Annotated in this window: 54 protein-coding genes (2 of these 54 cut by a window edge); 36 read left to right on the forward strand and 18 right to left on the reverse strand. The window is 47.8% G+C overall.

Annotated features, from left to right (window positions below):
* Both MHH76_RS04340 and MHH76_RS04345 read right to left on the reverse strand, forming a co-directional pair.
* Window positions 1-427: the start of a glycosyltransferase gene (locus tag MHH76_RS04340; protein WP_043054179.1), read on the reverse strand. The gene continues 947 nt to the left of window position 1, outside the view; 427 of the gene's 1374 nt are visible here — the first part of the coding sequence; the start codon lies at window positions 425-427; the stop codon falls past the left edge of the window.
* Window positions 428-580: 153 nt separating this feature from the next.
* The gene (locus MHH76_RS04345; protein WP_035339204.1) at window positions 581-2824 is read right to left on the reverse strand and encodes a glycosyltransferase; all 2244 of its coding nucleotides are present in this window, start codon (window positions 2822-2824) and stop codon (window positions 581-583) included.
* A 193-nt stretch (window positions 2825-3017) separates the two neighbouring features.
* Here MHH76_RS04345 and MHH76_RS04350 point away from each other — a divergent pair, with 193 nt between their 5' ends.
* The 5 genes from MHH76_RS04350 to MHH76_RS04370 all read left to right on the forward strand — a co-directional run bounded on the left by MHH76_RS04350 (window position 3018) and on the right by MHH76_RS04370 (window position 8764).
* Entirely contained in the window at window positions 3018-4100 is a 1083-nt protein-coding gene (locus MHH76_RS04350; RefSeq protein WP_031304956.1) for a glycosyltransferase, read from the forward strand.
* Between the two features lie 120 nt (window positions 4101-4220).
* The gene (locus tag MHH76_RS04355) at window positions 4221-5330 is read left to right on the forward strand and encodes a DegT/DnrJ/EryC1/StrS family aminotransferase (RefSeq protein WP_035339202.1); all 1110 of its coding nucleotides are present in this window, start codon (window positions 4221-4223) and stop codon (window positions 5328-5330) included.
* A complete protein-coding gene (locus MHH76_RS04360; RefSeq protein WP_035339200.1) occupies window positions 5327-6391 on the forward strand; it encodes a Gfo/Idh/MocA family oxidoreductase in 1065 nt (354 codons plus the stop codon). The genes MHH76_RS04355 and MHH76_RS04360 overlap by 4 nt, the downstream gene beginning before the upstream one ends.
* An 85-nt stretch (window positions 6392-6476) precedes the next feature.
* Window positions 6477-7772: a nucleotide sugar dehydrogenase gene (locus MHH76_RS04365; RefSeq protein ID WP_043054180.1), complete on the forward strand. Its 1296-nt coding sequence runs from the start codon at window positions 6477-6479 to the stop codon at window positions 7770-7772.
* Window positions 7773-7852: 80 nt separating this feature from the next.
* The gene (locus MHH76_RS04370; RefSeq protein ID WP_043054181.1) at window positions 7853-8764 is read left to right on the forward strand and encodes an alpha/beta hydrolase; all 912 of its coding nucleotides are present in this window, start codon (window positions 7853-7855) and stop codon (window positions 8762-8764) included.
* Here the strand turns inward: MHH76_RS04370 and MHH76_RS04375 are convergent.
* A complete protein-coding gene (locus tag MHH76_RS04375; RefSeq protein ID WP_020450561.1) occupies window positions 8761-9153 on the reverse strand; it encodes a helix-turn-helix domain-containing protein in 393 nt (130 codons plus the stop codon). The genes MHH76_RS04370 and MHH76_RS04375 overlap by 4 nt on opposite strands.
* Before the next feature lie 130 nt (window positions 9154-9283).
* Here MHH76_RS04375 and MHH76_RS04380 point away from each other — a divergent pair, with 130 nt between their 5' ends.
* Window positions 9284-9967, forward strand: a complete 684-nt coding sequence (locus tag MHH76_RS04380; RefSeq protein WP_043054182.1) for an NAD(P)H-dependent oxidoreductase — start codon at window positions 9284-9286, stop codon at window positions 9965-9967.
* Between the two features lie 41 nt (window positions 9968-10008).
* On the opposite strand, the gene MHH76_RS04385 is transcribed toward MHH76_RS04380, so the two are convergent.
* Window positions 10009-14280, reverse strand: a complete 4272-nt coding sequence (locus MHH76_RS04385) for a multifunctional 2',3'-cyclic-nucleotide 2'-phosphodiesterase/3'-nucleotidase/5'-nucleotidase (protein WP_043054183.1) — start codon at window positions 14278-14280, stop codon at window positions 10009-10011.
* Window positions 14281-14509: 229 nt separating this feature from the next.
* On the opposite strand from MHH76_RS04385, the gene MHH76_RS04390 reads away from it, so the two are divergent.
* Window positions 14510-15025 (forward strand): type 1 glutamine amidotransferase domain-containing protein, encoded by a 516-nt coding sequence (locus tag MHH76_RS04390; RefSeq protein ID WP_020450564.1) that lies wholly within the window; start codon window positions 14510-14512, stop codon window positions 15023-15025.
* Between the two features lie 38 nt (window positions 15026-15063).
* On the opposite strand, the gene MHH76_RS04395 is transcribed toward MHH76_RS04390, so the two are convergent.
* Together MHH76_RS04395 and MHH76_RS04400 are read right to left on the reverse strand one after the other, a co-directional pair.
* Window positions 15064-15279 (reverse strand): DUF1128 domain-containing protein, encoded by a 216-nt coding sequence (locus MHH76_RS04395; RefSeq protein WP_020450565.1) that lies wholly within the window; start codon window positions 15277-15279, stop codon window positions 15064-15066.
* 91 nt (window positions 15280-15370) lie between these two features.
* Window positions 15371-16729: a sodium:alanine symporter family protein gene (locus tag MHH76_RS04400; protein WP_020450566.1), complete on the reverse strand. Its 1359-nt coding sequence runs from the start codon at window positions 16727-16729 to the stop codon at window positions 15371-15373.
* A 183-nt stretch (window positions 16730-16912) separates the two neighbouring features.
* Between MHH76_RS04400 and MHH76_RS04405 the strand changes: the two genes are divergently transcribed.
* From MHH76_RS04405 to MHH76_RS04415, 3 genes are read left to right on the forward strand one after another with little or no spacing between them, the layout of a single operon-like run.
* A complete protein-coding gene (locus MHH76_RS04405) occupies window positions 16913-17383 on the forward strand; it encodes a low molecular weight protein-tyrosine-phosphatase (RefSeq protein ID WP_025810251.1) in 471 nt (156 codons plus the stop codon).
* 23 nt (window positions 17384-17406) lie between these two features.
* Window positions 17407-17757, forward strand: a complete 351-nt coding sequence (locus MHH76_RS04410; protein ID WP_020450568.1) for a hypothetical protein — start codon at window positions 17407-17409, stop codon at window positions 17755-17757.
* Window positions 17754-18569, forward strand: a complete 816-nt coding sequence (locus tag MHH76_RS04415) for a YhjD/YihY/BrkB family envelope integrity protein (RefSeq protein ID WP_020450569.1) — start codon at window positions 17754-17756, stop codon at window positions 18567-18569. Before MHH76_RS04410 ends, MHH76_RS04415 begins: the two co-directional genes overlap by 4 nt.
* Before the next feature lie 211 nt (window positions 18570-18780).
* Here the strand turns inward: MHH76_RS04415 and MHH76_RS04420 are convergent, their stop codons facing one another.
* Window positions 18781-19959, reverse strand: coding sequence for an MFS transporter (locus tag MHH76_RS04420; protein ID WP_035339194.1), 1179 nt, complete (start codon window positions 19957-19959; stop codon window positions 18781-18783).
* Between the two features lie 100 nt (window positions 19960-20059).
* Here MHH76_RS04420 and MHH76_RS04425 point away from each other — a divergent pair, with 100 nt between their 5' ends.
* The 3 genes from MHH76_RS04425 to MHH76_RS04435 all read left to right on the forward strand — a co-directional run bounded on the left by MHH76_RS04425 (window position 20060) and on the right by MHH76_RS04435 (window position 22458).
* Window positions 20060-20440, forward strand: a complete 381-nt coding sequence (locus tag MHH76_RS04425; RefSeq protein ID WP_020450571.1) for an OsmC family protein — start codon at window positions 20060-20062, stop codon at window positions 20438-20440.
* A 104-nt stretch (window positions 20441-20544) separates the two neighbouring features.
* Window positions 20545-21600 (forward strand): calcium/proton exchanger, encoded by a 1056-nt coding sequence (cax, locus tag MHH76_RS04430; protein ID WP_020450572.1) that lies wholly within the window; start codon window positions 20545-20547, stop codon window positions 21598-21600.
* Between the two features lie 66 nt (window positions 21601-21666).
* A complete protein-coding gene (locus tag MHH76_RS04435; protein WP_020450573.1) occupies window positions 21667-22458 on the forward strand; it encodes a YfkD famly protein in 792 nt (263 codons plus the stop codon).
* A 231-nt stretch (window positions 22459-22689) separates the two neighbouring features.
* Here MHH76_RS04435 and yfkAB read toward each other — a convergent pair whose 3' ends face one another.
* Window positions 22690-23811: a radical SAM/CxCxxxxC motif protein YfkAB gene (gene yfkAB / locus MHH76_RS04440; RefSeq protein ID WP_020450574.1), complete on the reverse strand. Its 1122-nt coding sequence runs from the start codon at window positions 23809-23811 to the stop codon at window positions 22690-22692.
* A gap of 143 nt (window positions 23812-23954) precedes the next feature.
* Here yfkAB and MHH76_RS04445 point away from each other — a divergent pair, with 143 nt between their 5' ends.
* The 3 genes from MHH76_RS04445 (at window position 23955) to MHH76_RS04455 (ending at window position 26319) form a co-directional block, all read left to right on the forward strand.
* Complete coding sequence (locus tag MHH76_RS04445) at window positions 23955-24140, forward strand: SE1561 family protein (RefSeq protein WP_003179806.1); 186 nt, start codon at window positions 23955-23957, stop codon at window positions 24138-24140.
* 109 nt (window positions 24141-24249) lie between these two features.
* Window positions 24250-25041 carry a delta-lactam-biosynthetic de-N-acetylase gene (gene pdaA, locus MHH76_RS04450; protein ID WP_035339448.1) on the forward strand — a complete coding sequence of 264 codons (792 nt, stop codon included), beginning with the start codon at window positions 24250-24252 and terminating at the stop codon, window positions 25039-25041.
* A gap of 174 nt (window positions 25042-25215) precedes the next feature.
* Complete coding sequence (locus MHH76_RS04455) at window positions 25216-26319, forward strand: glycerol dehydrogenase (protein WP_035339192.1); 1104 nt, start codon at window positions 25216-25218, stop codon at window positions 26317-26319.
* 178 nt (window positions 26320-26497) lie between these two features.
* On the opposite strand, the gene MHH76_RS04460 is transcribed toward MHH76_RS04455, so the two are convergent.
* Window positions 26498-27094 carry a hypothetical protein gene (locus MHH76_RS04460; protein ID WP_020450577.1) on the reverse strand — a complete coding sequence of 199 codons (597 nt, stop codon included), beginning with the start codon at window positions 27092-27094 and terminating at the stop codon, window positions 26498-26500.
* Between the two features lie 57 nt (window positions 27095-27151).
* Window positions 27152-28114: a magnesium/cobalt transporter CorA gene (corA, locus tag MHH76_RS04465; RefSeq protein WP_020450578.1), complete on the reverse strand. Its 963-nt coding sequence runs from the start codon at window positions 28112-28114 to the stop codon at window positions 27152-27154.
* A 134-nt stretch (window positions 28115-28248) separates the two neighbouring features.
* Here corA and MHH76_RS04470 point away from each other — a divergent pair, with 134 nt between their 5' ends.
* The 6 genes from MHH76_RS04470 to MHH76_RS04495 all read left to right on the forward strand — a co-directional run bounded on the left by MHH76_RS04470 (window position 28249) and on the right by MHH76_RS04495 (window position 33033).
* On the forward strand, window positions 28249-29112 hold the full coding sequence (locus MHH76_RS04470; protein WP_023855876.1) for a DNA-3-methyladenine glycosylase: 864 nt from the start codon (window positions 28249-28251) through the stop codon (window positions 29110-29112).
* Window positions 29113-29129: 17 nt separating this feature from the next.
* Window positions 29130-30521 carry a 23S rRNA (uracil(1939)-C(5))-methyltransferase RlmD gene (rlmD, locus tag MHH76_RS04475; RefSeq protein ID WP_025810234.1) on the forward strand — a complete coding sequence of 464 codons (1392 nt, stop codon included), beginning with the start codon at window positions 29130-29132 and terminating at the stop codon, window positions 30519-30521.
* 50 nt (window positions 30522-30571) lie between these two features.
* Window positions 30572-31042: a DUF6884 domain-containing protein gene (locus tag MHH76_RS04480; protein ID WP_026580647.1), complete on the forward strand. Its 471-nt coding sequence runs from the start codon at window positions 30572-30574 to the stop codon at window positions 31040-31042.
* Between the two features lie 216 nt (window positions 31043-31258).
* Window positions 31259-31753 (forward strand): RNA polymerase sigma factor, encoded by a 495-nt coding sequence (locus MHH76_RS04485; protein ID WP_035339189.1) that lies wholly within the window; start codon window positions 31259-31261, stop codon window positions 31751-31753.
* Entirely contained in the window at window positions 31743-32306 is a 564-nt protein-coding gene (locus tag MHH76_RS04490) for a hypothetical protein (RefSeq protein WP_023855880.1), read from the forward strand. The genes MHH76_RS04485 and MHH76_RS04490 overlap by 11 nt, the downstream gene beginning before the upstream one ends.
* Window position 32307: 1 nt before the next feature.
* Window positions 32308-33033, forward strand: a complete 726-nt coding sequence (locus tag MHH76_RS04495) for a hypothetical protein (protein ID WP_025810228.1) — start codon at window positions 32308-32310, stop codon at window positions 33031-33033.
* A 29-nt stretch (window positions 33034-33062) separates the two neighbouring features.
* Here MHH76_RS04495 and MHH76_RS04500 read toward each other — a convergent pair whose 3' ends face one another.
* Complete coding sequence (locus MHH76_RS04500) at window positions 33063-33638, reverse strand: TetR/AcrR family transcriptional regulator (RefSeq protein WP_025810226.1); 576 nt, start codon at window positions 33636-33638, stop codon at window positions 33063-33065.
* A gap of 107 nt (window positions 33639-33745) precedes the next feature.
* Between MHH76_RS04500 and MHH76_RS04505 the strand changes: the two genes are divergently transcribed.
* The 6 genes from MHH76_RS04505 to MHH76_RS04530 all read left to right on the forward strand — a co-directional run bounded on the left by MHH76_RS04505 (window position 33746) and on the right by MHH76_RS04530 (window position 40177).
* The gene (locus MHH76_RS04505) at window positions 33746-34939 is read left to right on the forward strand and encodes a macrolide family glycosyltransferase (RefSeq protein WP_035339187.1); all 1194 of its coding nucleotides are present in this window, start codon (window positions 33746-33748) and stop codon (window positions 34937-34939) included.
* Window positions 34940-35238: 299 nt separating this feature from the next.
* Entirely contained in the window at window positions 35239-35559 is a 321-nt protein-coding gene (locus tag MHH76_RS04510) for a YckD family protein (RefSeq protein WP_023855883.1), read from the forward strand.
* 103 nt (window positions 35560-35662) lie between these two features.
* Window positions 35663-36868, forward strand: coding sequence for an MFS transporter (locus MHH76_RS04515; protein ID WP_023855884.1), 1206 nt, complete (start codon window positions 35663-35665; stop codon window positions 36866-36868).
* Window positions 36861-37601, forward strand: coding sequence for a hypothetical protein (locus MHH76_RS04520; protein ID WP_125897657.1), 741 nt, complete (start codon window positions 36861-36863; stop codon window positions 37599-37601). The genes MHH76_RS04515 and MHH76_RS04520 overlap by 8 nt, the downstream gene beginning before the upstream one ends.
* Before the next feature lie 314 nt (window positions 37602-37915).
* Window positions 37916-39292, forward strand: a complete 1377-nt coding sequence (locus MHH76_RS04525; RefSeq protein WP_020450590.1) for a sucrose-specific PTS transporter subunit IIBC — start codon at window positions 37916-37918, stop codon at window positions 39290-39292.
* Between the two features lie 42 nt (window positions 39293-39334).
* Window positions 39335-40177, forward strand: a complete 843-nt coding sequence (locus MHH76_RS04530; RefSeq protein WP_020450591.1) for a PRD domain-containing protein — start codon at window positions 39335-39337, stop codon at window positions 40175-40177.
* A 34-nt stretch (window positions 40178-40211) separates the two neighbouring features.
* Here MHH76_RS04530 and MHH76_RS04535 read toward each other — a convergent pair whose 3' ends face one another.
* The 5 genes from MHH76_RS04535 to MHH76_RS04555 all read right to left on the reverse strand — a co-directional run bounded on the left by MHH76_RS04535 (window position 40212) and on the right by MHH76_RS04555 (window position 46249).
* Window positions 40212-40718: a carbonic anhydrase gene (locus MHH76_RS04535; protein WP_035339184.1), complete on the reverse strand. Its 507-nt coding sequence runs from the start codon at window positions 40716-40718 to the stop codon at window positions 40212-40214.
* 11 nt (window positions 40719-40729) lie between these two features.
* A complete protein-coding gene (locus tag MHH76_RS04540; protein ID WP_035339182.1) occupies window positions 40730-43351 on the reverse strand; it encodes a putative inorganic carbon transporter subunit DabA in 2622 nt (873 codons plus the stop codon).
* On the reverse strand, window positions 43348-44880 hold the full coding sequence (locus MHH76_RS04545) for an NADH dehydrogenase subunit 5 (RefSeq protein ID WP_043054185.1): 1533 nt from the start codon (window positions 44878-44880) through the stop codon (window positions 43348-43350). Before MHH76_RS04545 ends, MHH76_RS04540 begins: the two co-directional genes overlap by 4 nt.
* 175 nt (window positions 44881-45055) lie before the next feature.
* A complete protein-coding gene (locus MHH76_RS04550) occupies window positions 45056-45430 on the reverse strand; it encodes a DUF2294 domain-containing protein (RefSeq protein WP_016886253.1) in 375 nt (124 codons plus the stop codon).
* 267 nt (window positions 45431-45697) lie between these two features.
* Window positions 45698-46249 carry a DJ-1 family glyoxalase III gene (locus MHH76_RS04555; protein ID WP_043054186.1) on the reverse strand — a complete coding sequence of 184 codons (552 nt, stop codon included), beginning with the start codon at window positions 46247-46249 and terminating at the stop codon, window positions 45698-45700.
* Between the two features lie 211 nt (window positions 46250-46460).
* Here MHH76_RS04555 and MHH76_RS04560 point away from each other — a divergent pair, with 211 nt between their 5' ends.
* The 5 genes from MHH76_RS04560 to MHH76_RS04580 all read left to right on the forward strand — a co-directional run bounded on the left by MHH76_RS04560 (window position 46461) and on the right by MHH76_RS04580 (window position 52974).
* Window positions 46461-47435, forward strand: coding sequence for a thiamine pyrophosphate-dependent dehydrogenase E1 component subunit alpha (locus MHH76_RS04560; protein WP_016886251.1), 975 nt, complete (start codon window positions 46461-46463; stop codon window positions 47433-47435).
* Between the two features lie 21 nt (window positions 47436-47456).
* Complete coding sequence (locus tag MHH76_RS04565) at window positions 47457-48491, forward strand: alpha-ketoacid dehydrogenase subunit beta (protein WP_023855891.1); 1035 nt, start codon at window positions 47457-47459, stop codon at window positions 48489-48491.
* Entirely contained in the window at window positions 48481-49641 is a 1161-nt protein-coding gene (locus tag MHH76_RS04570; RefSeq protein WP_224146590.1) for a dihydrolipoamide acetyltransferase family protein, read from the forward strand. The genes MHH76_RS04565 and MHH76_RS04570 overlap by 11 nt, the downstream gene beginning before the upstream one ends.
* An 18-nt stretch (window positions 49642-49659) precedes the next feature.
* Entirely contained in the window at window positions 49660-51036 is a 1377-nt protein-coding gene (gene lpdA / locus MHH76_RS04575) for a dihydrolipoyl dehydrogenase (protein ID WP_026580636.1), read from the forward strand.
* Between the two features lie 102 nt (window positions 51037-51138).
* Window positions 51139-52974, forward strand: a complete 1836-nt coding sequence (locus MHH76_RS04580; protein WP_043054187.1) for a sigma-54-dependent Fis family transcriptional regulator — start codon at window positions 51139-51141, stop codon at window positions 52972-52974.
* Here MHH76_RS04580 and MHH76_RS04585 read toward each other — a convergent pair.
* Window positions 52971-53300 (reverse strand): YnfA family protein, encoded by a 330-nt coding sequence (locus MHH76_RS04585; RefSeq protein ID WP_161513128.1) that lies wholly within the window; start codon window positions 53298-53300, stop codon window positions 52971-52973. The two genes, MHH76_RS04580 and MHH76_RS04585, sit on opposite strands and share 4 nt — an antisense overlap.
* 182 nt (window positions 53301-53482) lie before the next feature.
* On the opposite strand from MHH76_RS04585, the gene glvA reads away from it, so the two are divergent.
* From glvA to MHH76_RS04600, 3 genes are all read left to right on the forward strand, one after another.
* Window positions 53483-54832, forward strand: a complete 1350-nt coding sequence (gene glvA / locus MHH76_RS04590; protein ID WP_020450600.1) for a maltose-6'-phosphate glucosidase — start codon at window positions 53483-53485, stop codon at window positions 54830-54832.
* Between the two features lie 107 nt (window positions 54833-54939).
* Window positions 54940-55710: a MurR/RpiR family transcriptional regulator gene (locus tag MHH76_RS04595; protein WP_020450601.1), complete on the forward strand. Its 771-nt coding sequence runs from the start codon at window positions 54940-54942 to the stop codon at window positions 55708-55710.
* Window positions 55711-55725: 15 nt separating this feature from the next.
* The gene (locus MHH76_RS04600) at window positions 55726-57318 is read left to right on the forward strand and encodes an alpha-glucoside-specific PTS transporter subunit IIBC (RefSeq protein ID WP_043054188.1); all 1593 of its coding nucleotides are present in this window, start codon (window positions 55726-55728) and stop codon (window positions 57316-57318) included.
* Between the two features lie 149 nt (window positions 57319-57467).
* On the opposite strand, the gene MHH76_RS04605 is transcribed toward MHH76_RS04600, so the two are convergent.
* A protein-coding gene (locus tag MHH76_RS04605; RefSeq protein ID WP_026580631.1) for a class I SAM-dependent methyltransferase crosses the window boundary here: on the reverse strand, window positions 57468-57671 show its final stretch. The gene runs 375 nt beyond the window's last position; 204 of the gene's 579 nt are visible here — the last part of the coding sequence; its start codon lies off the right edge, out of view; it ends in the stop codon at window positions 57468-57470.

Consider the following 57671-nt stretch of genomic DNA (forward strand, 5'->3'; position numbering starts at 1 on the left):
AGAGCCCTTTAGCCAAGGTGTTCATTTGGTTGGCGATTTCCATTGTGCCTTGCAAAACGCGGATTTGCCCAGCCGGAGGCTCGGTTTTTTCATGAACAGGAAGATCAAGCTTTGGCCCGCTTTCGGTTTCTGCTCCATCTCCTTTTTGAAGATAGGCCGCGCTCTCTTTTTCCCTTCCGGTGCGCAGGCACACTTTTCCCATCAGCAGATTTAAAGATCTGTTATCAGGAAAAAGGTCAAGCCCCCTCCAGAGCCATAGCCAGGCGTTATGGTCATGGCCGAGATAGACAGAAAGAGAGGCTTGAAGAAAATAAAAATCGGGCTCGTTATGCGAGCCGTCGGCTTCCCACTCTTTTAAGCGCTTCATGGCTTTGTTCCAATCTTTTTGTTCCAGACAATGAATGATGTCTGACTTGAAATCTTTCATGATGACCTCCCATCGATCACGCTGCTTTCAATTTCTCCTTTTAATGGCAGAATAAAAACGCTTTGTGCGCTCTATCATACGTATAAATGAATCTATATGACTGTGTATTTGTGCGAGAGTATAAGAGAAAAACCTTCCACAGAGCGGAAGGCATTATATCAGCTGGATTTTTTTAATATTTTTCATATATCGTTCATACTGATTGTCTGAAGCGAGGCTTAATTGGAAGTATTCATCCATTTTATCCAGAAGCGGCTGAATGCATTCTTTTTTGGCGTCTTGATCTAAATGCCGGGTATATCCGTTTTGTGCGTATCTCCGGGCCATTCTCCAAAAGGTTTTTCCGATGCTGAAATATTTCAAGGACTGTCTTTGATTTTCCTCAAGCTCCTTCCATTTGATATGGGGAAAATAGACGCTTTCGTCAAATTCTTTCACAATATAGTCGATGACGTACACAAGCGATTGAATCCTTTTATGCAATTGGTAGGAAATATTGTTTTGATGGCGGCGGTAGCACAATACAGGTTTTCTTAAATAGCGGCGCTTCCAGCCGCGCTTCGTGTTGGCCAAACAATTCAGCACATCCCCTGCAAGCGGCTTTTGCGGATCAACCAGCCAAGTAAAGCCTTTTTGCTGATAATAAGATGCTTTAAACATGCCCACCATCGGGACAATGCCTGAGCCGCCCCTTTGAAAAATAGTCCTCACCAGCTCCTCATCGCCATACTCTTGATACGTCCACAGCCCTGCATTTTTTCCGTGTTGATCAACAAGCAAAAGGTCCCCGTACACATAATCTAATCCCTCTTCTCCAAAAAAGCACTGCATAAAGTCATGGAGCACCAAATTGTGCGGAAGGAAATCATCTGCGCTTAAAAGCAAAACATATTCGCCTTTTGCCTCTTGGAAGATTTCCTTAAAAGCGAGATCAGGAAGTTTTGTATTTTCGCTGTGGCATATCGTTCGAATGTGCGGATGCGTTTTTTGATAGCTGCTGATTTTTTGCATCGAGTCGTCAGTTGAGTGGTCGTCAACGATCAGAATGTCGATATTAGGGTAGAGTTGATTTAAAACGGATTGAAGGCATTCATCAATAAAATTACTGTAATTATAGTTGATGATGCCTACCGTAATCAGCGGCGGATTTGGCATAACCGTCAACTCTGACTGCTTTGCAAAGCCTGAAATCATCTCTTCAATTTTGCGCATGCTCAGGTCATATGAATAATGCTCTTCAATAAACGACCGATAATGGAGAGATGTATAATCACCGCTTGTGATCATGGCCACGAATTCATCTATTGTATTCCAAACAACTGATTCATCGTATATCGTCTTTGCGCCGTAAAAGTTGTGGATCAGCGGTTTAATGCCTTTAGCCATCGCTTCCATGGCCGACATATGCTGACTTTCAAGAAGGCTCGTGCAAATCAGGTAATGCTTATCTTCCAAGTATTGATTCATATCATCCTGCCATCCGTCAAATTGGACGCTGTCAGTCAGCCGGAGTTCATCAATCATTTGCTTGAAGTACAACTGATAGCGGGCGTCCTGAAACGTCCCGGCGATGAACAGTTTGTATCTTGAGTCTTTGTCAATCAGTGCCTTGAAAGCCTGCAGCAAAAGCATCGGACCTTTTTTATAGTTGATATAGCCGACATATGCGATATGAAAGCCTTTTTGCCTTTGCTGAAAGGTGTATTCGTCTAACTTGATTCCATTTGGAACGACGGCCGTTTTCTCTTTTTTCAACGATTTAACTTGATCTAATACATATTCCCGCATGTGTTCCCCGTCAAAGATCACTTGATCCACCGCTTGCCAATATACCTTTTTAATATAAAAAGTAAATGCTTCATAGCTGTGGAGCCTGCATATTAATGTTTTGGCCGCTGCAGAAGGGACTTTGCTCCCGTGGATCAATAAATCATCGCACCATTCAAACCAGCAAATATCCGCCCATTGCATACCAGTGTCGATTTGATTCAAATCATGAACCGCGATTTTTCTGGTCCGGTAAGTTCCGGAAAGGCGCTCAACGACAGCATTCAAAAACCGGTCTAAATCCGGTTTGACGAAAAAAATGATCTTTGGACGCCTGACCATTTTTTTGAAAAGGTCTTCTTTCTCCTTCATGAGGCGATGTTGATGTTCGCTCCTGACAAACAGGAGGGCATCATCATATAATTCAGACGCTCTCTGAACCTGCTGCTTTTTTTCATAAACAAAAGCAGCGCTTATCAGTAAGCCGGGATCGAAGGGAGCGGCTTCCAGCCTCTCTTCCAGCTTCTGCGCAGCATCGTGCCATTTGTGTTGAAATATCAGTTGGGATATTTCGGTTTCTCTCCAGCTAAGCCCAACAGAGTCTAGCAAATATTCCAATTCATTATCCATCTGAAACCTCCTGGTTAAACACATTTTCGCTAGTAGTATCTATATTCAAGCGAGAAAAGAAAGTTCTATGAAAAATACTTCGGAAATGGCACAGCCTGAAAAGCTAAAACAGTGACAGCGGCACAAACGCGATCAGCTGCTGGTTCATATTTTATGGGTAGATTTTAAAAAAGAGTCTCAGGGAGTGAAGGCTTTGGTTACAATCAGCCTATGTATGATTGTCAAAAATGAAGAAGAAGTATTGGCGAGATGCCTTGATACAGTGAAAGACATTGTAGATGAAATTAACATTGTGGATACGGGATCGACAGATCAAACCGTAGAGATTGCGAAGCGCTACACAGACCGCGTCTTTTTCTTTGAATGGATCGGCGATTTTGCGGCTGCCCGCAATGAATCGTTTAAACACGCCACAAAGGATTATATTCTCTATCTGGATGCGGACGATGTGTTGCTTGAGGAAGATCAGAAAAAATTAAAAGAGTTGAAGGAAACGCTTGATCCTTCCGTTGATTCCGTGTCCATGTACTATGATGCGGGAACTGACGAATTCGGAAATGTGACATTAAGGTACCGCCGCAACCGCCTGGTGAAAAGGGAGAAAAACTTTAAATGGAAAGGCGACTGCCATCAATATTTGGAGGTATTCGGGAACATCATCAATGCCGATATCTCTGTGACGCATAAAAAAATCCGCCACTCTGTCGGACGAAACCTCAATATTTACCAAAAGAAGATCGATCGCGGCGACACGTTTACCCCGCGCGACTATTTTTACTACGGAAATGAATTAAGAGAAAACAGACACTACGAAAAAGCAATTGAAAGCTACAATAAAAACATTGAAATGAAAGAAGGATGGATTGAAGACAAAGTATACGCCTGCATCAACAAAGCCGACTGCCACCGCTTTCTCGGCGACTTGGATAATGAGCTGAGATCGCTCTTCCAGTCATTTGAATTTTCCAAAACGCCTCGTGCCGAAACATGCTCAAGAATCGGCTATAACTTTCAGCGGCGGCGGGAATACAATGCCGCTATCTACTGGTATGAGCTGGCGACAACACTGGTGCCTGATTCAAATAAATGGAGCTTCACCTATCCGGCATATTACACTTGGTACCCTCACTTGCAAATGTGTGTGTGCTACTACAATTTAGGAGACTTTGAAAAGTCGTATCAGCACAATGAAGAGGCGAGAAAATACCGTCCCGATGACAAATCCGTCCTTCATAACAAACAGCTGCTGGAAGGGAAATTAGGCATTAACAAATAGCATGGTCAAGACTTACTGAACAAGTAGGTCTTTTTTTATGAAAAAAATCAAGCCGTGCCAAATTACCGGCAGGCATCATAACTTATTTTGGAACTTTTTGATTTTAGAGGAGGAACAGAGATGATCCCGTTAATCAATTTAAAACGCCAGTTTCAAACGGTAAAACAAGATATTTTACAAGAGTTGGAGCATGTGTTGGACAGCGGCCAATATATATTGGGGCCGAAGGTTGAAGAGCTGGAGAAAAGAATAGCCGAAAAGCTTGGTGTAAAAGAAGCGGTCGCGGTCGCCAACGGAACGGATGCATTAGTGCTGACGCTCGAAGCTTTCGGTATCGGCAAAGGGGATGAGGTCATTACGACGCCGTTCACTTTTTTTGCGACCGCCGAAGCTGTCTCAAGGGTGGGGGCTAAGCCGGTGTTTGCTGATGTTGATCGTGAAACCTGCAACCTTGATCCGAAAAAAATAGAAGAAAAGATCACCCCTGCTACTAAAGCGATCATTCCCGTCCACATTTTCGGACAGCCGGCTGATATGGACGAGATCATGGCGATTGCCAAAAAACACGGACTGCTTGTGATTGAGGATGCCTGCCAAGCGTTCGGCGCTTCATATAAAGGGCGGCCTGTCGGCAGCATCGGGGATGCCGCCTGTTTTTCATTTTTCCCGACAAAAAACTTAGGAACGTTGGGAGACGGGGGAATGGTGACGATTTCAGATCCGGATGCGGCCCGGCAATTAAGAACACTCAGAACCCATGGCACAAGCAAAAAATACTTCCATGACAAAATCGGTTTCAACAGCCGTCTTGATGAATTACATGCCGCTGCTTTGCTCATTCTTCTTGAGAAAATCGACGGCTGGAATGAACAAAGAAGAAAAGTTGCCAGCCGCTACAGGGAAGGTTTGAAAACGGCGGAGCATCTCACACTGCCGGCTGAGAAAGAAGACCGCACACATATCTATCATCTCTATTGTATCGGCGCGAAAGACCGCGACGAATTCATTCAATCGCTGAAAGAGCAGAACATTCATTCAGGCGTGTATTATCCTTGCTGCCTTCATTTGCAAACGGTCTATTCTTCATTGCAGTACAAAAAAGGCGATTTCCCTATAGCCGAGTCCTTGTCCGAAACCCTTTTCGCGATTCCGATGGATCCTTTTCTAGCCGCTGAGGAACAAGAGCAAATTATTTCCGCGCTGCTGAAAAAAGGAGGAGGGGGAAAGTGACGGTTCATTTCGGTTTAATCGGCTGCGGCTATATGTCAAGAAAACATCTTCAAGCACTGGCCGGGTGCGGTGATGCAAAGTTGTCGGCCGTCAGTGATTTGCAGGAAGAACGGATGAAGGAGGCGGAACAATACTATGCTTCCTTCGCCGGAGATGAAAGCCGAATGACCCGTTATCAGCAGTATCAAGCGCTGCTTTCAGATTCTAAAATAGAAGCGGTCATTATTGCGGCGGTTTCGGGACTGCACGCCGAAATGGCCAAAGCTGCGCTGCAGGCAGGCAAGCACGTCATCGTCGAAAAACCGATGACCTTGTCATTACAGGATGCCGATGAGCTGATAGAACTGGCGGAACAGAACGGGCTGAAGCTCATGGTCTGCCACCAGATGCGCCACCGGCCGATCATGAAAAAACTGAAGGAAACGATTGAGAGAGGAAAACTGGGAAGGATCTACTTAGGCACAGTATCGCTTCGCTTAAACAGGTCACCCGCTTATTATGAAGCGGCAACCTGGCGGGGAAGCTGGGAAAAAGACGGCGGGATGCTGGTCAATCAAGGGATACATCTGATCGATCTGCTGCAATGGTTTTTAGGTGATGTAAAAGGCGTTTACGGAGATATACTGGGCGGTTCCGGAGCAAAAGAAACGGAAGATGTTGCTGTCGGTGTTCTGACGTTTGCCAGTCAGGCGAAAGGAGTAGTAGAAGCGAATATCGTCACACAGCCAAACAATATCGGAAGCTCTCTCTCGATTTTTGGAGAACATGGAACGATTTCATTGGAAGGCCCGGCATTAAACCGGATCAGCCGCTGGTATATCCACGGGGAGAAGGATGCTGCTGAAGAAGCGGCGCAGCTGATTGATCTCGGCGGCGAACAAACCGCCATGTACCAAAACTTTATAAGCGCCGTCAAGCGCCAAGACACACTATTGGTTGACGGTTATGAAGGGAAAAAGGCGATTGAAACGATTTTTGGAATCTACCAGTCTGTGCTGCAGAAGCAGCCGGTGCAGCTGCCTCTTTCTTCGTTTCAAACATCTGATATGAAAAATAAATAGGTTTTGATTTGGTAGATCGTCCCTTTCAAAAAAAGATTTAAAACATAGTTTATTAAAGGAATGTACAGAAGGGGCGATTTGATAAATGAGCAAACAGGAAATGCATAACGAAACGATAGCGGTCATCGGCTTGGGGTTTGTCGGTCTGCCCTTGGCCATGTTGTTGATATCAAAAGGAATTCGGGTTATCGGTGTTGATTTGGATAAAAAGAAAGTCGAGGCATTACGGAAAGGGAACAGCTATATTTCAGATATCAACGATCAAGCGGTGCAGGACGGAATAGGCACCGGTTTCTTTCGTCCTGTTTCGGACTACGGTTTAATCGGCGAAGCGGATGCCGTCATCATCTGCGTACCGACGCCGCTGAATGATGATGCGGGTCCTGATTTGACTTATGTGAAAAGAGCGGCGCAATCGATTGGAGGGCACTTGAAAAAAGGGCAGCTCGTTGTGTTGGAAAGCTCGACATATCCGGGTACGACAAGGGACATCGTCAAACCGATCCTCGAAGAAAGCGGCCTTGTATGCGGAAAGGATTTTTATTTGGCTTATTCTCCAGAACGCGTTGATCCGGGCAATCAATTCCCGATTGAAGTCGTGCCGAAGGTAGTGGGAGGCGCGACGGAGGCATGCCTTGAAAAGGTGCATCAATTATACAGCGGCATTTATGAAGAGGTTGTGCCTGTCACATCGCCTGAAACAGCGGAGCTGACAAAGCTGCTGGAAAATACGTACCGGTTTATTAATATTTCATTCATTAATGAATTCGCGATGATATGCGACAAGCTCGGGGTGAATGTATGGGAAGTCATCGAGGCGGCAAGCACGAAGCCGTACGGCTTTGCGGCGTTTTATCCAGGTCCCGGCATCGGCGGCCATTGCATCCCCGTTGATCCGCTGTATTTGCAGTTTGTCATGAAACAAAGCGGTTTATCGAGCGACTTTATCGAGCTGTCGGAAGCGACAAATGATAGAATCGTCCGCTATATCGCAGAGCGTTCCTTGCAACTGGCAGCGAAAGATAAGTCGACAGACGCCCGCATTTTAATCTATGGCGTCACCTATAAACGTAATATAGCGGATGTCCGCGAATCAAAATCGCTTGATATTATAGAGAAGCTGATCGGCATGGGGGCTGATGTTTCCTACCATGATCCGCACGTTCCGGAACTCGACCTCAGCGGCAAAAAACTGGCAAGCATGCCGATAGATTCAGAGATGCTGAAAGCGTTCGACTGTGTTGTCGTTTTGACCGATCATGACGCACTTCCGAAAGAGCTGTTACTAAACCATGCAACCGTGATATTTGATACAAGAGGCGTATTGAGAGAAGCAGCAGGAAAAGCGAAAGTCATCCAGCTCGGAAACGGGTGCTCTTGACGCCAATTTTTTTCCGCGACTCACGCCCAGACCCGTTCGGAATACAATAAGTTAAAACAAGAACGTAAAGGGTGAGGGCCGTGTGGATCGGAATTTTGTTGATGGTCTTTGGAATTGGGATCAGTATTTTTGCCGTCAGTCTGATTGTCAGCTATTTGTTTGTTATGCCGAACAGGAGCACATATGAAGAAACCTTTTTCAGCGGACTCAAATACGGCGAGATCAGCAATGATGTGTTTGAGTCACACGACAAAGAAGAGCTGTTTTTGACGGCGGGGGATGGATGCCGGCTGCATGCGCTGCTTTTTCCCGTTCAAAAGAGCAGGAAAGTCGTCATCGTTTCCCACGGCATCAAGTGGTCGCTGTTTGGAGGGTATAAATACGTCGAGCTGTTCCAGTCCATCGGCTACAATGTTCTGCTTTGCGACAGCAGGTGCCACGGATTGAGCGGCGGTTCACACGTTTCTTACGGATTTTACGAAAAGGACGATTTGGCGAGGTGGGCTGACGAGCTTGAGAACAGGTTCGGCAAAGACCTTTGGATCGGGGTGCTTGGCGAATCGCTAGGAGCCGCGGCTGCCATCGAGCTGATGAAACAGGACAGGAGAATCAAGTTTTGTATTGCCGATTCCTGCTTCAGCGATTTAACAGAGCTATGCGGCTTTCAGCTGAAAGCCGCCGTCAAATTGTCCGTGCCGTTTCTCATCCCGTTGGCAAGCGGGCTGATCAAACGGCGCCACGGCTGGAGCCTTGCCGACATATCGCCGGTCAGCAATCTTGAGCAGTCAGACACGCCGCTGTTTATCATCCACGGCACAAATGATCAGCTTGTTCCGCCGGAAATGGCCAAAAGCCTGTATGACCGGAAAAAAGGGATAAAGAAACTGTATTTGATTGAAGGCGCGGGACATGTCGGCGGATTTCGCCACGATCCTGAAGAATACTTAAGCAGAATCAAAGACTTTCTCTTGAAAATCGAGCCGGCCAATTAGCCTTGCGATTCCAGCATTTCAGCGGCAGCCGATCGTTGGCGCGCTTCCTTGATTTTGCCGGCATAGGAAGCTCCCCAATTCATCATTTGACTGATGATCGGAATCAGCGTCTTGCCGAACTCAGTTAAACTGTACTCGACTTTCGGGGGAACCTGCTTATAAATCGTGCGGCAGACGATGCCGTCACGCTCAAGTTCGCGAAGCTGGAGGGTCAGCATCCGCTGTGTCACGGCGGGAATTAAACGACGCAGCTCATTAAAGCGTTTTTTATCATCGATCAAATGATACAGAATGACGCTTTTCCATTTGCCGCCGATGATATCGATCGTTGCTTCCACCGGGCATGAATAACCGTCCGGTGTTTCGCATGCCTTTGGATTCTTGTTCATTTTCCTCTCTCCTTAGTATAAAAAATGATACTATGCCACAAAAATGTGCGTACTTTCTTATTGCTATTATAATGATTAGAATGAAATTAAGAAAGGAATATAAACTATAGACAAAAGGAGAGAACAGAACATGACACAGCAATCCAAGAAGCAGGAGATTCTTGACGCATTCCAATTTAGACACGCGACAAAAGAGTTTGATCCGGACAGAAAGATATCAGACGAGGATTTTCAGTTCATTTTAGAAGCGGGCAGACTGTCGCCAAGCTCTGTCGGCCTCGAGCCGTGGAAGTTCATCGTCGTCCAAAATAAAGAGCTGCGTGAAAAACTGCGCCAGGTCTCATGGGGCGCACAGGGACAGCTGCCGACAGCCAGCCATTTCGTTTTGCTGCTCGGACGCACGGCTAAGGAAATGCGGCATGATTCCGGGTATGTTGCAGATCAGTTAAAGCATGTGAAAAAAATGCCGGATGACATCATTGAAAATATGCTGAAAGAAGACGGCGTTCTAAAAAGTTTCCAAGACGGCGATTTTCATTTGTACGAAAGCGACAGAGCGATGTTTGACTGGGTATCAAAGCAAACGTACATCGCGCTTGCCAACATGATGACGGCGGCCGCCTTGATCGGTATTGACTCCTGCCCGATTGAAGGCTTTAATTACGACAAAGTCCACGACATCCTTGAAAAAGAAGGATTGTTGGAGGACGGCCGCTTTGACATCTCGGTCATGGCCGCTTTCGGTTACCGCGTGAAAGAACCGCGTCCGAAGACGAGACGGGCGCTTGATCAAATCGTGAAATGGGTTGAATAAAAAAAGTGCGGTTCTGCCTTTAGCAGACCGCACTTTTTTATTTAGATTTGGAGTTTGCGCCGCTTCCTTTGGTAAAGGTACAGGCCGCTTCCGGATATAAGCAGCAGCAGGCCGAGCATCAGCCAATGATAGGCGTTTGAAGCGGTGTCAGGCAAAAACCCGCCGTTTGAACCATCTGAAGGTTCATTTCCGTCATCTGACCCGCCGCTGCCGCCATCCGGACCGTCATCATCGCCTGAACCCGGCGGAAGTGAAGGAGACCCGGCATCTTTGTCATTCATCACGGTATACTCGCTGAAATGGTCGACATAGCCTGTAACGGTACGGCCTTTCGTATAGCCGTTTGTCACTTTTGTGAAGCTGTTGTTTTTGCGGTCGACATAATAGACGCTCAAATGTTTGTCAGGAGCCTCGACTTGGAAAAACAGTCCGACAGGCTCTTTAAATGTGCTGACCGTTTTTCCATTCTGCTGAATGTTGAAATCATATACCTTTGTGACCGCCTGTTTGATATTCTTGGCGATTTTGATGCTGATTTTAGTCTTTTCGCTTGCCAGATTAACGGCTGGAAGCTGCATCGCAATGCGATCGTTTTTCAGGGTGATACTTGGATCATCAATTCTTTCTTTGACAAGGTCAGTCTGTGCTTTTGTCATATTCAGCTTGATGTGGTCTTTTTCTGTGTCAGGGAAATAACCAATCACCTGATTTGCGTTTTTCGCGTATGTTTCGAACGGTTTTTCCGCAAGCGTCCAAGTGCCGTCTGTCTGACGGTCAGGAAGGAACACTTCTGTGATTCTGTTTTCGATGTTCGGTGAAACAGAATCGTACAAGGCAAGCTGCTCTGTAAAAATGTCGTAATCGGTAAAACCGAGATCGACACCGTTTTTTGCTTCTTTAAAAACGGAATAGCCGTCTCCGCCGCCGCCCATGAAGTTATTTGTAGCCACACGGTAGGTTTTGTCCAAATCGAGCGGAACAGCATCCCCTTTGTCATTGACAAGGTTCACATCAAGGATGCGCTCACCTTTTGACTTGCTCAGTGTAAATGTGAAGGATAAACCCGCGACATGCGGAAACGCGCCTCCGCCTTCTTCGACTTGGCTCACCCCGTGCTCAAGCGCTTCTTTGATTTGCGCACCCGTCAAATCAGCGGCATAAAGGGTGTTGCCGAACGGCATGACCGTCAGCACATCGCCGAGTGTGATGTCGCCTTTGGCAATACCGCTTCTGATTCCGCCGCCGTTTGTGATGGCGATGTCAGCCCCGCCGGCTTGTTTTGCTTTCTTCAGCATGCCGTCCGCGATAAAATTGCCGAGGTTGGTTTCTTTTGAGCGGACATGCTCGCGTTTTCCGTCAAGCGGGACATCGGCATAGCCTACTTTTTTCTTCTTCAGTTCGTCAATATCTTCTTTAAAGCCGTCAAGCACTTCTTTCGCTGGAGGATCTTCGTCTACTTTGCCGTCAATCGCGATCAAATTGAACCTTGATTGATCCGTTTGAACGACGCCTTTCTCATCAAACACAACATCGACCCGTCCTAAAAACTGCCCGTAGTCTTTCACTTGGGCGACGATTGTCGGTTCTTCGCTCTCCACCACTTTTAAATGATCGACGAGTGTATGCGTATGCCCGCCGATAATCAAATCGATGCCCTTCACTTTTTTGGCCAGCTCCAGATCCCGGTTGTAGCCGAGGTGGGTGAGGGCGATGATTTTGTTGACCTTTTCTTTTTCTTTCAGTTCCTTGACTGTTTTCTCCGCTGACAGATAAGCGTCATGGAACGCAATGTTCGGTCCGGGGCTTGACGTATATGACGTATCTTCCGTCGTCAGGCCGAATACGCCGACTTGCTCGCCATTTACATCAAGCAGAATATAAGGATAGATGCCGCTTTCTTTCTTTTCTCCCGCTGTTAAGAGTGCAGGCTCTTTTTGAAAGCTTCGCAGCTGAGGCTCCTTTGATACATCGACATTGGAGCTGACGATTGGAAAATCGGGCTTTTCCAGCTGGTGTCTGTTTAACGGATCGACGGCCGCATTGTTTCCACTCAGAAAGTCTGCGAGCACTTTCGGCCCTTTATCAAATTCATGGTTGCCGAAGGTCATGGCGTCATAGCCCATCATGTTCATCAGCTTCAAATCGGCGAGTCCGTTCCATTTTGTAAAATACAAGTCACCGGAAAAGACATCGCCGGCATCGAGCAGCACATTGTTTTCTGCTTCACTGCGAATTTCTTTCACTTTGGCAGCGCGCCTTGCCGCTTCATCAAGGTGGGCGTGCGTGTCGTTCGTGTGCATGACTGTTAACGTCCAGTTTCCATTATCAACCGGAGGCTCTGTACCTTCAAAGTTCAGCTTATAGACGCCATATCCGCTGTTTTCGGATTCTCTGACAAAATCGATGTCCTTCGCTTTTTCAGCAAACGGTTTGGCGAGGAGAGAAGATTCGAATGTCACATCGGCTCCTTTAATCGGAGCGATCGACCAGTTGTTATCGGCGGCAGGATTGACCGTTTTCTTTTCCATGATGTAGTTCATGAGCACCTGCCTGTTTTCATCAGCCGCCGCATAAACGACTTTGTCCTGCGTCAGATGCGGGAATCCGCCGCCCCCGGACGCGCGGTAATTATTTGTGACCACAAGGAATTCCTGATCGTCGCGGACGGCTTTTCCGTTGTAAGACAACTGTTTGACGCGGTTGGCCTGCGGATTTTTCACCCCGCCTGACGAATTGTATTTTGCCGGTTGTGTGACATCGATCTGGTAGGTCACACCGTCAATGACATCGAAATTATACGACCTGAAATCGGGGTTGAGGAGCGCCTGTTCACCCGATTTTGAAGGGGCGATCTGGTTGAACTGCCCGGCCGACATTTCGATCCAGTCCTTCACTTCGCTTCCCGTAAGCTTGACGATATAGAGCGTATTGTCGTACAAATACAAATCGCCGATGTTTTTGATCGCAAGGTTTCCTGCTTTAATGTTTGTATAATAATCAGCACCGTTACGCCCTCCTGCTTTAAATGGCGCGCCCGCTGATAAAATCGGCAGGTTTTCGTATTCCGTTCCCTTCATGGCATCTTCCGCATACCATTTTTGTGCGTCTGTGACAATCTGAATCGAAGGATCGTCTTTTACTTGTGCGAAAAAGCTGTTAATATCAGCTTCCGTTTGGCCAACCGGCGCGCGGACGTATTCAAGCGTTTTTTCGTGTGTGCCTTTAATCGTGGAAACGACGGTTTCGTGTCGTGACGTCACATTTCCGGCAATCGCTTCCGTTTTTGCGCTGGCATCTTTCACTGTCCATTTGCTGCCGTCCTGTTCAAGCTGCATATCGATGATTCCTAAATGGCTGCCCCAGTTTTTCGGCATGACGACAGGGATGCCGTTGATCGTTCCTTTTTGATTGTCGATCACGCCATTTCCTGGATAGTCGGTACCGGGGAACAGACCGTGCTGGTGTCCGGAGATGATCGCATCTATTCCTTCCGTCTTGAGAGCCAAGTCATATACGGCGTTTTCTGCTCCCGCCGCCTGTTCGCCATTTTCAATTCCGGAGTGGGCGATCGCAATGATCACGTCGGCGCCTTCCTGCTTCATTTTCGGAATCGTTTGTTTCGCTGATTCGGTGATGTCCTGCACCGTGATTTTGCCGTCCAGATGCTTTTTATCCCATGTTAAAATCTGCGGCGGAACGAAGCCGATGTAGCCGACTTTAAGCTGGTGCTTTTGGCCGCTTTCATCCGTCAGCGTCCGCTCTTCAATATGATATGGCGTATATTTGTTCTTTCCGTCCGATGTTTTTATATTGGCATTGACGATGGGAAATTCGGCGCCTTTTATCGTGCCGTCAAGGAATTCAAGGCCATAGTTGAATTCGTGGTTTCCGAGCGTGCCGGCGTCATAGTGCAGTTTGTTCATGACATCAATGATCGGGTGTGTTTTCGTTCCGGAGATAATTGCTTCACGTTCATGTTTGAAGATATATTCCCCTAGAGGGTTCCCTTGAATTAAGTCGCCGTTGTCGACAAGAATCGTGTTCGGATTCCGGCTCCGGTGCTTTTCGATCAGCTGAGCCGTGCGGGCCAGTCCGAATTCTGCCGTTTCTTTGTCGGCATAGTAGTCATAGTCCATGATATGGGCGTGGATATCTGTCGTACCCAGGATGCTGAGGTTGATCAGCGGGTGTTCATTTGGTTCTTCTGCATATGTCTGGGTGTTTGGAATGAGTAAACTGAGTATCATCACTGAGGTTAGCAGAATACGGAGAATGTTTTTCCTTGAAAACCGTCTTTTCTGTATTCCCACCATTTCTCCACCTTTCAGATTAGAGTAACAATTTCTATTGTAAGAACTTTTTGTAAAGTTTTGTAGAACTTTCGTTGCGAATATTGTAAACACTCAGAAAATGATTCCAAAGTCTGTCCCTGTCTGCCGGGTGACTTAGGTACTTTGTCGCGAGGAACGTGCGGATGTTTTATTTAGTGTGGCAGGGGGAAATGGATTTATGTAGACAGAAGCTTTTGGGAGGGTGAGCAATATGAGCAAAAACATTGCAGTTGTTCTGACAGATTACTTTGAGGATTCGGAGTATACCGAGCCTGCGAAAGCGTTCAAAGACGCCGGGCACCAGCTTACGGTTATTGAAAAAGAGAAAGGCAAAACGCTGAAAGGCAAGCAAGGCGAGGCGCAAGTGGAAACAGATGCGTCCATTGATGAAGTCAGCCCGGCTGATTTTGACGCGCTGTTGATTCCGGGCGGATTTTCGCCGGATATTCTCAGAGCCGACCAGCGTTTCGTATCGTTTGCGAAATCCTTTATGGATGACAAAAAACCGGTGTTTGCGATCTGCCACGGCCCGCAGCTTTTAATCACCGCCAAGGCTCTGGACGGACGCAGTGCAACAGGCTACACATCGATTCAAGTCGATTTGGAAAACGCCGGGGTTCAATTTAAGGACGAGGAAGTTGTCGTCTGCCAGAACCAGCTTGTTACAAGCCGGACGCCTGACGACATCCCTGCGTTTACACGCGAATCTTTGAAGCTGCTCGGCTAATGAAAAAGACCGGAATAGATTTCCGGTCTTTTTTATGTTTATTTTCGGAGTGCAGCCAGTTCCTCTGCGATTGCCTGCATTTCGCTCGGACTGAAAGATTTCTTTTTCATCACCATTTTGTGCAGGTATTCAAGATCTTCAAGCTTTTCATTGCTGAAGGCTTCAGCTTTGATGACGCCGATGTTCAGCATGTTTAGTTTTTGCGAGATCTCTTCGATCATTTTGTTAAGCTCGGCTGTTTTCTGCTCTGACAAGAAGGCACATCCTTTCTCACTGATTTTGTAGTCTTTATTGTAACAGAATTAAGCGAGAAGAAAAGGACGGCTGTCAAAAAGCATCTCCGGTTTAAACGGATACGCTGTTTTGCTTTTCCGCTTTTTCGGCTTTGATTTTTGCAAGGATCTGTTTGGACTCATAGATGACAATCCCTGTCAAACCGAGCAGTCCGATCAGGTTCGGTATCGCCATCAGACCGTTCAGCATATCGGCCAGCGCCCAGACAAAGTCATTTTTAAAGACCGCTCCGAAAAAGACGGCGATCACAAAGATGACACGGTAGACGATCGCATATTTTTCATTCAGCAGGTAGGTGAAGCATTTTTCTCCGTAGTACGACCAGCCCAAAATCGTCGAATAAGCGAACAGCAGCAGTCCGATCGCAACGATTGTCGATCCCGCAGGGCCGAGAAAATGTGCGAATGTCATCGATGTCAGCGCATCGTTTTTTTCTGTCAGATACATGTTTCCCATGACAATCGATATCCCCGTAATCGAGCAGACAATCAATGTGTCGATGAAAACCTGGGTCATAGAGACAAGTGCTTGGCGAGCCGGCATATCAGTTTTTGCCGCGGCTGCCGCGATCGGCGCCGAGCCGAGCCCTGCTTCATTTGAAAATACGCCCCGCGCCACGCCCCAGCGGATCACGGTTCCGATCGCGCCTCCTGCCACGGCCTGGCCGGTAAACGCGTCAGAGAAAATTAAACCGACCGCGCCTGGGACAAGTTCAAAGTTTGTGACAAGAATGATCAACCCGGCGATGACATAAAATAAAGCCATGATCGGCACGAACAGCGAGGTGACTTTGCCGATACTTTTAATCCCTCCGAGAATGACAAGTGCTGTAAAAATCGTGACAATGATGCCGGTTACCCAGGCAGGCACGGAAAATGTGGAGCTCATGACTCCGGATACAGAATTTGACTGAACCATATTGCCTATTCCGAAAGCGGCAAGCGCCCCGAATATGGCAAATAACACACCTAGCCACTTTTGCTTGAGGCCGTGTTCCAAATAATACATCGGACCGCCTGACATTTCGCCGTTTTTGTCTTTCACGCGGAATCTGACGGCAAGCACCGCTTCGGCATATTTCGTCGCCATTCCGAAGAAGGCGGCGAGCCACATCCAAAACACGGCGCCCGGCCCCCCGGCAATGACAGCTGAGGCGACACCGACGATATTCCCTGTACCGACCGTAGCGGCAAGGGCAGTCATCAGCGCCTGAAAGTGGGAAATATCGCCTTCGGAGGATTTATCCTGATGTCTTGAAAAGGCAAGCTTTAATGAGTAAGGCAAAAGTCTGATCTGCAAAAAAGCCAGCCTGAAAGTCAAATAAATACCTGTTCCAACAATGAGGATCAAAAGCGGAGGTCCCCATAAAAAACCGTTCATTGTATCTACAATATGTGAAATAAAATCCATAGGCGAAATATCCCCCTTTAATTTTGTGTCTAACTAGAATATTCTGAAAGTTTGTTAGATTTGTCAATAGCATTGTCATCTTTTCTTCCTAAAGTTGAAAAAAACAAAAAAATCTTTAGTATAAAAGCAAAAGTGTTTTTTCTTTCTGAAATGTGGGGAAAGAATAGAGGAGGCTCTTGTTTGATGATCAAAGTTCTATTTGTCTGCCTCGGCAATATTTGCCGCTCTCCGATGGCAGAAGCTGTATTTAACGACATGCTCAAAAAAAGCGGACTGGAGGACCGAATTGAAGCCGATTCGGCGGGGACGGGGAACTGGCATGTCGGAAAACCGCCTCATGAAGGCACACGGTCGCTGCTATCTGCAAAAAAGATAAGCTGCGAAGGCCTTTACGCGAGGCAGATTACCGACAAAGACCCGGAAGCGTTCGATTATATCATCGCGATGGATGCCGAAAACGCTGGCCATGTGAGAAGCCTTGCCGGCTACGGGAGCAAAGCCGTCATCCGGAGGCTGCTCGACTATGTCGAGGACTGTGAGACGGCAGATGTTCCTGATCCATACTACACCGGGAACTTTGATGAGGTGTACGAACTCGTCGCGAAAGGATGCAGCGAATTGCTAAAGGACATTCGAAAAGAACACAAATTATAAAAAAACGAAGGGAGAGATTTTTTATGAAAAACGACCGCGTTTTCATCAGAAATATCCTCCTCGGCGCTTCGGTCGGGGCGGTTATGTCACTGCTGCACAAACCGACCAGAGAAGCGTGCGGTGCAAAGCTTGACGCGTGCAAAAACAAAGTCCGCCTTTACCGCGCAAATCCCGGAATGTTCACCGAATGCGTGAAAGAAAAAATGGACGAAGCCAAAAAACTGACCGCTTCCATATCGGACGATTTAAGCTTCTTAAATCAACAGATGAAAGAACTGAAAGAGACGACGCCAAAAGTGATCGGTCTGATCGAGGAAACGAGGGATCACTTCACAGCTAAATCCAAAGGGCGTACGGAGCCGGAAAAAGAATGAGCTTTTTGAAAGAGCTGGCTTGGCGTTTTTTCCTTCATGAAGGGCCGAGCAAATCGGCGGAACTTGCCTACTTTTTCCTGCTGTCCCTGTTTCCGTTTATGATTTTCCTATTGACTTTGATCGGCTACCTGCCTGTCAAAACGGGCGATGTCATCGGGCTGATTGAACAGTATGCTCCAGAAGACACGATGTCCGTTATTGAAGAGACGCTCAATACAGGAAACAGGGGCCTGCTTTCTTTCGGGATCATCGCGGCGCTCTGGTCTGCGTCAAACGGATTGAACGCGATTGTCAGGGCCTTTAATCATGCTTATGAAGTGGAGGAAAACCGCTCATTCATCATGGTTCGGCTGACATCACTCCTCCTGACCGCCGCGATGGTTTTCACCATATTGGTCGCGCTTCTTCTTCCGGTATTCGGGAGGGCCATCGGCCATTTCATCGCCAATCTGGACGGTACGCCGGAAATGTTTCTAGCGGCATGGTCAGCGCTCCGCTGGGGAATCAGCCCGCTTGTGCTGCTGATCGTCTTTACGGCTTTATACTTTTTTGCCCCGAATAAGCGGCTGTCATTTAAATTCGTGCTTCCGGGAGCCGTTGCAGCGACAGCCGGCTGGATCCTCGTCAGCATGCTGTTTTCATACTACGTCAGTGAATTTGCAAACTACAGCGCAACATACGGAAGCCTCGGCGGCATCATCGTCCTGATGATCTGGTTTTATTTAAGCGGAATGATGATTATTCTTGGAGGGGAGATCAATGCCCTTTTACATAAACGTAAAATCATTCCTGAAGAAAATCCGCGGAAATGAGCAATCTATAAAAGAACGTTTCATGAGTTCAAAAGCGGAGGGATCATCATGACAAAACACACGAAAAAAGGCGGCAGCCATAATAAACAAAATTCAAAGCAAAGTTCGAAAAACAAAACGAGCGGAAGCGCCAACGGACAAAACGGATATCATTAAAACTGCCTGACGTTTTCGAAAAGGCCGGCTGCCTATAGTAAGCAGCCGGCCTTTTTTACATTGGCGCCGCCTCAGATTGTTCGAGAGCGCCGTTTTTCTTCGTTCTGCCAAAGAGCACCCCGATCCAGATCAACACCATCACGATTGTAATCAAATAAAACAGATTGCTGTTATGAAATGTCTGCATATACCAGCCGCCGGCAACCGGGCCGAAAATGCTTCCGAAGCTGAAGGTGATTCCGCACATCAAGTTTCCGGCCGGGAGAAGGCGTTTTGGAAGCAGGTCGGCCATAAAGCTGATGCCGAGTGAAAAAGTTGATCCAACAGCCATTCCGGCTATGAAAAAACATGCCGCAAGCAAGGGGACGGAATCGGAAAAGCCCGCCGCAAAGAAGCAGCCTGCCCCGACAGCCAATATGACAAGGAGCACATTTCGTCTTCCATACTTGTCGCTCAACACGCCGAGCGGATACTGAAAGACGATGCTTCCGATCGCAAAAGCCGGAAGAATAATTGATAGGCCTTCGACGGAAATGCCCGAGCGGAGCGCGTAGACGGGAAAATTGCCGTTCAGGGCGGTTTCCAAAAAGCCGTAGCCGAATGTCGGCAAAAACGCGACCCATCCTAGCAGAAAGGCTTGGACGAAGCGCTTCAAGCTGTTATCGCTGCGGCTTTCAGAGCCGCTTTTCTCAGGAAAATCGTTTTGAAGGCAAAAAATAAACAGCCACGCCAGCAGGCTGAATGCACCTGAGACGATAAACGGCAATGACGGGGCAATGTTGACAAGCGGCGTTATAAAAGGACCGGCAGCAAATCCCAAACCAAACGAAAGGCCGTACAAAGAGATATTGCGGCCGCGGTTTTTTTCAGACGATAATGTGGTCACCCAAGTTTGCGTTGAAAAGTGCAGCATATGATCCCCGATTCCAATCAAGAGCCGTAAAAAGAACCAGACGATAAACGACTGAATAAAAACAAAGGCGAACAAACTCGCGCACACCATCACCCCGCCGATGACGATCAGCGGTTTAAAACCGAGCCTGCGAAGCGGTGCTTCCATAAACGGCGAAGCGATCAGGACGCCGATGTAGAGGCCTGTCGCATGTAGACCGTTCAGCGCAGCCGAATGGCCTTCCTGTTCGAAAATAACAGAGATGACAGGAAGGAGCATCCCTTGCGAAAAACCTGATATACTGACAATCAAAACGAGAATGAAAAAGTGAAATCTAGTCATCGGCCGATTCTCCTTATCCGTAATCCTTCTTTGATCGTACAACTTTCACAAGTTTTTAGGCAAGGCGATTTTTCTTTTTCTGTCAAAAGAGGTGTGAATCATGGAAATCGTGTGGAATCAGAACGGCTTTGAGGCTGATCTGGAATATGGAAAGCTTAAGATATCAGGCAATGAAGAAGCAGGATTCAGGCCTTATCAATTGCTGGCCGCTTCGATTGCGGCATGCAGCGGTACCGTTCTTCATAACATATTGGAAAAGAAAAGGATACAGCTGAAAGATATGACCATCGAGACAAAAGAAGAACGCATTTCCGAAGAGGCGGGCCGCATCAAAAGCATCCATCTTCACTTCATATTGAAGGGAGAAAACCTCGGTGCAGAACAAATTCAAAAGGCGCTGAAAGTAGCGATGAAAAATTGTGCCATGGTGAGATCTGTTGAAAACAGCATCAAGATCATCGAAACATTTCAGATTCGCTAATGTTTAAAAACCTGCGTTAATGCGGAATAGATCAGTATGCTGTATATAAACTGAAAAGTTCGCACAAAAATAACCTACACCAAAAAAGAAAAGAGGAATGAAAAATGGGCCGTTTTTTCTTTTGGATGATGGCTGCGGGAGTTCCCCTTTCTGTCGCAGGGAGCATGTTGCATTGGCCGCAGGTTTTATTGTTCATCATATACTGCCTGACGATTATCGCGCTTGCAAGCTATATGGGAAGAGCCACCGAAAGCCTTGCGATTATTGCGGGTCCGAGGATCGGGGGCCTTTTAAATGCGACGTTCGGAAACGCCGTTGAGCTGATCATTTCGATCTTCGCGTTGCGGGAAGGACTGACCGGCATTGTGCTCGCATCGCTGACAGGATCTGTCCTCGGCAACCTTCTTCTGGTCGCCGGCCTGTCGTTTTTCATCGGGGGCCTGAAATATAAGCGCCAGGAATTCAACGTGTATGATGCGAGACACAATTCAGGTTTGCTCATGTTCGCGGTGATTGTCGCTTTCGTCATCCCAGAAGTATTTTCAGCCGAAATGACAGAGCCGAGGAAGCTGTCGATGAGCGTCGGCATCAGCATCATCATGATTTTGCTTTACCTGGCAGCGCTTTATTTCAAGCTTGTCAGCCACCGCGGGGTTTACCAGACGAATCAAAATGAGCGGGAAGAATCGCATGAAGAACCGGAATGGTCGGGAAAGAGGGCAACATTGATTTTATTTTTGGCGACCGTTGCCGTTGCCTACATTTCCGAGCACCTCGTCCACACATTTGATACGGTGGCCGAACAATTCGGCTGGTCGGAGCTTTTCATCGGGGTCATCATTGTCGCGATCGTCGGAAACGCGGCAGAGCATGCTTCCGCCGTCATTATGGCCTATAAGGACAAAATGGATGTCGCAGTTGAAATTGCGATCGGATCAACGCTGCAGATCGCGATGTTTGTCGCACCCGTTCTTGTGATCAGCTCTTTGTTTTTTCCAGTGAGCATGCCGCTCGTCTTTACCTTGCCGGAACTCGTCGCCATGGCTTCCGCCGTCCTTTTGATGATCGTCATTTCAAACGACGGGGATACGAACTGGTTTGAGGGCGCGACATTGCTGGCTGCTTATATCATCATGGGAATCGGTTTTTTCCTTCTTTAAAAAAATTGGGATAAACGGAGAGCATCCGGAAAACAATAAGGGAAAAGAAACAGAAAGAGTGATAGTATGAAAAAGCTTTTGTGTTTTACGCTAACTGCGTTTTTATCCTTTAGTTTTTTCGCTGTACAGGAAGCTGATGCAGCCAAGCCGATCAAGATTCCAAGCTCTGTCACGAATATTTCCAAAGAGAACACATACCCTAACGCCTCCCAGGATCAGCCGAGGTTGCAGCCGAGCGAACTGGCCGAAGAGCTGCTGAAAACAACCGATATCGCGATTGAAAATCCGCATCTCATCAAAATGCTGAATGAGTCAAGCATTTCCGGCACACCGCTGGCAATCGGCTACAGAGCGACGATCTATTTGGGCAGATGGGCGCTCGGGTATACCTCGAATGAAACCGTTGCGAACTGGGAATACCGCAAAATCAACACGAACCGCTTTGACAACCGGGGCGGGAAAGCACCTGCCGAACTCACGTATTCCCAGGAACAGACGAGCAAAATCAAAGGCGGCTTAACAGCGAAAGTCCCGAAAGCGGACGATGTCAAAAACATGATGATGCTTGAAGCCATGGAAAAAACAAAGCTGCCGCTCGCCTTTGAAACAGTCGTCGGCGCCGGCACAAAACGCGATCAGATTTATAAAGTGCAGCCGAAAAAGCTGGGGAATTTACACGCCTATGCACCTGCCGTCAATGAAAAAGGGAAGGTCACCTACGGTGAAGTGTACATTGTATTAAAAGGCAACAAAAGAAAGCTGGTCGTCAAAAATATCACCTCGCAAGGAATCGGCGCCTGGATTCCTGTACAGGATCACCTCACATTCGGCTTTCAGCTCAGCCATCAGCCGAAATAAAAAAGCAAGCCTTTTGCGGCTTGCTTTCAGCGTGTCGAGAAACCCTCGCATTCGTTGTCAGGCCTGCGCGTCGGTGCTCACGAATTCCAACATTCACTCCGCTCCGATGCTCGGCCTTCCTAGACTGCAAGGGTTTTCAATCACGCTGAAAGGATGACAAAATCCCAAAACAAAAAGTCGTTTTGGGATTTTGTCAACAATCTGAAAGCAAGCCTTTTGCGGCTTGCTTTTTCATACTCTTGCTGTTCTGGAAGTAAAATCAACATCTTGATAATAGCTGTTTTTGACGAGCACATTCGGCCCGAGGCATCGGACGTGCGGGCAGTGGCAGTTGAGCTCCTTGGCAAGCTCTGTTTTTCTCCACTTCGCATAGGCGCTTGGCAGGCTGTCGGTTTGAATGTTGCCGAGCGGCGGAGTATCTCCGAAATCGGTCACGATGATATTGCCGTCAAAAATATTGACGTTCAGGCGCGATCTGCCGTCAGGGTCGTTTCTGACCGTGACATTTTTCGCTTCGCGCAGCCGCTGTAAAAGAGCGTGGTCTTCAGGATCAGGGCTGCACGCGTAAAACGGCAGGGTGCCGAACAGCATCCACGTATTTTCGTCGCGAATGTCAAGAAGGCGGTGGATCGCTTTCCTCATGTCTTGTAAGCTTAAAGATTCAAGCGCGCTTGCAAAATCGCTCGGATACATCGGGTGAACCTCATGGCGCTGGCATTTCATGTCTTCGACAATTTGCCGGTGAATATGCTCGATGTGAGGAAGCGTCCGTTTGTTGAGCATCGTCTCGGCGGATACCATAACCCCTTCATCAACAAGCGTCCGGCTGTTTTCGATCATTTTTTCGAAATAGCGCGCCCGCTGGGCAAACGTCGGCTTTTTATCCATCATGGCGAAGCCGATTTCTGCAAAGTCTTCGACTGTTCCCCAGTTGTGGGAAATATGAAGCACATCAAGGTAGGGGATGATCAGCTCGTAGCGCCCGATATCGAGCGTCAAGTTTGAGTTGATCTGCGTCCGCACGCCGCGTTCATGAGCGTATTTTAATAAAGGAACGACATATTCCTTTACGGATTTTAATGAAAGCATCGGCTCGCCGCCCGTAATGCTTAAAGAACGAAGGCGGGGAATCTCATCAAGCCGTTTCAACAGAAGGCTGACGGGCAGCGCGTCCGGGTCCTTCGTCTGGAGCGTATACCCGACGGCGCAGTGCTCGCAGCGCATATTGCAAAGAGTCGTCGTCGTAAATTCAACGTTCGTCAGCTGTATATCTCCATATTGGTCAACGTCCATGTAGGCTTCCCACGGATCATATTCCGGGGTAATCGGACGAACCTGCGTTTTTTCTGTCATGACATATCTAACTCCTTTATGATAGGACATACTAATATAGCCCAACTATTCATTTTAGACCTGATCCTTGAGGCGTGCAAGTCATGGATGATTGAAAAAAGGCCGTTTATAGGCTACGATAAAGGAACAAAAGGAGGAGAATCATGGGTAACGCAGTACATGACAAAGAACAGCAAGTCAATTATTTAAAAAACAGATTGGATATGTTTATGTCAGTCATCGATTCTTTAGACCCGGAATCGACCGACCTTGAAGATATTGACAGACTGATCAGCATGCTCGACGACTTGGAAGCCAAATACGAGCGCTTTAAAAAAGACTGGAAATAAAACCGCTGCATTCTTTGCCGCGGTTTTTTTGTTTTCCAAGTGTTGCTTGGTATGAAAAGCCCAGCCCTTCTGCACAATAAGAAAAAATAAAACTGGGAGCGAGAAGATGATGAAACGATTCTATGCCTTATGCTGCGGATTCCTGCTGATGCTGGCCTTCAGCGGCAATGCTGAAGCGATTTCCAACAAGGCGATCCATTGGGGCTTTTCAAAAAGCAAAAACCATCGGCCGGCAGATGCGGGACAAGAGCTGAACAGCCTTTTGCAGCAGTACGACGCCTTTTATTTGGGCAACACAAAGGAAAAAACGATCTATCTGACCTTTGATAACGGCTATGAAAACGGCTACACCCCTAAGGTGCTAGATGTTCTGAAAAAACAAAACGTCAAAGCAGCCTTTTTTGTAACGGGCCATTTTGTCAAAGATCAGCCGGAGCTGATCAAGCGAATGGCCGAGGAAGGACATATCATCGGGAATCATTCCTATCACCATCCGGATCTCACGACGAAAACAAGCCGCGTGATACAAGAGGAATTGGAATCGGTCGATGAGGAGGTTTACAAAATCACAGGCGAAAAAAACAATCTCTACCTGAGGCCGCCTCGGGGCGTTTTCAGCGAGCGGGTGCTTGCAGAAACGAAAAAGCTCGGTTATCAAACGGTATTCTGGTCTGTTGCTTTTGTCGATTGGAAAATCAATGCCCAAAAAGGGTGGCGCTATGCGTACGACAATATGATAAAACAGGCCCATCCCGGCGCCGTCTATTTGCTTCACACCGTCTCGAAAGACAATGCCGAAGCGCTTGATCAGGCGATCACCGACTTAAAAAAAGAAGGCTATACATTTAAAAGCCTTGATGACCTGATGTTTGAAAAATCTATGATGCTAAAGCCCTTTTGAAAGAAATGCCCCGGACGCTGAGACGGGGTTTTTGCTTTGAGCGGAAAAGTTGATGGTTCAGGCTCTTTTATTTCCCCTAGTCAATTCCATAGAATAAAAATCCATTCTATATACATATATTACTAGATTTAAAAAGAAAATAGGTATATCATTGATAGTGAAGGGGGAATTACCATGTCAAAATTAGTAAAATCAGTCACATCGCCTAAAAAATTTATTACAGGAAAACGACTCCTTGAGAACTTGAACGATTACATTGAAGATTATGGTGATCACGCATATATCATTTGCGATGAATTCATTTTGGAACGCGCTCAAAAAGAAGCGGGGAATTCGATTCAGAAAGCCGGCAATCAAGCTGTTTTTGAAAAATTCAATTACGAATGCACACAGGAAGAAATCGATCGTAACCGGGAGCTTGCACGCAATGCAGGCGCTAATATCATCGTTGGGATCGGCGGGGGAAAAACGCTTGATACAGCAAAGGCCACCGCTTATTACGAGAAGCTGCCGGTTGTGATTTTCCCGACAATTGCTTCAACAGATGCTCCATGTACGGCCCTTGCCGTCATTTATAAACATGACGGATCGTTTGATCGATATCTGTTTTTGCCGACAAACCCAGATGTCGTTCTCGCGGATTCTGACATTTTGGCATCCGCGCCGCCGCGCTTTTTCGCAGCCGGTATCGGAGACGCCTTGGCGACGTATTTTGAAGCGCGCGCCTGCTTTAAAGCAAACGGCGACAACCTCGTGCTGATGAAGCCTTCAACTACTGGATTGGGACTTGCCCGCCTTTGCTACGATACGCTATTGGAAAACGGCGTAAAAGCGATGCAGGCGATCAAGCATGGCGTTTCTACACGAGCTGTTGAAGACACAATAGAAGCGACCATCTATTTAAGCGGCGTCGGCGCCGAATCAGGCGGTCTTGCCGCCGCACATGCGATCCACAATGGAATGACAGCCGTTCCTTCTTTGCACAGAGCTCAGCACGGCGAAAAAGTCACGTTCGGCCTTTTGGCACAGCTCGTTCTTGAAAACGCGCCAGCCGAAGAGCTGGAGACCGTCATTGACTTTATCAAAGGCGTCGGTCTGCCGTTGACATTAAAAGACCTCGGAGTCGACGAATTTGTCGAAGAGGAATGGCGCCAAGTCGCTCAAAGCGCTTGCGCAGAAGGCGACACAATGGGCAACATGCCGTTCCCAGTCACCCCTGACGATGTCTACAATGCGATCGTCGCCGCCAACGCGATTGCAGAATCTTATCGCGATTAATAGACGAAAAGCCGCTTCCGTGAAGGAGCGGCTTTTTTCTTTGAGGTTTGTCTATTAGTTTGTGAAGCGGCTGTTTGCAGTTCGTTTTTTCTGTATACCTTTTACTTCTAAACCTTCTCTTCCATGTAATATTTTTAAAAGTTTCCAAAAGCGTGCTGCTTGAATCGAGTGAAGTCGCTCATTTCACCACTTCAACCTTCATCCTCGGCTCTTCTTCTATCCCTGATTCATACACATCCTCATTTCCCGGAGCCTTAAAGGTGACGCTGTACGTCTCTTGTGAATGCGGAGACAGTTCCAGCTCTTCCGGCTGAAAGTCAAATTCGCTCGTTATATCAGGGATGAGCTGGATGCGTTCGGTCTTTTTTCCGTAATTGTTCACTTTCACCTCACAGTCCATGTTTCCTTCCTCCATATCGCTCTGATAGCTGCAAGTGCTTCTCTTTTTCATATATTCCACGGCATCATCGCCTTGTGCATTCCATTTTTGAAAGAGCATCAGCTGTTCTGTGACCAGCGGGTAAAATACTGAAATGCCGATAATAAACAAAAACAGCTTAAAGCGGATCCACGGTACTCCATAATAATGGCGCCACGCCATAATGAAGCCGATGATGAGCATCAACATGCAGATCAGAACCACTAAATTGCGGACAGGCAGTCTGAAAAAGTCCGAAAGCGCGTCTGCAGCAGACACGCTTTGATGATTTTCGGCGCTAATCAACAAGCCGAGAACGATCAAGAAGATGCCGGCAAGCCCTGTATGTACCTTCATTTCTTTCCCCCCTCAGTTATAGAAATAGTCGAACAGAGAGGAAAAAGGTTTCCGGTTTTACTTGAAAATGTCAAACCATCCTTTATGCCGGAACCAGAAGATCATGCCGGCGACAACGGCTCCCATCATGACGAGGATGAAAAAATAGCCGTAGCGCCAATGCAGTTCAGGCATGTTGTCAAAGTTCATGCCGTACACTCCGGCAATGAAGGTGAGCGGAATAAAAATCGTTGAGACGATCGTCAGCGTCATCATAATGGCGTTCATCCGGTTGGAGTTGAGCGTCTGGTAGCTGTCCCTTAAATCGGCGGTCATGTCGCGGTTGTTTTCGACGATTTCGGTCAGCTTCAAGAGGTGGTCGTAAATGTCGCTGTAATACGCTTTTCGTTCGCGGTTTTCTTTTGAGATTTCAATGTTTAAAATCCGGTAAAGCAAATCCCGCATCGGAATGATTGTTTTCCTAAGCTTTAGAAGGTCGCTCCGGATATCAAACACTTCATTCATCAGCGTTCCATACGTTTTTCTGCTGTCGCTTTCAGCAATTTCATTGAGGCGGTCTTCTATTTTGTAAAGAATCGGGAAATATTCGTCAACAAGCTGATCCATGACCATATAGGCGATATGGCTCGGTCCTTTTTTCCACAACTCGCTGTTTTCCGAAAGCTGTCTTCTTACTTTTTCAATACCGTCTGAACGATGAAAGTGAAATGTGATGATAAAATCTTTTCCAACGAATAAGTCAACTTCTTCAGACGCCAGCGTCCTTTGATTCAACGCGTGTATGACGAAAAAAAGATATTCTTCGTATTGATCAAGCTTCGGACGCTGCAAATGATGAACGCAGTCCTCAACTGCTAAAGGGTGAAAGTGAAAATGGCTTTTGAGTAAAGAGACTTCTTCATCCGAAGGCTGATCGAAGTCCGTCCAGTACCACTCAATATCTTGATCTGTCAGCCTTTCTGCTTTGATGTCGGTAGATAAAAGTTTTCCGTCCTTTGTCATCGCAAAATGTTTAATCATCGGCACCCCTCCGCTTCCATAGGATGCTGCGATGCCCTGTGATTCATTCGGTGAAAAAATAAAATGTTGTTCTTTTTTAAGAGAATTTGAAACATGGTATACTGTGGACAAAGAAGAAAAAGGGATGGGAAGCGATGTGGAAGGAAACTGTAAGCGTATCACCGCCGTATCATTTTGACCGCGTCTTGGACAGGCTTTCGCTTGATCCGCTCAATGCGGTCAACCTTGACAAAAGGGAGGTCAAGCTGCCGCTCCGCAATCAAAACAAAGAGCCCCGGATTGTCGCTGTGCAGGCGACGGGAACTGTCGAAGCCCCGGCGTTTGCCGTCAGCGGTACAGACGATCGAGACGCCATGATGAAAGAAGTGAAACGGATCTTCAGATGGGAGGAAAATCTTCAGCCTGTACTGGATCACTTTTCACAATCAAGCTTGTCATCAATTTTCGCAGAGCATGCCGGAACGCCGCTGGTGCTCGATTTTCATTTGTATCATTGCTTGATGAAATGCATGATCCACCAGCAGCTTAATCTGTCTTTTGCTTATACGCTCACAGAGCGGTTCGTTCACACTTATGGAGAGCAAAAGGACGGGGTCTGGTTTTATCCGCTTCCCGAAACGATTGCACAGCTCGACTATAACGACTTGCGCGAACTTCAATTCAGCATGCGGAAGGCTGAATACGTCATCGATACATCAAGGATGATCGCAGACGGCCGTTTAAATCTTGATGAGCTTGATCAATTATCAGATGAAGACATTATGGAAAAGCTGGTGAAAATCAGAGGCATCGGCCCGTGGACCGTCCAAAACGTTCTGCTGTTCGGACTCGGCCGACCCAATCTGTTTCCGGCCGCCGATATCGGCATCCAAAATGCCATCAAACGCCATTTTGGCTTAAACGATAAACCGACAAAAGAACAAATGCTTGAAATGAGCAAAGAATGGCACCCTTATTTAAGCTATGCTTCCTTGTATTTATGGAGGAGCATTGAGTAGAAATGGAGAGAACATCAGTGAAACGTGATAAAAAAGGATCATCAGCAGAATTAAAAGTCGGACAGCAATTTCCGCTGACGATCAAGCGCCTCGGCATCAATGGCGAAGGCGTCGGCTACTTCAAGAAAAAAGTCGTCTTCGTCCCCGGCGCACTGCCGGGTGAAGAAGTCGTCGTCGAGGCGACAAAGGTTCATCCGAAATTTTCCGAAGGGCGGGTCAAAAAGGTGCGCAAGCGTTCAGAGCACCGCGTCAAGCCGCCCTGCATCATCTATGAGCAATGCGGGGGCTGCCAGCTCCAGCATCTGGCTTATGAAGAGCAGCTGAAAGGAAAACGGGACATCGTCATTCAATCGCTCGAACGGCACACCCGTTTTGACATCGGCAAAATGGACATCAGGCCGACGATCGGCATGGAAAACCCTTGGCACTACCGGAATAAAAGCCAGTTTCAACTCGGGCTTTCGAAAAATGGAAAGATGGTAGCAGGGCTGTACGGCCTTGACTCACACCGGCTTGTCCCGATTACGGAATGCATCGTTCAGCATCCGGCGACGAACAAAACGACACAAACCGTCAAGCAGATTCTTGAAGACTTCGGCATTTCCGTCTACAACGAACGGAAGCGAACGGGCGACGTCCGCACGATCGTGACGAGGGTCGGCTTTGAGACGGGGGAAGTGCAGGTTGTCATTGTCACGTCAAAAGAAGACCTGCCGCGCAAGGAGCTCATTGCAGAAGAAATCAAAAAGCGTCTGCCTGAAGTGACATCCGTAATTCAAAACGTCAACAAAGCCAAGACATCGGTTATCTTCGGCGATGATACAAGGCTCCTAGCCGGCAATATGGTCATTCAGGAATTTCTCGGCGAGGTTACGTTTGAGCTGAGCGCCCGCGCTTTTTTTCAGCTTAATCCGATCCAGACGGTCAAGCTGTATGACGAAGTGAAAAAAGCGGCGAAACTGAGCGGGCGCGAAAAAGTCGTCGATGCCTACTGCGGCGTCGGCACAATCGGAATGTGGATCGCCGACGGAGCAAAAGAAATCCGCGGCATGGACGTTATCAAAGAATCGATCGATGACGCCAACCAAAATGCCAAAAAGCACGGAATTGATAATGCGCGTTATGTCACAGGAACGGCGGAGCACTGGCTGCCGAAATGGACTAAAGAAGGCTTCAGGCCTGATGTCGTCATCGTCGATCCGCCAAGAACTGGCTGTGACCGCACCTTCCTTGATACGATCAGGCAGGTTAAGCCGAAGCGGTTCGTTTATGTCTCATGCAATCCGTCAACACTTGCGAAAGATTTGCAGTACTTAGCGAAGGATTACCATGTCGAATACATTCAGCCTGTCGATATGTTTCCGCAGACGGCGCACGTCGAATCGGTCGTATCGCTGAAGCTGAAATAAAACGCCTTTTTAAAGGCGTTTTTTAGCGGAACCAAAAGGGGGGACATATGATGAAAAGACTCTGCATCATCCCGTGCGGGGCGAAGAAAATCTGGGATGTCGATCCGGGCATCGGCCCGTCCGCCGCAAAGGATGTCTATCTGAGTCCGTTTCATCGGGCGTGCGGCGCATATGCGCAGACGTTTTTTGCGGATTGGGTGATTCTTTCAGCAAAACACGGTTTTTTAAAACCGGAAGATATCGTTCCTGAAAACTATGATGTCACATTCGGGATGGACCACCCGGAGATTATGGCGGATGATGAGCTGAAGGCGCAAGGTGAACGGAAAAACTTGATGGATTATGACGAAATCGTTATGCTCGGCGGGAAAAAATACAGGCCTGTTTTGAGGAACGTGTTTGGCAGCCGCCAGCAGATCACTTACCCGCTGGCGGGCTATCGGGGAATCGGCTATATGCTGCAGGCGCTGAAGCGGGCTGTCGATGAAGGCCGGGAGCTTAGTGAACCTGAAAACAACTGAAGAGAAAGTGAGTTTTTTAAAATCGCTGGCGGGTTTGCCTAAATAAGGGCAGGGCATGATCTGGAAGGCATTTGTTTGGCGGCTGGGATATCCGGAGGCAAAATGAAATATTCATTTTTGCCTCTTTTTTTATGCGATTTTTTGTAACAAAAAGAGGTTCAGCGGTACTAATAAGTGAATGGAAAAATAGCGGCAGCCCAGCCGGGGAGGGGCTTTATGAAGCTTGAGGAAGTCTACAAGAGTATTCAGCCTTCCGTTTATGCCTTTTTCTACGTTAAGACATTTCATAAAGAAACAGCGGAAGATTTAACACAGGAAGTATTTTATCAGGCTGTGAAAGGCTATCATACATTTTCGGGAAAGTCGACAATCAAAACATGGGTGTTTGCGATTGCTAAAAATGTGTTGAAAAAACACTTTCGTTCAGGAGCGTCAAAAGCCGGGACAAACATGATATTTCAGCATGAGGAAGCGGCTTGCTTATCTCCTGAAGAACACCTTCTGAAAACCGAGAAAGAGCGGCGGCTTCTCGAGGAAATCAACCGGCTTGATGAGGCTTCAAAGGAAATTGTCACCCTCCGTATCTACGGAGAATTATCATTTAAAGAAATCGGCATGCTCACAGGCAAAACCGAAAACTATGCCAGGGTCGGGTTTCACAGAGCAAAGCTCAAGCTACAGCAAGAAATGGAGGGCTATGATGAAGGATAAGGAACGCAGTGTATTCAAAGATTTGCTTCCTTTATACCATGAGGGGCTGTTAAGCAAAGAGTCGGCTGAATGGATTGAGGAAGCGGCCGAAAACGATGAAGAGCTTCAAAAGCTTTTGAAGATGACGGAGGCCGAGCTTCCGAAGGAACATATCGAATCGACTGTTCATGAAAGTCAAATGTTTAAAAAAATCAATCGGAAGCTCTCCTTGTACCAATTGATGTTTACAGCCATTTCGTTTTTTCTCGCGATTCACACATCCCTGTTAAATGAGAGCTTCGGCTTTATTTTGTGGTACGCCGTGCTTGGGCTTGCGGTGTACTTGTTTTACCGGGATATGAAACTTGTGATTCTCCTCTCCTTTGCGCCGATTTTCATTTGGGGGATGGGGGATATTCTGGCCGGCTGGGATGCAGCCGACGGTACAGGGGTTGTGGAGCACCTGCTGTATTCTGTCTTTGGCGCTTTCATGCTTGCTGTTATTCACTGTTTTTTCGCCGCGGCCGGGATGATGATCGGATGGCTGTTCTTAAAGCTGAAAGAAAGTAGTTGATATGATGAAAAAGAAAATCTTGTATAGCGTATTGATCGTGCTGCTCGTTTCTTTTGTGCTTGCCGCATATAACGCCTTCAACGGAAATCCCGTAAGCAAGAAGCTGTCTCAAACGGCGCTTGAGCATTATTTGACTGACCGCTATCCTGAAAAAGACTTGCGGATCGACAGCGGGCTTTATAATTTCAAGTTCTCCGAATATGTATTTGAAGTCACGGATACCGGCGATCAAAAGCGCAAAGATCCCTATCTGTTTTCTTTGAGAGGGTTTGTTCAACCAGAAGTACACACGGACGGTATCTATGAAGAGAACCTCAACGAACCGCTGATGGAGCGGCTTGGAGAAGAAGCCGGAAAAGAAATCAAAACGTTTTTATCGAAAAACATAAACCATCTGAAAGACGTTGACGTGCATGTGGAAGTATTAAAAGGAAAGCTGAAAGAGGACGCAAAATGGGAGAAAAGCCTCCGCTTAGAGCGGCCGATGGAGATTCATATTTTACTTGATGCCGCAAATGCCGACCGAAAAGACGTATACAAAACGGCGCAAAAGATTCAGCGCCTGTTGAATGAAGAAAGGTACGACTATGAAAGCGTGACGATTAATGCCAACATTTTTGAGGGGGAAGATATCAAAGACGACGAGACCGGCTATGTCAAATACAGCACCTTCTTTGAAAAAAATACGGATACCAGGCTGAAGGATGTTGAGGAGCTAAATGAGTAGCGATCCATCCTTCAGTCTGAAAGGTTTGATCAGATGTGCAAACCGCCGCAGAAAGCGGCGGTTATCTGTTTAATATAAGTGTCTTTAGCGACTTTTTGAAACCGGCCGTCAGCCAATGCGCCAGAAGAGAAGTATCCGTATAAAGATGACAGAAAAGCGAAGGCCTGTGAATCCGCATCTCCCTTTTTCATCAGGCTTTTGTCCTGCATCGTTTGAAAGTAGTCTGTTAAATAACGAAGGAGTTCTTCCATATGCTTTAACAGAGAACCGAAAAGATCAGTCATCCTTCCGCCGTCTTGAACAGCGATAAGGTAGAGGGGCTTGTTTTTTTCCATATGAAGCAAATACGATTCTGCAATCAATGTTAAGTCATTCTCCAGGTTCCAAGTGATATCATTTTCAAATACGCGCTGAAAGGCTGGTATATAAGAAAATTGCTGAACGGCCGCTTCCAAAAGTCCGAGCTTTGTGTTGAAGTGGCGATAGACCGTCATCTCGCTGACGCCTGAATGGAGCGCGATATCCTTTACCGTCACCGACTTGAAACCGTATTTTTGCATTAAGTCTAAAGCAGCAGATATGATCCGTTCGTTCGTCTCTTGCAAAGGTGTATACCCCCATTTTATGATAGTTAGTAGTAACTAACACCAGTCTAATCAGGCGCTGAATTGATGTCAACCCGTTTCAAAAAGGATAAAAAGGAGTTTTAATCATGAAAAATATTTTAATCGTCAATTTTCCGGCGGAAGGGCATGTCAATCCTACATTAGGGATCACCAAAGCATTTGCTGACAGAGGCGACAATGTGCACTATCTTTCAACAGAAAAGTATAAAGACAGGCTGGAGGGCGTCGGGGCTACCGTCCATTTATACAAAGATCTGGTAAGAAACGCGCATATTGATCCGAATTCACCGTCCGGCCTTCTTGAATTTTTAAAAATTCATCTCAAAACCTCGCTGTATATTTTAGACATTGTAAAAGAGCTGTCCAAAAGCATTTCGTTCGATGCCGTGTATTATGACACATTCGGTGCAGGTGAATTGGTCAGGGATTATTTGAACATTCCGGGAATCGCTTCGTCGGCTTCATTTCTCTTCGGACAAGAACATATGAAGATTCTGCCGCTGCATCCGGATTCAGGCGCGGAGCTGCACTTGGACAAAGAATGTGAAGACATGCTTAGTGAACTGAAAGAAAAGTACGGCGTCTCACCTAGGCATACAGGACAGTTTATGAGCAATCAGGCGGAGTTGACGGTTGTGTATACAAGCCGGTATTTTCAGCCTGAAAGCGACCGTTTTGGGGATGATGTGCTGTTTATCGGTCCGCGTTTTCCGAAGCGCCTGGACAAGACCGATTTTCCGATAGAATCGTTAAAGAATGAGAAAGTCATTTATATTTCAATGGGAACCGTACTTGGTAAAACTGAGGATTTTTTCAATATGTGCATCGATGCATTCCGTGATTTCGACGGCAAGGTTGTCATCGCCGCCGGCGAAAAGTCGAACTACGCGGATATAAAAGAAGTGCCGGAGCATTTTATCATTGCACCGTATGTGCCGCAATTAGAGGTGCTTAAAGAAGCCGATGTGTTCATCACCCACGGCGGCATGAACAGCGTCAATGAAGGCATTCATTACCGTGTCCCGATGGTCGTGCTTCCGCATGATAAAGATCAGCCGATGATCGCCCAGCGCCTGAAAGAACTGAATGCTGGATATCCGCTGTTTGCAGAAGAGGTCAATGCTGAAAGATTGAGGGATGCAGCAGAACAAGTACTTACTGACGGAAAGTATCAGGAAGGCATTCAAAAAATTGATGAAAGCTTCAGCAACTGCATGGACATGATAGACGCATTGGCGCGCATTGATGAATATACGGCGCGGAAATCGCTGCAGCCTTAATAGAAAGCCCAGCCGCTTTACCAAGCGGCTTCAGCGTGTCGACAAACCCTCGCATTCGTTGTCAGGCCTGCGCGTCGGTGCTCACGAATTCCAACATTCGCTCCGCTCCGATGCTCGGCCTTCCTAGACTGCAAGGGTTTTCAATCACGCTGAAAGGATGACAAAATCCCAAAACTAAAAGTCGTTTTGGGATTTTGTCAACAATCTGAAGCCGCTTTACCAAGCGGCTTTTTTTATGCATAAACTCCGCAAAACAGATAAAAATAGAATGAATCATAGATCAGAAAGGATGTTGCATGATGCGCAAACTGTGCGTTTGCCTGCTTCTCGTCATTCCGCTGTCATGTACGGCTGTCATGTCTTCTGCCTACGGGGAAACACGCGTTTATCAAGAGTTGACCGACAAGCAAAAAAATGAACTGGCTTCTTTGCAAAAGGACATTGTGGAAAAGAAAAAACAGCTGATCAATAAGTATGTGGAGTACGGAATCCTTGATCAGGAGAGGGGTAAAGAAATCAAATCTCATATTGAGAAGCGCTATGAAAAAGAGCGGGAAAACGGGTTTCTGCCAAAGTTGAGGCACCAAGAAGAAAAGTTTCACAAGCATCATATTCATTAAACTGAAATAGACGGCGCCTCATTTTCTTCGTGACAAAAGTGTAAAGACAGGTGTAAACTAATACTCATGTAAACTGCTAAGAGAGTAAAGAGGTGTAGTGAGTATGAAGAAGAACCGTCCTGTTTCAGAGCGCAGACTGCTTGGCATCGCCGGTCTCGGCTGGCTTTTTGATGCTATGGACGTTGGCATATTATCGTTTATTATCGCCGCTTTGCACGTGGAATGGAAGTTGACGCCGCAGGAGATGAGCTGGATCGGCAGCGTCAACTCAATCGGCATGGCAGTCGGGGCGTTTGTCTTTGGCCTTTTGGCTGACCGTGTCGGAAGAAAATACGTTTTTATGATTACGCTGCTGTTTTTCTCGATCGGCAGCGGGTTATCCGCTTTGACGACGACATTGTGGGCATTTTTAGTCCTGCGCTTTTTCGTCGGTATGGGGCTTGGGGGAGAGCTTCCAGTAGCATCTACGCTCGTATCCGAAACGGTTGCGCCGGAGCGGAGGGGAAGAGTCGTCGTCCTGCTCGAAAGTTTCTGGGCATTCGGCTGGCTGGCCGCAGCGCTCATTTCGTATTTTATTATTCCGGCCTACGGCTGGCAGATTGCTTTATTAATAACCGCGATACCGGCTATTTACGCCTTATATTTGCGGATCGCCCTGCCGGATTCTCCGAAATATGAGAAGCTTGCGCAGGAAAGGAAGCCGACCGTCGTGGAAAATGTGAAAAACGTCTGGTCCCGCAAATATGCCCGGCCTACGGCCATGCTGTGGATTGTCTGGTTTTGCGTTGTCTTTTCCTACTACGGCATGTTTCTTTGGCTGCCGAGCGTCATGGTGATGAAAGGATTCAGCATGATCCAGAGCTTTGAGTACGTCTTGATCATGACGCTGGCTCAACTGCCCGGCTATTTCTCCGCGGCATGGCTGATTGAAAAAGCCGGCCGGAAAATGGTGCTTACCGTCTACTTGTTAGGGACGGCTGTCAGCGCCTACTTCTTCGGATCGGCTGAATCGCTGGCGCTTCTGCTTGCGTCAGGTATGTTTTTATCGTTTTTCAACCTTGGTGCCTGGGGCGCGCTTTATGCTTATACGCCTGAACAATACCCGACATCAATCAGGGGGACCGGCGCAGGAATGGCAGCCGGCTTTGGCCGAATCGGCGGCATCCTGGGCCCGCTTCTTGTCGGCTATCTCGTCGCCCGGGGAACAGAGATTTCAATGATCTTTTTGATCTTCTGCGTCGCCGTTATTGCGGCTGTCGCGGCGATCTTCTTTTTGGGGACGGAGACGAAGCAGAAAGAGCTTGCCTAATGTCCGAATTCTCCTTCATAATGGACGGGACGCGAGAATTTGGAAAGAGTTGATTGAATTGAAAAAGAAAGCCATCATTACTGGTCTCTCGTTGTTGATTCTTGTGACAGGCTGTTATGTGTATAACGCCTTTTACGGAAATCCGTTCAGCCGCGCGCTGGCTGAACAAAAGCTATCGGCATACTTGCAGGAAGCACACGCCGGTGAAACCTTAAATATGAAAGGGAGCTCCTATAATTTCAAGTTTGCTGAATACCTTTTTCGTGTGTCAGATGAGCGGAATGATGAGTACATTTTCAGCGTGAAAGGCGGATTGCACCCGGCTGTCACAAACGATGGCATCAAAGAAGCCAGACAGGAAAAGACGAGAGCCAGAATAAGCAAAGAAGCCTCAAATGAGATCAAGAGAGAGCTTGAAAAAAAGCTGAAAAACGTAATTGACGTCCAAGTTTCTCTATCAGGAAGCTATGATGTCAATACAAATTGGAAAAAACTGAAGCAAACAGAACCGATCGCTGTTATAGTTACCTTGAATTCAGGCCGGGACGGCCGGAGGCAGGTCTATGACCAGGCAAAAGTGGTGAAAAAGTTATTGAGCGGCTACCATTATGAAAACATTGAGATTGACAGTATGGGCTTAGACGGGGAAGACCGGCCAGGCTATGTGAAGTACAGTGTGCATGTTTTAAAGGACCGTGCGATAGCCATTGAAGATGTAGAGAAGACGCTTTAACGCCTTCTCTTTTTTTATACGGGGGATATATAGGCGGTTTGCACTATTGATGTCCAAGGCCGAAGCGAATAGAATCATATTAAGAACAAATATTGACGGGATTGTTACTGGTAAGGCAGGCAAGACCTAAAATGTGCTAAAGGAACTACAGACCTTAGTGTGCTTTTTTTGCGCCTATCGGCTGATGCTTTCGCATGTTTTAGGTCTTTTTTTATTCCTTTCGCCGGGGGTCTTTGGATGTGATGGCACATTTTTCATTTTGATCGTCTTCTGTTGATTTGATAGGATAGAAAAATTGGAGGAGGTAGATCCGGGTGCTGCATAAAGAGATTGCAAGAGTTCTCTTGCCCCTCATTGGAGGCGCGGAGAATATCATCAGCATCAGCCATTGTACGACAAGGCTGCGTTTCAATGTCAGAGATGAAGAAAAAATCGATATAGCTGCTATTGAAAAGATGGAGTCTGTGCAGGGGACTTTTTTCAGATACGGTTTGTTTCAGATCATTTTCGGTACAGGTGTAGTCAATAAGATTTATAAGGAAATGATTCAATACAGCGATCCGGCTCCTCTTGAAGAAGCCCGGCGGGAGGCGCCGCCAAACATGAACGTATTGACGCGATTTGCCAAAACGCTGTCAGACATCTTTGTGCCGATCATTCCGGCAATCGTTGCGAGCGGATTGCTCATGGGTCTCATCAGTGTGCTTAAAGAATTCAGCCTCGGCGCTTATGGCGGCCCGCTGATGAAAATGCTCGATATTTTTTCAAGCTCAGCGTTTGTCATTTTGCCTGTGCTGATCGGGTTCAGTGCGGCTAAACAGTTTGGAGCGAATCCGTTTTTAGGCGCTGTCATCGGCGGAATTCTGACCCATCCCGATTTACTCGATCCTTCATTGCTCGGCAGCCAAAAGCCGGAATCCGTCGAAGTATTCGGTCTTGAAGTCCCTTTGATCGGATACCAGGGGACGGTCATACCGATTCTCTTATCCGTCTACATAATGAGCAAAATCGAAAAATTCTTAAAAAGAATCGTCCCCCGTTCTTTAGATTTGCTTGTCGCACCGTTTATTACAGTCATGGCTTCCGGATTTGCCGCGCTGTTTATCATGGGGCCGCTCTCACTGATCATCGCTCATTTCGTAAGCGACTGTCTCGGGTTTGTTTATCATTTTGCGGGGGCCTGCGCCGGATTTTTATTTGGCGGGCTTTACTCCTTACTCGTTTTGAGCGGCCTGCACCATAGTTTTTATGTGATTGAAGCGTCGCTGCTTGCAGATCCCGAATATGGGGTCAATTTTCTGCTTCCAATATGGTCGATGGCCAATGTCGCGCAGGGAGGAGCGGGGCTCGCCGTATTTTTGAAAACAAAGAATGCCGCTATCAGAAAGATTGCGATTCCGGCTTCTCTCACCGCTTTTTTGGGAATCGTCGAACCTGTCATGTTTGGCGTCAATCTGAAGCTCGCGAGACCGTTTATCGGCGCATCGATCGGAGGCGCCATCGGAGGGGCATACGCCGTCTTCACACACGTTGCGGCAAACTCTTACGGATTGTCCGGCATCCCGATGATTTCAATCATTCTCCCTCTTGGCACCGCCAATCTCATTCATTATTTAATCGCTTTTGCGATTGCGGTGATTTCAGCATTCATTGCGACTTTGTGTCTTGGCTTTAAAGATGAAAAAGAATAATTCCGTTTTCATTCATTAAAACAGGATGAAAGGAAGGCAGCTATGAAAGTAAAAAAAATCTTAAATAACAATGCGCTCGTCGTCAAGGATGGCGGCGAGGAAAAGATCGTATTAGGTTCCGGAATCGCATTTCAAAAAAAGAAGAATGATATTGTCGATAGATCTAAAATTGAAAAAATATTTGTGATGAAAGATTCAACAGAATACCGCCAATTCGAGGAGATCTTAAAAACGTTGCCGGAAGATCATATTCAGGTGGCGGAGGACATTATTTCTCATGCGGAAAAAGAGCTCGGGATCAAAATCAATGAGCGAATCCATGTCGCTTTTTCAGATCATTTATCATTCGCGATAGAACGGTTAAGCAAGGGAATGGTCATTAAAAATCCGCTGCTTCAGGAAGTTAAAGTCCTCTATACGAAAGAATTTCAAATCGGCCGCTGGGCAAAGGCCCTCATTAAAGATAAGCTGAAGATCGATATTCCGGAGGATGAAGTCGCCAATATTGCGCTTCATATTCATACAGCGAAAACAAACGCGGGAGATATGACAAAAACGCTCGATCTCACAACGATGATCAAGGATATTATCGAGATTATCGAAGATAAACTCAACATTAAAATAAAGGATGAGACGATTTCGTATGAGCGGCTTGTCAACCATCTCCGTTTCGCCATTCAGCATATTGAATCGGGAGAGACATTTTACGAAATGGATGGTGAAATGATCAGCCTCATTAAAAAGAAGTTTGGACAAGCGTTTATGTGCGCAGAAGAAATCGGGGCATTTGTGAAGCGGGAGTATGGCTTTGAATTTCCGGAAAAAGAGCTGTGCTATATTACCATGCATATTCAGAGATTTTATCAGCGGTCTGCTGTTGTGTAAAGAATGCCTGTGTTTAAGACAAAACGGAGCCCTGTTATCGGGCTCCGTTTTTGTTTAAGGTTTCAATTTCCGTTAAAACCGAATTTTCGATTAGAAATCCTTTTACATTGACGTGCGAAGGGATTAACGGGTGCTGTCGGATGGCGGCGACGCTTTTTTGGACGCCTTCGGCCGCATTTTCGCTCGGTGACAGCCATTCATCGATGCTGCCGTACGGAAATTCCGGACTGCAGTTTTGGAAAAGGTACTCTAAAGTTTGCATTCTATCGCTTAAATCTTTGTTTCTATTTAAAAGGTCAGAAATATCTTTATCTGCCGTTTGCTCGTATTTATCGCGGACAATCCAAATTTCTTCCGCTTTGTTCCGGTGGACAAGGGTAATGATATCCCTCATCATATCACCGTAGGGCTGTGAAATATCAGGGAAGACGCTTTTTAAAACAAGGGCGTTCTCAGGCTGAATATTCCCTGCCCGGCAGATGGTCTGTTCAAGCTGTTTCTCCATTCCGATAATCATCAGTATTTTTTTGTTTTCTTCCATGACATTTCACCTCATTCATTTATCGTGTTTGTCCAGTTCTTCCATTTTCCCTCCGGGTTAATAGATGCCAGGTGGATCCATCCGTTCTCCGCCTTTTGCCGGAAGCTGTGATCGCGGTCAAGGAGACGTTCGATAGCATCATCCGGTGCTTCGATCACGATCAGGAGTCTGAGAGGCGCATGATATATTTCGTCATCCGACCGCATGACGGACTGCCACGGGAGACCGGCCAAAAGATCGCTTGCATTTCCTTGCATGACGCCGAGGCCTGAAGTGACGGTTTGAGTTGCCTTATTTCCGCTTCCATAATAATGCGGTGCAACGGTTGACGCGTAATATTGCAGATTGATCCATTGGGCTACTGTTCCAGGCCCTGAAATGATGCCGCTGAGGATGGAGCCGTCCTCGTCATTCCGCCAGTCATAGCTGTGCAGAAAAGCTCTTCCTTCAAGATCAGCTTCGCGTGTAAGCCGGCGTGTGCCGATGATGAATGAAGCATTTCGTGCCAGCCCCCATTCTGGACGGACTTCGCTCCAATCTTCGGCGAAGCGCTCAACTTCATTCCGCGGATTTTGGTAGCCGAGCTGCGGCAGCTCTTCTAAGCGTTCGGCTCCGACAGTACGGCTCACATCAGGAAGCACCGAGTTGATGCGGTCGAACGCTTGTTGAGCTTTAGCCGGAAGCTCAGGTACATAGAGCCACTGCAGTTCATCCAATGTTGTAATGTGCTCTGCGGCGGCGAATACTGTATCATCCGGAATAAAAATGCCGTCGGAGCGGAGCCTCTGTCTGACGCTCGGAAGGTTGCATAAAGCGGCTAGGACGCGTGCGTTAAAAGCGCCTGATGCGCCTCCGCAGGCGCCGCAGTCCAATGCCGATGCATAAGGGTTATTCGTGCTTCTGCTGGCGTGCCCGCAAATGACAACCAGCGGAGCGAACCGGTCGGTGATCCCCATCATCTTTAATGCCTGTCTGGCATAGGCGGCTTTTTCTTCATCCGTAAATCCGACCGGAATACCGGCATCAGATGTTTCCATACGATCAAGCGAGAGCTTTGCCTGAGGCTTTTTCAGCCATGTTTTCCGCGCATTCCGGAAAGTTTGCCCGGCTGTGCGGGGGACCAGGCTGCGCGCGGCCATTTGCAGGCTCAGCCATGGCCCGCTCACTTCGGGAAGGAGCATACCCGCCAATAGATTCTGTTTCATCTTTTTAAAGGCGGAGCTCAGCGAAGCTGCTGCTTTTTTATGTTCTTGATACGATTTAAAGCTTGATTCATCGGCCGTTTCATTTACTCGATGCTGAGGTTTAAGGATGACCGGCAGAGAGCTGTGAGTGTGCTTAGTGCCAAGTTCGCACGTTTCGATTGCCAGATTGAAAAAGCCCGCTGTTCCATACGTTTCAAAAGGGCCTGACTTTTCCAATGCCCGTCGGAACGGCTCTGAACGGACATCAATACAAAATGCAAGCTGGGCCAGCGCCGCTTCACTTTTGGCGGCAGCGGCAGGTTTGTTTGCCGTGATGAGGTTCCTTACCTCAGCAGCGTATGATTGTTCCCATGCTTCCAGCCAGATGCGCCTGCGCGTTAGATCATCAAAGCGGCGGGCGAGTGTTAATCTCGCTTTTTGCTCTGCTGCTGAAAGTTTGAGCCATTCGTCAGGCGTCAGGCCGCCCCAATGCAGCCAGGCCGCAATCAAAGGAACGACCTGCATCTCTTTTTCAGGTTTTGGCTTAGACAGCGGCACATAAGGTTCAATAAGCATCCATTCCATTGAAAGCCGGATGGCCAAATACTCGAGAAGCAGCCCTTGTTCGTCCTGCGATTGCTGGGAACGCCAAAGCATCATCCCGGCCCATCCCGGAAGAGAGAGCAAATGAGCTTCAAGGTATGCCTGAACGTCTCCATCAGAAATATCAAGCGCTCGGAGTGCTCTTTTCATCGCGTCCCGAGGCTCCTCCGGCCACCCTTTCAGTCGTTGGCGTTCCGCTCGCGCCAGGGCGGGATCATGTTCAACAAGCTGCCGCCAAGCGCTGTAAAACCCTTTCTCACGATGTGGAAGCCGCCATGCCGATTGTGATTCATCGAGAAACAGCTTGCACCATTTAATCACATGATGATCAAGAAGGTGAGCGGTTTTTTGTCCGGCAAAAACGCTGAGCGGTTTGATCAAGCGTGTTTTTTGATCATCGATTGTCCCGCGCGCCGCTTGTTTGGCAAGCTTTTCGACTTGCGGGGATCTCAAGAGCTGTTCAGGGATTTCATCCAGCTTGAGCGCGGCTTTGCAAAACGCTTCCGCTGTTTCCCTCTGCATGCCGGGCTGATGTGAATCGAGCCAATGCGTCAGCTTTTTTTCAAGAATGGCCTCATCGATTTCTCCCCTTTGTTTTGCGGAGCGGAAAATGGAGGACTTTGGGTATATATCAACCTGAAGCTGCTGTTTAAGCTGCCGGGCCGTCTGTTCAAATGTCTGTTCTTCAAGACCCATCCACGGATGGCGCGCGGCAAAGGTTTCAATCGGCCAAAGCGGCGCAATGACTCGTGCTGCTGATTGAACCGATTCATCAATATTAAAGTCCGCTGTCTGATGTTCATATTTGAAGATCAATTGTTTAGACAATGTGGGTGCTGCTTTCATGATTGACGACCTCCTTGAGTAAGATATTGGTCAAGATAATTCGGCCGTTCTTCGACCGATTCAAAATGAGGCTCACCCGTTTTTACAAGACGCAGATAAAGTGCGCCGGACCATGCAAACCGCTGCCGAACGATCAAGGCGCCGGCCGCAGTGCCAGCTAACAAAACGACTACCGTTAAAACGGCCGCCATGACGGGCGGTTGCGCCCCCTGTACAACAGCTTCCTTCAGGAGCCCGTGTAAACCGGAATGAATGATGGCAAACGCGAGTGAAGCCCCCGTTAAAATGAAAAGCCCGGCCATTCGTGTGACGCGACCGTCATTGGCTGTGACAAGCTGTCTCCAAGCAATGAACAATGCCCAGCCTAAAACAAGGGCGCTGATCAATTGATAGCCATCGTCCGCAGCTGAGACCCAGATTCCGATGACGACAGTAAGAGCAAAGGCGCCGCCTATCATGTCCCAGAAAAGAGCCGGTCTGCCCCGTTTAGAGGCGAACGATTCATAACGGCGCACCGCTGATCCGGCTTGCAGGAAAAGGGCGGCTTTGAACAGGCCGTGCAAAATGAGGTGAATAACAGCCGCAATATAGGCTCCTAATGCGCATTGGACGAGCATAAAACCCATCTGCGCGACCGTTGAAGCTGCGAGCTGCCGCTTGTAGTCCGTCTGGACGATCATCATGCCCGTTCCGAGCAAGACGGAAAAGACGGCGGGAACAAGCAGAATAAGCTGCAGCCCATCACCGCTGAACATCGGTGCGAAACGGGTCAGCATGACGCCGCCTACATTTACGAGTCCGGCGTGCATGACCGCGGAAACGGGAGTCGGCGCGATTGCCGAATCGAGCAGCCAGCGATGAAACGGCCACTGTGCCGCAGGAATCATCACCGTTAAAATGATAAGGAGGCCAATCCCGGTTTTCTCCCATGCGCTGAGCTGTACAAGGCTTTCCTCCGCTATGGCGGATGATAGCTGCCAGTGTCCTGTCGCGAGAGACAGCCAAAGAGCGGCTGCTGCTATCGCCAGCCAGCTGAGCGCAAAGATCCGGCCCGCATACAAAGCGGCATTTTTGGCCGCTTGCCACGAGCCGTTTAAGCCGATTAGCGCGGTCAAGCCGAAAAGCGTGATACCCCAGCATAAGAGGAGCCAGCGAAGATCATCGTTCAGCCAGGCGCATGAAGCGCCTCCTGTTGTAAGCGTCAGCAGCACAAAAAATTTACGGTAGGAGCGGTCGCCGAACAAATACCGGACAGAGTAGCGCTGGACGATGAAGCCGATTGTCAAGACAAACAAGGCGATCAGCCAAGCCAGCGAATCCAAGCGCCAAGGAGCTCCAGCTTGCCCGGGATTTGCCGTTATCAATGCTGCCAGCGCGGCAAGCGGCGGCAGGGCGATGATCTTGGCGTGAATCCGTACATATGCCAATGGAACCTTTCGATTCAGGACGAGCAGTGCGCTTAACAAACAAAGCGCAAGCGACGCGAAAAATATTTTCAGCCAAAATAAAGAATCTAGCAGATCAAACATCCGGCATCCCTCCGTCGGGATGATGGAAAAGAACATACTGTTTCATGTCTTGCCTTCCTTTCTGAAAACGTAAAAAAAGCCGGTATATTCAGGATCGGCCCATTTCAGCCAATCTTTCTGAATAATACCGGCTTATCTTTAACTCATGTTCATGCTTTAAAGATCTTCCGTTTTTCTATGCCAATTTTTTTTGCAGGTCGTTTGCCAATTTAAATACCATGATCCGCTCGCCAGTGCGGGTGCTGATATCCGTGTGAAAGCTGATCGTCTCTTCACCGGTCAGCTCCTTCATTATGCGGCTCAGTTGTTCTATACCCGATTCCACCAAACCGGAGCGGGTTCTTTTAATTGACAGCAGGCCTTCTTTTGTACTGCAAAGTTCGTATTCGGCGGGTGTCAAAATACCGTTCAGGGAAATGATGACCATATTTCTGAGAATGTCTGTTTTAACAGACACGGAGCCGCGGCCCAAATAGTCTTTTTCCCATTGGGTTAAGGTTTTGCTGATCTCCGCCTCCAGAGACCCCTTTGTCACTTTCTGTTTTTTCAATGTTATATCCTCCTGAAAAACGGTATATTTCTTTTCCTTATACATGAGTATAGGGAAAATGAAATATACCGTCCTATCAAAATGTTAATGTCATACATGGTAAAGGGTGCTTTTTCACGCGACCATAGGGATTATAGCCGAATGCTAAAGCTCTTTTGCATGAGATTACAATTATTGATTTTACGGAATTACTTTTTAAATATCATATCTTTTAAGATTTATGATGTCAATACCGTTCTTTTATGGATAAAAAAGAGGAATGCCGTCTTAGCAGACGAGCATTCCCTTGGCAACTGCATCGGCTTTTTCTTTGCCGTTCAGCAATTCGGCAAGCTTGAGGGCAAATGGAATCGTGGTCGCCGGGCCTCTGGAAGTAATGATGTTTCCATCTACGACAACTTTTTCATTTGCAGTGACATCCGCTCCTGTTAAATGTTCTTCAACCCCGGGATAGCAGGTCGCTTTTTTTCCGCTGACAAGCCCCGTTTTTCCGAGCGTCATCGTTGCGGCGCAGATAGCGGCGACATATTTTCCTGCATCCGCCGCTTCTGTCAGCGTCTTGTGCAAAGCTTGGTGTTCCAGCATTTTTTTGCTGCCTACATTTCCGCCCGGAAGAATCAGCATATCCGCTTTTTGAAAATCAGCATCCTCAAACATGACGTCTGCCTCGACGACAATGTCATGCCCGCCTTTCACGCTGCGCGATGGATCAAGCGAGACGGTGACGGTCTCGACTTCAGCCCTCCGTAAAATATCAATCGTTGCTATCGCTTCGATTTCTTCAAATCCGCCGATTAAAAAAACATACGCTTTCTTCATGAAAAAAACCTCCTTCGTCTCTACCGTTCATTCTAACTGCGGCAAAGACATTTCCGCAACTGATGAAGTAGACAAATTGAGACACCCGTCTCGTTTTGTCTCTTGTTTTGGAAGGATGTCCGTCTGAAAAGAGCTTCATGTTCGCGTCGGAGAGCTGGCACGATTTTTGCATCATAACGTGTGAGTAAAAAAAGACAGGAGGTTTTTGCATATGGAAGAGGCACTGACAAAGGAAAAGGCGGTATGGATGTATCAAAAAATGCTGGAAATCCGCTATTTCGAAGATCGGGTTCATCAGCTGTTTGCTAAAGGGATACTGCCGGGTTTTGTCCATCTTTACGCCGGGGAAGAAGCGGTCGCTGCGGGCGTCTGCGCCCATCTGAATGATGAAGACACCATCACGAGCACACATCGCGGCCATGGGCACTGCATTGCAAAAGGGTGCGACTTGAAAGGGATGATGGCCGAGATATACGGGAAATCTGCAGGACTTTGCAAAGGAAAAGGCGGATCGATGCATATCGCAGACTTTGACAAAGGGATGCTAGGCGCAAACGGAATCGTCGGCGGGGGATTTCCCTTGGCCTGCGGAGCTGCCCTCACTGCAAAGTATAAAAAGACTAAAAATGTAAGCGTTTGCTTTTTTGGCGACGGCGCCAACAACCAGGGGACGTTTCACGAAGGGATCAACCTTGCCGCCATCTGGAAGCTCCCTGTCATATTTGTCGCCGAAAACAACGGGTATGGCGAAGCGACGCCGTTTTCCTATGCGTCAAGCTGCGAGTCGATCGCAGATCGTGCGGCCGCCTACGGGATTCCGGGCATTCGCGTGGATGGAAAAGATGCAGCCGCGGTTTTCCAGGCTGCGGGCCGGGCGATAGAGCGTGCCAAAAACGGTGAAGGACCGACGCTTATTGAGTGTATGACATACCGGAACTACGGCCATTTTGAAGGAGATGCCCAGCGCTACAAAACAAATGACGAAAAAGCGGTGCATCAGGAAGAAAAAGATGCCATTGCCGTGTTCAAAAGCGAATTGCTGGCAAAAGGGCTGATGAGTGAAGAAGAGCAGTCACGGATTGAAAAAGAAGTTGAAGAAGCGGTCGAGCAAGCGGTCGCATTCAGCGAAAAAAGCGCTTATCCGGAAGAAACCGAACTGCTGACAGATGTATATGTATCCTATTAATTCATGAAGGGGGAAGGAAACATGACGAGGGAAATCAGCATGTCAGCCGCATTGAATGAAGCGATCAAACTTGCGATGAGAAAGGACGATCACGTCATTTTAATGGGGGAAGATGTCGCAGGAGGAGCGAATGTCGATCATCTGCAGGATGATGAAGCATGGGGCGGTGTGCTTGGCGTCACGAAAGGGATTGTTCAGGAATTTGGACGGGAGCGCGTCCTTGATACGCCGATTAGTGAAGCGGGGTACATCGGCGCAGCCATGGCGGCGGCTTCAACAGGTTTAAGGCCGATCGCGGAATTGATGTTTAACGATTTTATCGGCACGTGTCTGGACCAGGTGCTGAACCAGGGAGCGAAGTTCCGCTACATGTTTGGCGGAAAAGCGGAAGTTCCGATTACGATCCGGACGACCCACGGTGCCGGCTTTAGGGCAGCCGCCCAGCATTCGCAAAGCTTGTATGCCCTATTTACAAGCATTCCCGGCTTGAAAGTGATTGTGCCGTCGACCCCGTACGATGCGAAAGGCTTATTGCTCGCTGCGATTGAGGATCAGGACCCGGTTATCTTTTTTGAAGACAAAACGCTGTACAACATGACAGGCGATGTGCCGGAAGAATATTACACGCTTCCGATCGGAAAAGCCGATATCAAGCGGGAAGGCGCTGATGTAACGATTGTCGCAGTCGGCAAACAGGTTCATACGGCGCTTCAAGCGGCGGAACAGCTCTCACTGCGGGGAATCGAAGCCGAAGTCCTTGATCCGAGGAGTCTTTCACCGCTTGATGAGGAGGCCGTCCTTACATCTGTTGAAAAAACAAACAGACTTGTGATCGTCGATGAAGCCAATCCGAGATGCAGCATCGCCGCGGATATCGCATCTTTGGCGGCAGATAAAGGATTTGATTCGCTTGATGCACCGGTTAAAAAGGTAACGGCTCCACATACGCCGGTTCCATTTTCACCGCCTCTTGAAGACCTGTATTTGCCGACGCCGGAAAAAGTGGTGAACACCGTGCTGGAGATGCTCGGAGAAATCTCAACACATACGGTATAAAGATTGGAAAGGAGAGGAGAACATGGCTGTCGAGGTTGTCATGCCGAAATTGGGAATGGCGATGAAAGAAGGTACGGTTTCCGTCTGGAATAAAAAAGTCGGTGAAGCCGTTGAAAAAGGAGAAAGCATTGCCAGCATCAATTCCGAAAAAATCGAAATGGAAATCGAATCTCCGGCAAACGGAACCGTGTTGGACATCAAAGTGTCCGAAGGAGAGGGAGTGCCGCCGGGAACGGTCATCTGCCAGATCGGGAATGAAAACGAACAAACGCCGGAAAGTCAAACAAAACAGCCGGATTCCCCGAAAGAACGGATTAAAATTTCTCCGGCTGCACGCAAAATCGCGCAAAGCGCAAATATAGACATCAAAACGCTGAAAGGCACGGGGCCCGGAGGGAGAATTACGAAAGCGGATGTGCTGCAGGCGCTTCCCGACAGGCCGAACAAGCAGGCGGATAAGGCTGAAGATCGTCCGCCGGCAAGCCCGATGAGGAAAACGATTGCCGCAAGAATGACGGAAAGCCTGCAAAACAGCGCCCAGCTGACGATTACGATGAAGGCGGACATCACGAAATTAACAGCCCTGCAAAAACAGCTTAATGAAACAGCTCAATCCAGGTATGATACAAAGCTGACGATCACTGATTTTGCCGCCAGGGCAGCTGTTTTTTCGCTTTTGGATCATCCGGCCATGAACAGCGTTTATCAAGACGGAAGGCTTGCGACCTTTGATCATGTTCATTTAGGAGTGGCGGCGGCTTTGGACGAAGGCCTGGCCGTTCCCGTCATCCGTCATGCCGAGCGGCTTCCGCTGATCGAACTGGCCAAGAAAATCAAATGGTATGCCAAAAAAGCGCGGGAAGGTAGGCTTCTGCACGACGAAATAGAAGGATCGACATTTACGATTACAAATCTCGGCGCATATGGTGTCGAGCACTTTACACCGATCTTAAATCCGCCAGAAACCGGGATACTTGGAATCGGCCAAATGTATTCGGCCCCCGTCTATCAAGACGGAGAACTGACAAAGGGCGCCATTCTGCCGCTCAGTCTGACTTTTGATCACCGCGCGCTTGATGGTGCGCCTGCTGCAGCATTCCTTTCAGATGTAAAAAAATATTTGGAAGATCCTGCATCGATTCTTTTATAGAGAGAAGGTGGATAGACTGTGACACTCGCGATTATAGGAGGGGGACCTGCGGGTTACGTAGCGGCAATAACAGCCGCCAAGAATAGCAGAGAAGTCATCCTGATTGAAGATGGCCCCCTCGGAGGGACGTGTTTAAATGAAGGGTGCATACCGACAAAAGCGCTTCTTGAGAGCGCCGATATGTTCGAGAAAGTAAAGTCCGCCGGTGCATTCGGCATCGGGCTGACAGGCGAAAGCCCGACGGTTCAGTGGGAGGCCGTCCAGAGCCGTAAGAGAGAGATTATTCAGCGGCTCGCCGGGGGTATTAAATATTTGATGAATAAAAACAAAATCAAGGTGCTGCAAGGAAAAGCATCGTTCTTGTCGGAACACGACATAATTGTTGAAAAGGACGGAAAACAGGAGGTCATCAATGCCGGGCATGTGATTATAGCGGCAGGAGCGGAACCTGCCGCACTGCCTTTTGCGTCTTTTGACGGGAGCTGGATCATCGACAGCGGAGATGCCATGTCATTGCCGTCCATTCCTGAAACAATTTTTATTATCGGCGGAGGAATCATCGGTTGTGAATTTGCCAGTATATACAGCAGGTTGGGAGCGAACGTAGTGATAGCCGAGCAAGCGGAACAGATTTTGCCTGAGGAAGATCCGGATATTGCCGCCTTTCTGCACACAAGTCTCGAAGAATCCGGCGTCCGTGTTTTCACATCTGTACAAGTGGAGCGTCTTGATCCTGCCCGGCAGCGCGTCTTTCTGAAAAATGGCGATGACAGCTTTAATATTCAAGCGGATCGATGTCTGGTCGCCGTCGGCCGAAAACCGAGAACTGCTGATTTGAAGCTTGAGCATATCGGAGTGCGATATGACAGGAAAGGGATTCAAGTCAACCAGCATATGCAGACAAACATTCCGCATATTTATGCGTGCGGGGATATCACAGGCGGAGTTCAGCTGGCGCATGCCGCCTTTCACGAAGGAATCGTCGCCGCATCCCATGCCTCAGGCAAAGACATGAAGGTCAACAGTGAAATCATTCCGCGCTGCATCTATACCTCGCCTGAGATCGCAAGCGTCGGCTTAAATGAAAAAAAGGCGAGGGAGCGCTACGGGGATGTTCGTATCGGTGAGTTTCCGTTTTCTTCAAACGGAAAAGCACTTATTTTAAATGAGGCTGCCGGAAAGGTCAAAATCATCACAGAGCCGGAGTATCAGGAAATTGTCGGGGTTTCGATCGTGGGTCCGGGAGCAACCGAACTGATCGGCCAGGCAGCCGTGATGATGCACGCTGAGCTGACGGCAGACGCAATGGAGCACTTCATCGCGGCTCATCCGACTCTTTCGGAAACGATTCACGAAGCTTTGCTGCAAGTCGCAGGCCAGGCGGTTCATTGCTGAATAATGGAAAACTTCGCACAGCAGGTAAGTGCGGAGTTTTTTTTATCGATATTGAAAGCGCTTTTATAATATAATGAGGAAAAAGCATTAGGAGAGGATGGAATGAATCCGACGCCCTGCTATTTAAATACGTGGAAACGTTTTGTTCAGGAGGGGCTCCTTGACCAGGCCCGCTTGAACAAAAGAGTCATGGAATCATGGTACCGCTGCAAAAGCCGAAATGTAAATCCGTATTTAGATAAAGGACAGTCAATTTTAAAAAAGGATTTATTCAACGCTCAAAAAAAGAAACATTCGTTATTCCTCGATATCGCCCTGCCTTATTTACACAATATCAGCCGTGAATTAAAAGAGTCGGAAATGATGGCGCTCTTGATCGATGCCGACGGGTACGTATTGAGTTTGGCCGGATGCCTGAGGACGCTTGAAGAGGCGAAAAAAATCAATTTTGTTGAGGGTGTGCGCTGGACGGAAACAGAAGTCGGCACGAACGCCATCGGAACCGCACTTGAAATCGGCGAAGCTGTCACCATTCACGGGACCGAGCATTTTTCGGTGGCATCCCATCATTGGAGCTGTTCTGCTGCACCGATTCGCGATGAAGACGGCACCGTTATGGGTTTGATTGATATTTCCTGTCTCACGGATAGAAGGCATCCCTTTATGCTTGGGATGGCTGCTACTGCCGCACACGCCATCGAGCGCGAGGTCAGCGTACACACGAAAAAAAACGAAGCCGAGCTCATCAGCCATTGTCTTGAAAAAATCGATTCGGATCAGCCGTTTATCGTCTGCAATGAAAAAGACAAAATCGTAGCTGCGAGCAGATCGGTGCGGGAACGTTTTTCCGACTGGAGGAGAATGGATGTCAATGATCTGTATGAGCGCGGGTTTGCCGGCGTGCACAAGCAGACGATTTTCTCCACAAAAGACGGGAGGCCCCTCGGAAAGTCGATGGCACTGGCTGAAGTCTCCCGCAAAAAAACAGCTCCATCACTCGCATCCGGTTTCATCTATCCAGGAGAAACCGGAACAAGCCGGGCGTTTCAGCAGGCGCTTAACGACATGAGGCTTGCGGCTCAGACGGATGCGAATGTATACATATGGGGGGAGACAGGCTCCGGAAAGGAACTTGCCGCAAGGGCCATTCATCAGGCAAGCGCCCGGAGAAACGGGCCTTTTATCGCCGTCAACTGCGGCGCCATTCCTGAAAGCCTGATGGAGAGCGAATTGTTCGGCTATGCCGAAGGTGCATTTACAGGAGCAAAGCGCCGCGGTTCAAAAGGGAAGTTTGAACAGGCTCACCGCGGTACGATTTTTCTCGATGAAATCGGTGAGATCCCTTATCAGATGCAAGTGGCGCTCTTAAGGATCATCGAAGAGCGGAAGGTCACCCCGATCGGCGGAACCCGTGAAGTTCCCCTCGACATCAGAATCATCACAGCAACACACCGTGATCTGAAAGATCTTCTCCAAAAAGGAAAGATACGTGAAGATCTGTATTACCGCCTTCATGTTTATCCGGTAAAAGTACCGCCGCTCAGAGAGCGCAAAGAGGACATACCTGATTTGTTCCGCCACTATCAGCAGCAACACGGGTGGAAGGCCGATTTTCCGCCGATTTTTTTCAATCGGCTTCAAGAATATCACTGGCCGGGAAACGTCCGTGAGCTCTTTAATACGTTTGAAAGGCTCAGGGTTTTATTTCCGGACGGCGGGCTGATCGCCCCGTCCCAATACAGCGCGGTGCTGGACGGACTCCATTGGAAAAGCGGCGCACCTTCTGAAGAAGACCGGCTCACATTCAGAGAACGTGTTCAAAAACAAACGATGATGGAAGCTTTGCAAAAAACGAAAGGAAATGTGTCCGAAGCGGCTAAGCAGGCCGGAATTCCAAGAAGCACATTTTACAAGCGGCTTCGAAAGTATAACCTTTAACCTCTCGGCGCCCAAAGCATGACGCTGACACCGGCTAAACAGATCACGGCCCCGGCCCAATCATAGAGGTCGGGGGTTTTTTTGTCCACCAGCCAACCCCAAAGCACAGCCAGAATAATAAATACGCCCCCGTACGCGGCATAGACGCGCCCGAACGATGGAAACGCCTGAAAAGCCGGGATTATGCCGTAAATGATTAAAGTCAGCCCTCCGGCTACCCCGTACCACAGCGGTTTGGCTTCCCTCAGCCACAGCCATACGAGATAGCCCCCGCCGATTTCAGCCAAGCCCGCCAGCAAAAATAAACCGATTGCGATCAGCATCAACAACACACTCCAATTCAGTGAATTGCCTTTATTCTACACGACATAAAACGGCCGGGAAAGTTCCCGTTTTTCGGGAAAATAAACAGAACGCGAGTATAGGAACTGTCTTTCCCGAACCTGTTGGAACGGCTCCTTCAGCATGATATAAGTAAATTGTAAACGCTTATAAGGGGGCTTTAAAAATGGATAAAACGTATTCGATTGTCATTGCAGGCGGAGGAAGCACATTTACCCCGGGGATTGTATTGATGCTCTTGGACAATTTGGATGATTTCCCGATCCGACAGCTGAAATTGTATGACAATGATGGGGAGCGGCAAGACAAGATAGCCGGCGCCTGTGAAGTGTTGGTTCGAGAAAGGGCTCCGCACATTCAATTTTTAGCGACAACCGATCCGGAAGAGGCGTTTTCCGATGTTGATTTTGTCATGGCTCATATCAGAGTGGGCAAATATGCGATGCGCGAGCTCGATGAAAAGATCCCTCTGAAATACGGAGTCGTCGGCCAGGAGACGTGCGGACCCGGAGGGATTGCGTACGGAATGAGGTCGATTGGCGGCGTCCTTGAGCTCATTGATTATATGGAAACTTATTCACCTGATGCGTGGATGCTGAACTATTCAAACCCGGCTGCAATCGTTGCCGAAGCGACGAGAAGGCTGCGGCCGACATCAAAAGTGCTGAACATTTGCGATATGCCGATCGGTATCGAAGACAGGATGGCTCAAATTCTCGGGCTGTCATCACGAAAAGAGATGGTCGTCCGTTATTACGGTCTTAATCATTTTGGCTGGTGGACGTCAATTTGTGATAAAAACGGCAATGATCTGATGCCGGCGATCAAGGAGCACGTCGGGAAGTTCGGCTATATTCCTGAACACGAACATGAAAAGGCTGAGGCCAGCTGGAACGACACGTTCAAAAAAGCGAGGGAAGTATATGAACTCGATCCTGAGACGCTTCCAAATACGTATTTGCAATATTATTTTTATCCCGATGACATGGTGAAAAAATCAAACCCTGAATTCACGCGGGCGAACGAAGTAATGGAAGGGCGGGAAAAATTCATTTTCGGCGAGTGTGAAAAAATCGCAAAAGCCCAATCCAGCGCCGGCAGCAAAATCAAAATTGATGATCATGCTTCATATATTGTCGACCTTGCGCGCGCCCTTGCTTTTAATACCGGTGAACGGATGCTGTTAATTGTTGAAAATAACGGAGCGATCCAAAACTTCGATTCATCGGCGATGGTTGAGGTGCCTTGCATTGTCGGCAAAAACGGTCCGGAGCCGATCACAATCGGCAAGATACCGCAGTTCCAAAAAGGGCTGATGGAACAGCAGGTGTCTGTTGAAAAGCTTGTCGTTGAAGCCTGGATTGAAAAATCGTATCAAAAGCTTTGGCAGGCTCTGATTTTGTCGCGCACCGTGCCGAATGCAAGAACAGCCAAACTGATTCTCGATGATCTGATTGAAGCGAACAAAGCATATTGGCCGGAGCTCTCCGCGGAACATCTTCAGCCGTCGCTTTAAGGATAAAAGCGCCTGGGCTCCTGAGCCATACCGGCCAGCCCAGGCATATCTCCCATTTATTCTCGTATTTTATATAATAGAGACAGAGAATAAATGGGGTGAAAATGATGCAGTTGGAAGAATTAATGAACAAGCATTATAAAAAATTGAACGAAAACGACTTTCATGTTTTGAAATATATTTTGAACCATCAAGACACTTGCTACAAGCTGGGCATCAACGAATTAGCAAAGAAATGCAACGTATCCCGCACATCGATTTTAAGGCTTTCTCAAAAATTGGATTTCAGCGGGTACAGTGAGTTCAGGGTGTTTCTGAAATGGGAGGCCGAGAAACGGGAAGAAGAGCGGGAAGATTGCCGTTCCTTTGAATGCCTCATGAGGGATATGGAAGCAAGCATGAAGTATTTGAAAAATACGGATTTGCGCAAGATGTGTCAGCTCATTGACGAAGCAGACCGCATTTTTGTCTATGGTTCAGGTACCGCTCAGACCACGTGCGCTTATGAGCTGCAGCGAATGTTTGTTTCTCAGCACCGTTATTTGACGGTGATCAAAGATCAAATCGATTTCGACCTCATGTTTCCTGATTTTAGCCCGGCCGATCTGATCATCATCATTTCGCTGTCAGGAGAAACCCCGTCGCTGATTCCGCAGGCACAGTCTCTGTCGGCAAAAGGCATTCCTTTTATCTCTTTGACTAATTTGAAAAATAATCTGCTCGCCCAGCTCACGCCTTACAATCTCTATGCGCCGAGCCAGACGGTGACGGTTTATCCAAAAACGGAGCTGACAGCTTTTGCGCCCTTTTTTCTCGTTGGGGAAGCGCTGTTTCGCAGCTATGTCGACTATGCTGAAGAAAAGAAAAATCAGGAATAACAGGGGGGATTCGCATTGATGCAAAAAGTACAGCGATTCGGAAGCGCTATGTTTGTGCCGGTTTTGCTATTTGCCTTTGCCGGGATCGTCGTGGGCCTCAGCACATTATTTAAAAATGAGCAGCTGATGGGAGCGCTTGCCCGTCAGGACACCTTTTGGTATCAATTCTGGTATATCCTTGAAGAAGGCGGCTGGACTGTCTTCAGGCAAATGCCGCTGCTGTTTGCGGTCGGAATTCCGATCGCACTGGCGAAAAAAGCGCAGGCGAGGGCATGTTTGGAAGCGCTTACTACCTATCTGACCTTCAATTATTTTGTCAGCGCCATTTTGACAGTATGGGGCGATTTTTTCGGTGTTGATATGACACAGGAAGCCGGAGGAACAAGCGGACTTGCGGAAATCGCCGGCATCAAAACCCTTGATACGAACATTATCGGGGCGATTCTGATTTCATCGATTGTCGTTTATATCCACAATCGCTACTTTGATAAGAAGCTGCCCGATTTTTTAGGAATATTTCAAGGCTCTTCATTTGTCGTTATCATTTCATTTGCGATCATGCTTCCGGTAGCGCTTGCGACCGCGTGGATTTGGCCGATGGTGCAGGGCGGCATTGCGTCGCTGCAAAGCTTCCTTGTCGCCTCAGGAGCATTCGGTGTATGGGTTTACACATTTTTGGAAAGAATTTTGATCCCTACAGGCCTGCATCACTTCATCTACACGCCATTTGTTTTCGGCCCGGCCGTAGTTGAAGGCGGAATTGTCACCTATTGGGCGCAGCATCTCAGCGAGTTCTCGGCAAGCTCTGTGCCGTTGAAAGAGCTCTTTCCTCAAGGCGGATTCGCGCTCCACGGAAACTCTAAAATCTTCGGAATTCTGGGGATCGCGCTCGCGATCTATGTAACAGCCAGAAAAGAAAAGAAGAAAATCGTTGCCGGTCTGCTGATTCCGATCACGCTGACAGCGGTGATTGCGGGGATCACGGAGCCGATCGAATTTACGTTTTTGTTCATTTCGCCGCTGCTGTTTTTCGTACACAGTCTCTTGGCCGCGACGATGGCAACCTTGATGTATGCTGCAGGGGTTGTTGGAAATATGGGCGGCGGTTTAATCGAGATTTTAACGCTCAACTGGATCCCTCTGTTTCATCAGCATGGCAGCACTTATATTTTTCAAATTTTGATCGGCTTGTCTTTCACCGCCATTTACTTCTTCGTATTCAGGTTCTTGATTGTAAAATTGGATATCGCCACACCGGGGCGTGAAAAAGACCAGCAGCAGGAGACCAAATTTTATTCGAAAAAAGAATACAAGGCGAAAAAAGAGTCCGAAAAAGAGGTTTCTGCTGCGCAGGAAATGGATGAAACCGATCAGGCGGTTCTTTGCATCAAAGCGCTCGGCGGAAAAGAAAACATAGCTGAAGTGACGAATTGTGCGACAAGACTGAGAGTCAGCGTGTATGATGAATCGAAAGTGGAGCCGGACAGTACGTTTAAGTCCTTTGGCGTTCACGGTGTCGTCAGAAACGGGAAAGCCTTGCAAATTATCATCGGTCTTTCGGTTCCGCAAGTCCGTGAAAGGGTTGAGAAGCTGCTGGATCAATCATAATTGTGCCGGGGAAAATAGCATCTCCTGAAACGACAAATGCAAGTTGCTGAGACTTGCATGTACGATTGGGGGATGCTCTTTTGATGCAGAGACAAGCTAACGCTTCACAGGTTATCCGCATTAGCTCGCTGCATGCCAATTCCCGTTTATTATCTTTTTTTGCAGTTCAGCACGTAAATTTCATTCTTCAGCTGTTCAGATGTTTTAATGACGACTTTTTCGCTGCCCTGAAAATCCAATATGCCGTCGTATCTTTCGATGACTTCGTCAATATGTTTGAAGTGGCGGACATGGGCGCGAGAATCATAGTTAGGCACAGAAATCACCATATCGCTCCCTTGAGGAAGACTTGA

It is taken from the genome of Bacillus sp. FSL L8-0193 (genome assembly GCF_037976065.1).
Lineage (GTDB): Bacteria > Bacillota > Bacilli > Bacillales > Bacillaceae > Bacillus > Bacillus paralicheniformis.

Bases quoted from the DNA above. Each gene is read 5' to 3' on its own strand.
- glvA (WP_020450600.1), top strand. From the start codon at position 53,483: ATGGATAAAACGTATTCGATTGTCATTGCAGGCGGAGGAAGCACATTT.
- MHH76_RS04345 (WP_035339204.1), bottom strand. From the start codon at position 2,824: ATGGATAATGAATTGGAATATTTGCTAGACTCTGTTGGGCTTAGCTGG.
- MHH76_RS04380 (WP_043054182.1), top strand. From the start codon at position 9,284: ATGACACAGCAATCCAAGAAGCAGGAGATTCTTGACGCATTCCAATTT.
- MHH76_RS04435 (WP_020450573.1), top strand. From the start codon at position 21,667: ATGAAAAAGCTTTTGTGTTTTACGCTAACTGCGTTTTTATCCTTTAGT.
- pdaA (WP_035339448.1), top strand. From the start codon at position 24,250: ATGAAACGATTCTATGCCTTATGCTGCGGATTCCTGCTGATGCTGGCC.
- MHH76_RS04365 (WP_043054180.1), top strand. From the start codon at position 6,477: ATGAGCAAACAGGAAATGCATAACGAAACGATAGCGGTCATCGGCTTG.
- MHH76_RS04415 (WP_020450569.1), top strand. From the start codon at position 17,754: ATGAGCTTTTTGAAAGAGCTGGCTTGGCGTTTTTTCCTTCATGAAGGG.
- MHH76_RS04565 (WP_023855891.1), top strand. From the start codon at position 47,457: ATGACGAGGGAAATCAGCATGTCAGCCGCATTGAATGAAGCGATCAAA.
- MHH76_RS04490 (WP_023855880.1), top strand. From the start codon at position 31,743: ATGAAGGATAAGGAACGCAGTGTATTCAAAGATTTGCTTCCTTTATAC.
- MHH76_RS04540 (WP_035339182.1), bottom strand. From the start codon at position 43,351: ATGAAAGCAGCACCCACATTGTCTAAACAATTGATCTTCAAATATGAA.
- MHH76_RS04555 (WP_043054186.1), bottom strand. From the start codon at position 46,249: ATGAAGAAAGCGTATGTTTTTTTAATCGGCGGATTTGAAGAAATCGAA.
- MHH76_RS04505 (WP_035339187.1), top strand. From the start codon at position 33,746: ATGAAAAATATTTTAATCGTCAATTTTCCGGCGGAAGGGCATGTCAAT.
- MHH76_RS04400 (WP_020450566.1), bottom strand. From the start codon at position 16,729: ATGGATTTTATTTCACATATTGTAGATACAATGAACGGTTTTTTATGG.
- MHH76_RS04405 (WP_025810251.1), top strand. From the start codon at position 16,913: ATGATCAAAGTTCTATTTGTCTGCCTCGGCAATATTTGCCGCTCTCCG.
- yfkAB (WP_020450574.1), bottom strand. From the start codon at position 23,811: ATGACAGAAAAAACGCAGGTTCGTCCGATTACCCCGGAATATGATCCG.
- MHH76_RS04545 (WP_043054185.1), bottom strand. From the start codon at position 44,880: ATGTTTGATCTGCTAGATTCTTTATTTTGGCTGAAAATATTTTTCGCG.
- MHH76_RS04580 (WP_043054187.1), top strand. From the start codon at position 51,139: ATGAATCCGACGCCCTGCTATTTAAATACGTGGAAACGTTTTGTTCAG.
- MHH76_RS04595 (WP_020450601.1), top strand. From the start codon at position 54,940: ATGCAGTTGGAAGAATTAATGAACAAGCATTATAAAAAATTGAACGAA.
- cax (WP_020450572.1), top strand. From the start codon at position 20,545: ATGGGCCGTTTTTTCTTTTGGATGATGGCTGCGGGAGTTCCCCTTTCT.
- MHH76_RS04495 (WP_025810228.1), top strand. From the start codon at position 32,308: ATGATGAAAAAGAAAATCTTGTATAGCGTATTGATCGTGCTGCTCGTT.
- MHH76_RS04410 (WP_020450568.1), top strand. From the start codon at position 17,407: ATGAAAAACGACCGCGTTTTCATCAGAAATATCCTCCTCGGCGCTTCG.
- MHH76_RS04535 (WP_035339184.1), bottom strand. From the start codon at position 40,718: ATGGAAGAAAACAAAAAAATACTGATGATTATCGGAATGGAGAAACAG.
- corA (WP_020450578.1), bottom strand. From the start codon at position 28,114: ATGATTAAACATTTTGCGATGACAAAGGACGGAAAACTTTTATCTACC.
- MHH76_RS04375 (WP_020450561.1), bottom strand. From the start codon at position 9,153: ATGAACAAGAATCCAAAGGCATGCGAAACACCGGACGGTTATTCATGC.
- MHH76_RS04560 (WP_016886251.1), top strand. From the start codon at position 46,461: ATGGAAGAGGCACTGACAAAGGAAAAGGCGGTATGGATGTATCAAAAA.
- MHH76_RS04470 (WP_023855876.1), top strand. From the start codon at position 28,249: ATGTGGAAGGAAACTGTAAGCGTATCACCGCCGTATCATTTTGACCGC.
- MHH76_RS04485 (WP_035339189.1), top strand. From the start codon at position 31,259: ATGAAGCTTGAGGAAGTCTACAAGAGTATTCAGCCTTCCGTTTATGCC.
- MHH76_RS04455 (WP_035339192.1), top strand. From the start codon at position 25,216: ATGTCAAAATTAGTAAAATCAGTCACATCGCCTAAAAAATTTATTACA.
- MHH76_RS04510 (WP_023855883.1), top strand. From the start codon at position 35,239: ATGCGCAAACTGTGCGTTTGCCTGCTTCTCGTCATTCCGCTGTCATGT.
- MHH76_RS04385 (WP_043054183.1), bottom strand. From the start codon at position 14,280: ATGGTGGGAATACAGAAAAGACGGTTTTCAAGGAAAAACATTCTCCGT.
- MHH76_RS04445 (WP_003179806.1), top strand. From the start codon at position 23,955: ATGGGTAACGCAGTACATGACAAAGAACAGCAAGTCAATTATTTAAAA.
- MHH76_RS04515 (WP_023855884.1), top strand. From the start codon at position 35,663: ATGAAGAAGAACCGTCCTGTTTCAGAGCGCAGACTGCTTGGCATCGCC.
- MHH76_RS04530 (WP_020450591.1), top strand. From the start codon at position 39,335: ATGAAAGTAAAAAAAATCTTAAATAACAATGCGCTCGTCGTCAAGGAT.
- MHH76_RS04355 (WP_035339202.1), top strand. From the start codon at position 4,221: ATGATCCCGTTAATCAATTTAAAACGCCAGTTTCAAACGGTAAAACAA.
- MHH76_RS04390 (WP_020450564.1), top strand. From the start codon at position 14,510: ATGAGCAAAAACATTGCAGTTGTTCTGACAGATTACTTTGAGGATTCG.
- MHH76_RS04420 (WP_035339194.1), bottom strand. From the start codon at position 19,959: ATGACTAGATTTCACTTTTTCATTCTCGTTTTGATTGTCAGTATATCA.
- MHH76_RS04480 (WP_026580647.1), top strand. From the start codon at position 30,572: ATGAAAAGACTCTGCATCATCCCGTGCGGGGCGAAGAAAATCTGGGAT.
- MHH76_RS04460 (WP_020450577.1), bottom strand. From the start codon at position 27,094: ATGAAGGTACATACAGGGCTTGCCGGCATCTTCTTGATCGTTCTCGGC.
- MHH76_RS04425 (WP_020450571.1), top strand. From the start codon at position 20,060: ATGGAAATCGTGTGGAATCAGAACGGCTTTGAGGCTGATCTGGAATAT.